This is a genomic window from Kluyvera sp., assembly GCF_047971185.1.
In the GTDB taxonomy this organism is placed as follows: Bacteria; Pseudomonadota; Gammaproteobacteria; order Enterobacterales; family Enterobacteriaceae; genus Kluyvera.
Map to the genome: position 1 here is coordinate 1 of NZ_JBKDZH010000021.1, position 57,671 is coordinate 57,671.

The window sequence follows — 57,671 nt, forward strand, 5'->3', positions numbered from 1 at the left end:
ATCTCAGAGCAGCTTCTTTCACAGCTTCGCTTGCAGCGCGCTTAGTACCAACGAAAAGGATTTTACCTTTACGAGAAGAGATCTTGTTCAGATCAGCCATAGCTTCGTTGAACATCGGTACAGTATTCTCAAGTTTGATGATGTGAACTTTGTTACGTGCGACGAAGATGAAAGGCTTCATTTTCGGGTTCCAGTAACGGGTCTGGTGACCGAAGTGAACACCAGCCTTGAGCATGTCGCGCATGGAAACAGTTGCCATGGTTAAAACCTCTATAGATAAAGTTGGGGTTATGCCTCCACGTATCCCATATTACCGACCCCGAAGGGCACCCCGGAATATGTGCCGATACGTGTGTGTTATTTACACAAAGTGAGATTTGTCGCTCCCGGCCAAAACAATGAGCGGAAGTTCGGCGCGCTTTATACCATAAAACCGACACAGATACCAACAGTTGTTATCCCGACGCAGGGCACGAAAGGCGAAGTTCAGAATGATTCTCAATTTGGCAGGGGGTGCTCCTGGCTGTTAACATTGACATCACTAATACTCAATTATTGTCGAAAAAATCGACACTGATGGACATATTCCATGGCTATTTCTATTAAGACCCCAGAAGATATTGAAAAAATGCGCGTTGCTGGCCGTCTGGCCGCTGAAGTGCTGGAAATGATCGCCCCGCACGTCAAGCCTGGCGTGACCACCGGCGAGCTGGATCGCATTTGCAACGACTATATTGTCAACGAACAGAAAGCGATCTCCGCCTGCCTCGGCTACCACGGCTATCCGAAATCGGTCTGCATCTCGATTAACGAAGTGGTGTGCCACGGCATTCCGGATGACGAAAAACACCTGAAAGATGGCGATATCGTCAACATCGACGTGACCGTGATTAAAGACGAGTTCCACGGCGATACTTCGAAAATGTTTATCGTCGGCAAACCGACTATTCTCGGCGAGCGTCTGTGCCGCGTGACCCAGGAGAGCCTGTACCTGGCGCTCAAAATGGTCAAACCCGGCATCAACCTGCGCGAAATCGGCGCGGCGATTCAGAAGTTCGTTGAGGCCGAAGGCTTCTCCGTGGTGCGCGAATACTGCGGTCACGGCATTGGCCGCGGCTTCCACGAAGAACCGCAGGTGCTGCACTATGACTCGCGCGAAACCGACGTGGTGCTGAAGCAGGGCATGACCTTCACCATCGAACCGATGGTCAACGCGGGTAAGAAAGAGATTCGCACCATGAAGGACGGCTGGACGGTAAAAACCAAAGACCGGAGCTTGTCTGCGCAGTACGAGCATACTATTGTGGTGACGGACAACGGCTGCGAAATATTGACGTTACGCTCGGATGACACCATCCCGGCGATAATCTCGCACAACGAATAATGAAAAGCCGGCGCACGCCGGCTTTTTTTGGTCATCGTTTTTTCTTATGGGTGGCGCAATGAGTAACTCCATACCTGAACTGGCTTGTACCCCCCTCCCCACTCTGCCCGGCCAGCCGGACAACCCGGTACACTGGCCGGAAGACAGCCTGAACTGCGCCGCTATCAAAAGCCGGCTGGACGCCTTCCAGCGCTGGCTCGGCGTCGCGTTCGACGAAGGCGTCAGCGCTGAACAGCTAATAGAGGCGCGCACCGAATTTATCGACCAGATGCTCCAGCGTCTGTGGCTGCACTACGGTTTTGGCGAGGTTGAAGACGCGGCATTAGTCGCCGTCGGCGGTTACGGTCGCGGCGAGCTGCATCCGCTTTCGGACGTCGACCTGCTGATCCTCAGCCGCAAAAAGCTGCCCGACGAGCAGGCGCAGAAAATCGGCGAGCTGCTGACACTGCTGTGGGACCTCAAGCTGGAAGTTGGCCACAGCGTGCGGACGCTGGAAGAGTGCCTGCTGGAAGGGTTATCGGACTTAACTGTCGCCACCAACCTGATTGAATCGCGCCTGCTGATTGGCGACGTCGCGCTGTTCCTCGAACTGCAAAAGCATATTTTCAGCGAAGGCTTCTGGCCGTCGGAAAACTTCTTCCCGGCGAAGGTCGCCGAGCAGGAGGCGCGCCACCAGCGCTACCACGGTACCAGCTACAACCTGGAGCCGGATATCAAAAGCAGCCCCGGCGGCCTGCGCGACATCCACACCATTCAATGGGTCGCCCGCCGCCACTTTGGCGCCACCTCGCTCGATGAAATGGTCAGCTTTGGCTTCCTGACCGAGGCCGAGCGCAACGAGCTGAACGAGTGCCTGCATCTGCTGTGGCGCATTCGCTTCGCCCTGCACCTGGAGCTGACCCGCTACGACAACCGTCTGCTGTTCGACCGCCAGCTCAGCGTCGCCCAGCGGCTGAAGTACGCGGGTGAAGGCAACCAGCCCATCGAACATATGATGAAGGATTTCTACCGCGTCACCCGGCGGGTGGGCGAGCTGAACCACATGCTGCTGCAACTGTTCGATGAAGCGATACTCGCGCTGACCGAAGATGAGAAGCCGCGCGCTATCGACGACGACTTCCAGCTGCGCGGCACGCTGATCGATCTGCGCGACGACACGCTGTTTATCCGCGAGCCGCAGGCGATTCTCCGCATGTTCTATATGATGGTGCGCAACAGCAACATCACCGGTATCTATTCCACCACCCTGCGCCATCTGCGCCACGCGCGACGTCACCTGACCGAGCCGCTGTGCTACATTCCGGAAGCGCGCGCGCTGTTCCTCAACATGCTGCGCCACCCCGGCGCGGTGAGCCGCGGCCTGCTGCCCATGCACCGTCACAGCGTACTGTGGGCCTACATGCCGCAGTGGTCGTATATCGTCGGCCAGATGCAGTTCGACCTGTTCCACGCCTATACCGTCGATGAGCACACCATCCGCGTGCTGCTGAAGCTGGAGAGCTTTGCCAACGAGGAGACGCGCTCGCGCCATCCGCTGTGCGTCGATCTCTGGCCGCGCCTGAACCACCCGGAGCTGATTCTGATTGCCGCCCTGTTCCACGATATCGCCAAAGGGCGCGGCGGTGACCACTCGATCCTCGGCGCGCAGGACGTGCTGAAGTTCGCCGAACTTCACGGGCTGAATTCGCGCGAAACCCAGCTGGTCGCCTGGCTGGTGCGCCAGCACCTGCTGATGTCGGTCACCGCCCAGCGCCGTGATATTCAGGATCCGGAAGTGATCAAACAGTTCGCCGAAGAGGTGCAGACCGAGCATCGTCTGCGCTTCCTGGTGTGCCTGACGGTCGCTGATATTTGCGCCACCAACGAAACCTTGTGGAACAGCTGGAAGCAGAGCCTGCTGCGCGAGCTGTACTTCGCCACCGAAAAACAGCTGCGCCGCGGGATGCAGAACACGCCGGATATGCGTGAACGCGTGCGCCATCACCAGATGCAGGCGCTGGCGCTGCTGCGCATGGATAACATCAACGAAGAGACGCTGCACCAGATCTGGAACCGCTGCCGCGCCAACTACTTTGTGCGCCATACGCCAAATCAGCTGGCGTGGCATGCGCGTCATCTGCTGAAGCACGACCTCACCCAACCGCTGATCCTGCTGAGCCCGCAGGCCACGCGCGGCGGCACCGAGATCTTTATCTGGAGCCCGGATCGCCCCTATCTGTTCGCCGCGGTATGCGCCGAGCTGGACCGCCGCAACCTCAGCGTCCACGACGCGCAGATCTTCACCACCCGCGACGGCATGGCGATGGACTCCTTTATCGTGCTTGAGCCGGACGGCACGCCGCTTTCCAGCGATCGCCACGAAGCGATTCGTTTAGGGCTGGAGCAGGCGATTACTCAACGCAGCTGGCAGCCGCCGCAGCCCCGTCGTCAGGCGGCCAAACTGCGTCACTTTTCGGTCGATACCGAGGTCAATTTCCTGCCAACGCATACCGACCGTCGTTCATTCCTTGAGCTGATCGCCCTCGACCAGCCCGGCCTGCTCGCCCGCGTCGGCCAGGTATTTGCCGACCTCGGCATTTCGCTGCACGGGGCCAGAATTACGACAATTGGTGAACGAGTAGAAGATTTATTTATAATCGCCACCGCCGACCGGCGTGCCCTTAATAATGAGCTGCAACAAGAAGTGCAACAACGGTTGACAGCGGCCCTCAATCCAAACGATAAAGGGTGACGTATTTTTTTTAGTAAATGGAAAGAGTAAACAATGCAGCAATTACAGAACGTTATTGAGTCCGCTTTTGAGCGTCGCGCCGACATCACGCCGGCAAATGTGGATACCGTAACCCGCGAAGCGGTTAACCAGGTGATTTCCCTGCTGGATTCCGGCGCGCTGCGTGTCGCAGAAAAGATCGACGGTCAGTGGGTGACTCACCAGTGGCTGAAGAAAGCGGTTCTGCTCTCTTTCCGTATTAACGATAACCAGGTTATCGACGGTGCGGAAAGCCGCTACTTCGATAAAGTGCCGATGAAATTCGCCGACTACGACGAAGCGCGTTTCCAGAAAGAAGGTTTCCGCGTGGTGCCGCCTGCCGCCGTGCGTCAGGGCGCTTACATCGCGCGCAACACCGTGCTGATGCCGTCCTATGTGAACATCGGTGCTTACGTTGACGAAGGCTCCATGGTGGACACCTGGGCGACCGTCGGCTCCTGCGCGCAGATTGGTAAAAACGTTCACCTGTCCGGTGGCGTCGGCATCGGTGGCGTACTGGAACCGCTGCAGGCGAACCCGACCATCATCGAAGACAACTGCTTCATCGGCGCGCGTTCTGAAGTGGTGGAAGGCGTGATCGTGGAAGAAGGCTCCGTGATCTCCATGGGCGTCTACCTTGGTCAGAGCACCAAAATCTACGATCGCGAAACCGGCGAAGTGTTCTACGGCCGCGTTCCGGCGGGCTCCGTTGTCGTTTCCGGCAACCTGCCATCCAAAGACGGCAAGTACAGCCTGTACTGCGCGGTGATTGTGAAGAAAGTCGACGCGAAAACCCGCGGTAAAGTGGGCATCAACGAACTGCTGCGTACGATCGATTAATAAGCTGCAAAAAGCGGGGGCCACCCCGCTTTTTTTTATTCTTACGCTGGCGGAATGTGATTTTTTCGTTAATTATTCAATAGTTAATTTAGATCAGGGGTACCGCTATGTACGATAATCTGAAAAGTCTGGGCATTACCAATCCCGATGAAATCGATCGTTACAGCCTCCGGCAGGAAGCCAACAACGATATCCTGAAAATCTATTTCCAGAAGGATAAGGGTGAATTTTTCGCCAAGAGCGTCAAATTCAAGTACCCGCGTCAGCGTAAAACCATCGCCGCCGACGGTGTGGGCCAGGGTTTTAAAGAGGTGCAGGAGATTAGCCCGAATCTGCGCTATGTGATTGATGAACTGGACCAGATTTGCCAGCGCGATCGCAGCGAAGTCGATCTGAAGCGCAAGATCCTTGACGATCTGCGCCACCTGGAAAGCGTCGTGACCAACAAGATCAGCGAGATTGAAGCCGATCTGGAGAAGTTGACGCGTAAATAAGCGGTGTGCGGTTTGTATTCCCGGGGTCGCTGGCGCTCGCCCGGGCTACGGTTGGGCAACGTTGTAGCCCGGGCGAGCGCTAGCGACCCCGGGGCATTTCTCACCGCTGCTCATCCAGTTGCAGCGCAATATACAGCAGCAGCCTATCGTCAAAATTCCCCAAATCCAGCCCGGTCAGCTCCGAGATGCGGTTCAGCCGGTACTCCAGGGTATTACGGTGAATAAACAGCGCCTTTGAGGTCGCCAACGGCTGCACGTTATGGCGAAACCAGGCGGCCAGCGTTCGCCGCAGCAGGCCGTTATTGTCCATCGCCTTCAGGCGCGTTAACGGTCGGGAAAGCTCGTTGGCCTGCCAGCCGCCGCGCAGGCTGTCGAGCAGCACCGGCAGCATCAAATCCTGATAGAAATAGCTGCGGCTCTCCGGCATACGCTGCTTGCCCACCATCATGGTGGTGCGCGCGGTACGGTACGAGCGGGCAATGCTGCCCGGCCCGGTGAAATAGTTGCCGAGCGCCACGCGAAAACGCAGATGACCGTTCTCTTTCATCCGCGCAATCAGCTGCTCCACCCGCTTCTGGTGATCTTCCGCGTCCCAGCGGCCAAACTGGTTGAGCGCCGGTTTCAGCACCACCATTTCGGTCAGCGAGACTATCGCAATCAGGTTGTTGCGCTCCGGTGTGGTCAGGGCATTTTGCAGCTGCTGGAGTTCGGCCATCGCGCTGTCAACGCCCAGCTGGCCGCTGTCGACCTCCACCACCGCCGCCACGCGCGGCTGATTCAGGTCGATGCCCAGACGCTGCGCCCATTCGGTGAGTGCCGGAGTATTCTCCTCGGCCTGGATCAGATTCATCACCAGCTCTTCACGCAGGCGGCTGTCCTGCGCCAGCAGGTGCATCAGGCGCGACTGCTCAAGCATCATCTCCGCCGTCATGCACACCAGCTCGCCGTACTTACGCAGCGTCTCCGGCTCGCCGGTCAGGCCGATAACGCCAACGATTTCACCTTCCAGGCGTAGCGGCAGGTTGATCCCCTGACGTACGCCGTGCAGATGACGCGCCACCGCATCGTCGATGTCGACAACCCTGCCCTGCGACAGCACCAGCAGCGCACCTTCGTGCAATTCACCAATACGCTCGCGATCGCCGCTGCCGATAATGCGCCCACGGGCATCCATCACGTTAATATTGGTATCAATGATGCGCATGGTGCGCGCCACGATATCCTGCGCCATTTTAGTATCGAGATGCCAGCTAGCCATGAACCCCTCCTGTGAGCAGGTTACATGATAAGAAAGATGAGAAACCCCTGCACTGTGCAAATGCACAAAGCACGGGTGAGATCTATGGAGTTGTGAGGAGCTTCACAGTACGAAAGGAGAAACCCTTTCCCCGCTGGGGGAAAGGGTTGAGGTGAGGATTACTGCATCAACAGGTAGATTGAGCTATCGCCACGCTGGATGTTCAGCGCCAGCACGGACGGTTTGCTGTCGAGGATCTTACGCAGCTCGGCGATATTTTTCACCGCCTGCTGGTTCGCGCCAACAATCAAATCGCCTTTCTTGAGGCCAATCTGCGCCGCCGGAGTACCGGCTTTCACAGCGTTAACCACCACGCCCTTATCCTGGCCTTTGTTGCTCATTTCCGCGCCTTCAATCCCGTTGAAGATGCTGCTGGACTCCACCTGGGTCTGGCTGCTCTGCTGCAGCTCCAGGTTCACCGTTACCGGCTTACCGTCACGCAGCAGGCCGAGAGTAATTTTGCTGCCCACCGGCATGGTGCCCACCTGCGCACGCAGCGCCGCAAAGCTGCTGATGGCCTTGCCGTTCAGCGAGGTAATCACGTCGCCCGCCTTAATACCGGCTTTCGCCGCGGAGGAGTTCGGCATGACCTGGCTGACGAAGGCACCGCGCTGAGCGTCAACTTTCATCGCTTTCGCCAGCTCGGAGTTCAGCTCGGTGCCCATAATACCCAGTTCGCCGCGTTTCACCTGGCCGAATTTCACCATCTGATCGGTCAGGTTTTTCACCATGTTGCTCGGGATGGCAAAGCCGATACCGATGTTGCCGCCGTCCGGCGCGAGGATCGCGGTGTTAATGCCGATCAGCTCGCCGTTGAGGTTCACCAGCGCGCCGCCGGAGTTACCGCGGTTGATCGCCGCATCGGTCTGAATAAAGTTTTCGTAGTTTTCAACGTTCAGGCCGCTACGTCCCAGCGCCGAAACGATACCGGAGGTAACGGTTTCGCCGAGGCCGAACGGGTTGCCGATCGCGACGGTATAGTCACCCACGCGCAGCGCGTCGGAGTCCGCCAGCTTAATCGCCGTCAGGTTTTTCGGGTCCTGAATCTGAATCAGCGCGATATCGGAGCGCGGGTCTTTACCCACCACTTTGGCGTCGAACTTACGCCCGTCGCTCAGCTGCACCTTAATCACGTTGGCGTTATCGACCACGTGGTTGTTGGTGACGACGTAGCCTTTGGCGGCATCAATCACCACCCCGGAGCCGAGGGCCATAAACTTCTGCTGTTGCTGCGGCTGGGCGCCACCGTTACCGCCGTTCGGGCCAGAGCCCTGACAGAACGGTGAGCTCTGGAACGGCGAACCGTCCTGGCAGAACGGCGAGTTATCGCCAAAGAACTGCTGGAAATTGCGGCCCATCCGCGGCGTGTTTACCGTTGTGCTGCCCTCAACATTAATGCTGACGACTGACGGCATCACTTTTTCCAGCATCGGCGCCAGGCTAGGCATAGGCTGGGCAGCGGATGCGGTAGAAGATGCCGTCTCGGCCGCGCTAGCGGACAACGGAGACAGAGCCAGACTTAAACTAAGAGCCAGTGCACTCATTGCTAACGTGGTTTTTTTCATGTGTTTCAATCTCAATATCAGATTACGCAAAATTGCTGTGTTCGTGTCTATCAGATTCACTTTATGACACTAAGTTCCGTTCAACTGCACACGGGAAAAGTAAAAATTTATTGAGCGTCTTTACAAAACTTAGGATTATTCAACCGCCATCAATCGTCGATATTCATCCCACGCGTAGAGGTCGGTCATTCCGCTGATATAATCCTGAAGCAGACGACAGCGGTAATAATATTCCATCACCGGAAATTCAAGGCTGTCACGCGAAATTTTATTCACCGCTTCAACATAAGCTAAACGATGGCGCGTTGACAGCTTGCAAAAGAGCCGTGATTCAATCGGCAAATGACGCACTCGCTCGTGCTCGACCAGCTCGCTGAAGTCGCTTAATGATAATTTCAGCAACGGCGCGTAAATATCCAGCAGGCCGCCAATCACCCGATAGCCCTGCAATTCAAGCTGCTCGACTTCCGGATGGCTAAACACATGCTTTCTTGCGACATTCTTATATAGATTGAGCAGCTGGCTATAGCTGCTATCATCTTCCAGCAGCGCGTGATTAAAATCACCCTCGTAAATCTGCGGCAGGTTTTCAATAAACCGCTGCGCCGCATAGGGCACCAGTTTATTTAATGTATTCACCCGCAAATACATAAAGAACTGATCTTCCGTACTGCGGCTTAATGAATTGGCGCGAGATTTATCCCAGGCGTTTTCCACCACCTGCGCGAACAGTGAGCCTTTTGTATGATCCGGCCAGGCATCGTATAAATGCTGGTACAGTTGCTCGACGCTGAAGATGCGTTTTTCTACCGCATCCTCAAGATCGGCCACACAATAAGAAATATCATCGGCCGCTTCCATAATCCACGTTAATGGAAAGCGATTGTAAGGCGCTAAATCCAGTTCTTTACGTAAGCGCGCAATATAGTGCTCTTCGGCTAAATAATAGCCGGGTTTTTTCATTAAATAGCTGTGGGTCGCCGGCGTCTCGCTCGCCCACCAGGCCGGACGCGTATATTTCAGAATGCAGCCGACCTGCGCCCAGGTCAGGTTCATACGCATCAGCGTATGCACCAGCCGGATCCCCTGTGCGTTGCCTTCAAAATGGCACAGGTCCTGGCGCACCTTGCGACGCAATTCGTTCAGCGTCTCTTCGCCTTCGCGCAGCTGGAGGTTGACGACCTCACAACGGTCGTGGCTCAGCGGCTGACGCAGCGCATCTTTCGGTGCCAGGCGCTGGCTGAACCAGTCGTTAATCGCCGCTTCGCCAAAGTGGCCAAACGGCGGGTTGCCGATGTCGTGCATCAGGCAGGCCATCTCAACGATGCTCTCAAACGGCCCGGTCAGCTCATCCAGACCGTAGGCCGCCAGCAGCTTTTTCTCTTTCAGGCGGCTTAATATCTCTTTGGCGATATAGCGCCCCACCTGCTGCACTTCCATCGAGTGGGTAAGGCGCGTGCGGACGGCGGCGTTACGCTCCAGCGGGAACACCTGGGTTTTCTGCTGCAGGCGGCGAATCGCCGGCGAGTTGATGATCCGCCCACGGTCGCTCTCAAAAATGCGCAGAATTTCGTGCTCCGAGCTGACGCCCTGCGGTGAACGATAGCGCCGACGCCAGTTAATTTTGTTGCGAAAATCAATCTTAGCCATAGCCTCTCCGTCGCGAGAAATGCGCTTCCCCTGAACCGCATGATAGACTATGCCTTTAAACATGGCACATCGCGAGTAAATCTATGAAAATCGGCATTATTGGCGCAATGGAAGAAGAAGTTACGCTGCTGCGTGACAAAATCGAAAATCGTCAGACCATCACCCTCGGCGGCAGCGAAATCTACACCGGCCAGTTAAACGGCGTGGACGTCGCCCTGCTGAAATCCGGCATTGGTAAAGTCGCGGCGGCGATGGGCGCAGCCCTGCTGCTGGAGCGCTGCCAGCCGGACGTGATCATCAACACCGGTTCCGCGGGCGGCCTGGCGCCGACGCTGAAAGTGGGTGATATCGTGGTCTCCGATGAAGCGCGCTATCACGATGCCGACGTTACCGCTTTCGGCTACGAAATTGGCCAGATGGCCGGCTGCCCGGCGGCGTTTAAAGCCGACGATAAGCTGATTGCCGCCGCCGAAAGCTGCATCAAGGCGCTGGATCTGAACGCGGTACGCGGCCTGATCGTCAGCGGCGACGCCTTCATTAACGGTGCCGAAGGGCTGACGAAAATTCGTCACAACTTCCCGCAGGCGATTGCCGTTGAAATGGAAGCAACCGCCATTGCCCACGTTTGCCACAGCTTTGCCGTGCCGTTCGTGGTCGTGCGCGCCATCTCCGACGTTGCCGACAAAGAGTCCCACCTGAGCTTTGACGAGTTCCTGGCGGTGGCGGCGAAGCAGTCGACCCTGATGGTCGAAACGCTGGTGCAGAAGCTAGCGCGTGGCTAAGCGCTTAATGACGGGGCTGCTGGCCCTGCTGCTTAGCGCCCCGGCGTGGCTCCAGGCCGCGCCGCGGGTTATCTCTCTCTCCCCTGCCAATACTGAGCTGGCCTTTGCCGCCGGGATCACCCCCGTTGGCGTCAGCGCCTGGTCTGACTATCCCGCCGCCGCCAAAGAGATTGAGCAGGTTGCTTCATGGCAGGGCATCAACCTTGAGCGCATCGTGGCGCTGCATCCTGACGTCGTACTGGCGTGGAAGGAAGGCAACGCCGAACGCCAGGTGAATCAGCTGCGTTCGCTGGGCATTACCGTGCTGTGGATTGACTCGCATAGCATTGAAGATATTGCTGCCGCGCTGCGCAAGCTGGCGCAATGGAGCCCGCAACCGGAAAAAGCCGAGCAGGCCGCCACCGCGCTGATGCGCGACTACGCTCAGCTGAAAGCGCAGTACGCCAGCGCGCCCAAAAAACGCGTGTTTATGCAGTTTGGCTTCAACCCCATTTTCACCAGTAACAAAAGCGCCATTCAAAACCAGGTGCTGGAGATTTGCGGCGGTGAGAACGTCTTTGCCGACAGCCGCGTTGCCTGGCCGCAGGTGAGCCGCGAGCAGGTGTTAACCCGCCAGCCGCAGGCCATCGTCGCCGCCGGTGACGAGAGTCAAATTCCGAAAATTCAGCGCTACTGGGCCAGTCAGCTCACAATCCCGGTGATTCCCCTTAATAGTGACTGGTTTGAACGAGCAAGCCCACGTATTATCCTCGCCGCAAAACAACTCTGTACTGCGTTGTCGCAGGTTCATTAAGTGGGTAATTGGTCATGCTTGTCTACTGGCTTGATATTGTTGGCACCATCGTTTTCGCGGTCTCCGGCGTGCTGCTGGCGGGGAAACTGCGCATGGACCCGTTCGGCGTGCTGGTTCTGGGCGTCGTTACCGCCGTCGGTGGCGGAACGATTCGTGATATGGCGCTCGCCAACGGCCCGGTATTCTGGGTAAAAGACCCGACCGACCTGGTGGTGGCAATGGTGACCTGTATGCTGACCATCGTGCTGGTACGCCAACCGCGTCGCCTGCCGAAGTGGGTGCTGCCGGTGCTCGACGCCGTCGGGCTAGCGGTGTTCGTGGGTATCGGCGTCAATAAAGCCTTTATCGCCCACACAGGCCCGCTGGTTGCGGTGTGTATGGGGGTGGTGACCGGCGTCGGCGGCGGGATTATCCGCGACGTGCTGGCCCGCGAAGTGCCGATGATCCTCCGCACCGAAATCTACGCCACCGCCTGTATTATCGGCGGCATTGTCCACGCCACGGCCTACTACACTTTCAAGGTACCGCTGGAAAACGCCAGTATGATGGGGATGGTGGTGACGCTGGCGATTCGCCTTGCCGCCATTCGCTGGCACCTCAAGCTGCCGACCTTTGCGCTGGATGATAACGGACGCTGATTGCCGGATGGCGCTGCGCCGCCGGGTAGCCCCGGGAGCCAGGATGACAACAAAAAGCCCACTCTCGGTGGGCTTTTTAAACTATCTGGTCAGCAGGTTTAGATGCTGAAGGACGAACCGCAGCCGCAGGTGCTGGTGGCGTTCGGGTTGGTCACGATAAAGCGTGAACCTTCCAGGCCTTCGGTATAGTCAACGGAACCGCCTACCAGATACTGCAGGCTCATCGGATCAACCACCAGGCCAACGCCCTGTTTTTCGATGGTCATGTCACCATCGTTGATCTGATCGTCAAAGGTGAAGCCATACTGGAAGCCGCTGCAGCCGCCGCCCGTGATGTACACGCGCAGCTTCAGGTTTGGATTCTCTTCATCCGCAATCAGGACTTTTACTTTTTTGGCTGCGGCGTCGGTAAACTCCAGCGGCAGCGCTACGTCATCACTCATTTTATGCTCCCATTACTACAGCTAGTCTGGGCAAATAGTAACCCGACTCTTTGGGTCATTATCTAATACCCTGGTAAATCGTTCAAGTATTCTCCCCAGCAACCTGCCGGGCTTTTGCCTCTTGCTCGGCTTCCTGCTTGGCCAGCGTACGCGCCAGGATGGTGGCGTAGAGCGGCTGCCCGCCGAGGAACTGTGCTAATAGCGTGGCACCGAGCCCGGTAATAATCATTGGCAAAATGAGCTGATAGTTATCGGTCATTTCCAGTACCAGCACGATGCCGGTTAAGGGTGCCCGGACGGAGGCCGCCAGCAGCGCGCCCATTCCGGCGATGGCAAAGGTGCCGGCATCCAGATGATAGGCCGGAAACAGACTCGCCGCCGCCGTGCCAAACGCGGTGCCCAGCAGCGTGCCCAGCGCCAGCATCGGCGCGAAAATCCCGCCGGGCGCGCCGGAGGAGAAACACAGCAGCGTGGTCGCAACGCGAACAATGAACAGACACAGCAGCGCGCCGATAGTGTAGTTACCCGCCGCCGCGATCGGGATCAGGGTAAAGCCGCCGCCCGACGCCGCCGGTTGAATCAACCCCAGCACGCCGCAGCAGCCGCCGATCAGGCCGCCAATCAGCACCCATTTTTTGATATTACCGCCGTGAATGCGGAAAAACATATCCTGGGTCTTCAGCACCATTGTGTTGAACAGCGGCCCAAAGCAGCCGAACACAATGCCCAGCACCATATACAGCCACAGCGTATTGACCGGCGCATTGCTCAGCTTACCCACCTCAATCACCGGTGTTTCGCCGTTGAAGATACGGAAGACAATGCTCGACATGATTACGCCGGTAAACACCGCTTTAATTGAAATCAGGCTGTAGCGGAACTGCGGACGCATCTCTTCAATAATGAAAAGAATGCCCGCCAGCGGCGCGTTAAAGGCCGCCGACAGGCCCGCCGCCGCGCCGGTTGCCAGCAGAGTATGGCGCGCTTCGTCGCCGCGCTGGCGGAAGATATCGCTCACCATGCGGCCCACGTTGCCGCCAATCTGTACCGTCGGCCCTTCACGCCCCAGCACCATGCCCGCACCGAGCGTACCCATGCCGCCGACAAATTTCACCGGCAGCACGCGCCACCAGCGCACCGGCCGCAGCTCTTCCAGCGCGCCTTCAATTTCCGGGATCCCCGAGCCGCCGGCCTCCTGCGCAAAGCGACGCACCAGCCAGTAACCGACCATCGCCAGCAGCGCCGACAGAATAAAAGCCAGCGGCCAGACGATGAACCAATGGTCGGCCACCTGCGCCAGCGTGCCGATGCGGACGTTCTGCACCCAGTTCACCGCGTGCTCAAACGCCACGCCGACCAAACCAACCAGCGCACCGACCACGGCCGCCATCAGGAGTACCATCAGCGGCGTTTTATCTCGATTCAGCAGCTTACGCACCGTGTTGCGGCGACGAATTCGGACTATCCGCTGTGCCTCTAAAGGGGGTATTTCAGCTTTCATACCGTCATCACTAATTGGTAATACAAATGGAAGGGGGAGCATTTTAACCAGACCTGTGCGCTACGTCGCGAAAAAATTGCTTTCGGTAGGCTTTGTTGCAATCGGGCAAAAATTTCATAACCTCCGCGGAATAATTTAGAATAACGGACAAAACATTTTTCACGAACCAGGATCCTGGCCATGAGCAAATCAGAAAACCTCTACAGCGCAGCACGTGAACTTATCCCCGGCGGCGTTAACTCGCCGGTACGCGCCTTCACCGGCGTTGGCGGCACGCCGCTGTTTATCGAACGCGCGGACGGCGCTTACCTGTACGACGTCGACGGTAAAGCCTATGTCGATTACGTCGGCTCCTGGGGGCCGATGGTGCTGGGTCATAACCACCCGGCTATCCGCAACGCGGTAATCGAAGCGGCCGAGCGCGGCCTGAGCTTCGGCGCGCCGACCGAAATGGAAGTCACCATGGCGAAGCTGGTCACCGAACTGGTGCCGACCATGGATATAGTGCGGATGGTGAACTCCGGTACCGAAGCCACCATGAGCGCCATTCGTCTGGCGCGTGGCTTTACCGGCCGCGACAAAATCATCAAGTTTGAGGGCTGCTACCACGGCCACGCCGACTGCCTGTTGGTAAAAGCCGGCTCCGGCGCGCTGACCCTCGGCCAGCCGAACTCGCCGGGCGTACCGGCAGACTTCGCCAAACATACCCTCACCTGTACCTACAACGATCTGGCATCCGTGCGCGCGGCGTTCGAGCAGTTCCCGCAGGAGATCGCCTGTATTATCGTTGAGCCGGTGGCGGGTAACATGAACTGCATTCCGCCGCAGCCGGAGTTCCTGCCGGGCCTGCGCGCGCTGTGCGATGAGTTTGGCGCGCTGCTGATTATCGATGAAGTGATGACCGGCTTCCGCGTGGCGCTGGCGGGCGCACAGTCCTACTACGACGTGGTGCCGGACCTGACCTGTCTGGGCAAAATCATCGGCGGCGGGATGCCGGTAGGGGCGTTCGGTGGCCGTCGTGACGTGATGGACGCGCTGGCGCCAACCGGCCCGGTTTACCAGGCGGGTACGCTCTCCGGGAACCCGATTGCCATGGCCGCAGGCTACGCCTGCCTGACCGAAGTGGCGCAGCCGGGCGTCCACGAGACGCTGACCGAGCTGACCAACCAGCTGGCGCAGGGCCTGCTGGATGCGGCAAAAGAGACCGGCATTCCGCTGGTAGTGAACAACGTTGGCGGCATGTTCGGTATTTTCTTCACCGATGCCAAAGAAGTGACCTGCTATCAGGACGTGCTGAAGTGCGACGTTGAGCGCTTTAAGCGCTTCTTCCATCTGATGCTGGAAGAAGGCGTGTATCTCGCACCGTCGGCGTTTGAGGCGGGCTTTATGTCTATCGCCCACAGCGAAGAAGATATTGATAACACCATCGACGCGGCACGTCGGGTGTTTACACAGCTGTAAGCTGGCTTCCCCGGCGTCGCTGCGCTCGGCCGGGCTACATCTTCCGTAGCCCGGCCGAGCATTGCGACGCAGGGAACCTTATCGGCTCTGTTTCCTCAGCAGATAGATAAAGTACGGCGCGCCGATAAAGGTCGACAGCAGCCCCGCGGGCACCTGATACGGGAACATCAGCATCCGTCCGCACCAGTCCGCAAACACCAGCAACAACCCGCCAATCAGCGCGGAAATCACCATATGCGGCATGGTCCGTCGGAAGCCCATCATGCGCGCAATGTGCGGCGCCATCAGCCCGACGAAGCTCAGCGGCCCGATGGTCAGCGTCGCCGCCGCCGTCAGGCACGCCGCCAGCAGCAGCAGCGCAATGCGGGTCGGCGCCAGCGCCATACCGATAGACCGCGCCGTTTCGCCGCCCAGCGGCAGGATGGTGAGCCAGCGGCGGCACAGCGGTACCAGCAGCAGTAAAATCACCATCGCTATCGCCGACTGCATCACCTGCTTGCCGGTGGCATTGTAGGTTGAACCGGAAATCCACGTCAGAATCTGCGCCATTCGCGGGTCGCCGCTCGCCTGTAACATCATCAACAGCATGGTGAACGCGGTACTCAGCGCCATCCCCGCCAGCAGCATGCGATGCGGCGAGAAGCCGCCGCGCCCGGCGGCAATCAGGATAACCAGCAGCGTCACCGCCGCGCCGAAGCTACCGGCAGGCAGCAGCCAGCCAAAGGCGTTGCCCGGTACGATGAATAGCATCAGCACCACGCCGAACGCCGCGCCGGAGCTGATCCCCAGCACTTCCGGGCTGGCCATCGGGTTGCCGGTCAGGCGCTGAATAATGCAGCCCGCGACCGCCAGCATCATCCCGGCGATCAGCGCGGAGGCGATGCGCGGCCAGCGCCACTGTATTAACTCATCCAGCAGCGAACCGCTGGCCCAGTGCCAGCTGTGGGCATCACGCCCCAGCGACAGCGCCACAAAAACCGCGACCAGCAGAATCGCCAGCCCGCCCAGCGCGAACCACTGCACGTGCTGACGCTCGCGGGCAACGCTGTCGCTGGCGTTCATCGACGGCGCGCTCATGCTTCTGAGGCGCGGCAGCAGCCACAGCAGCAGCGGCGCACCAATTAGCGCAGTCACGGAGCCGGTGGAGACTTCCATCCATACCCGCGTCAGCCACAGAATCAGCTGGTCGGAGAGCCACAGGATCAGCGCGCCGATCAGCGGTGCCAGCAGCAGGCGCGAGAGCAGGCGTCGCGCGCCCAGCATTTTCGCCAGCAGCGGCGCGAACAGGCCGATAAAGCCGATAATCCCCACCGCGTTAACCAGCATGGCGCTGATCACAATCGCCAGCGTCAGCGCGCCCAGCCGGGCCAGAGATAGCGCCAGCCCGAGGTTCCGCGCCACGCCGTCATCCAGCCCCATCAGCGTGAGCGGGCGCAGCAGCAGCAGCGTCAGCATCACGCCGCCGAGCAGCTGCGGCCACAGGCGCTGCACCACGCTCCAGTCGGTCTGCGTTAGCGTACCGGTGCTCCACAGGAACATACTTTGCAGCTGGTCGTGGTGGAACAGCACCATCAGTTGGTTGATAGCCCCGCAGTAGAGGCTCACCACCAGCCCCGCCAGGATCAGCGTCACCGGCGAGAGACGTTTGCCCCACGCCACGCCAAACACCAGCGCGCCGACGATGCAGGCCCCCGCCAGCGCGGCAAACTGCGAAGCCAGCACGCCCGGCACCGCCCACAGGGTGGTCACGGTCATGCCCAGCTGCGCGCCGGTGGCGACGCCCAGCGTCGTCGGCTCGGCAAGCGGGTTACGCAGCACCTGCTGGAACAGCACGCCGACCAGTCCCAGCCCGGCCCCAACCAGCAGCGCGATGACCAGCCGCGGCATAAGACTGTAGTGGAACAGCATCTGGTCGATAGCGTCGATGCTCGGCTGGCGAAGCGCCTGTAGCCAGAGCGAGCTCGGCAGCGCAATGTTAAAGTTAAACCAGGTCAGCGCCAGCGCGGCGATAAACAGCGCCAGCAGCAGGATGGCGGCAAACGGAGAGACAGTCGTTTTCACGCTTTGCCTCCCAGCGCGTTATCCAGAATACGGGCGAAGTTGGTCGCCGACATGGTGGCGCCATAGAACCAGACCGCCGGCACAATCTGCACGCGGTTAGCGCGAACAAACGGCATCGCCTGCCACAGCGGCGTCGCGGTCAGCTGGCGCATTTCAGCGACATTGCCGTGATCAAAACAGAGCACGTCAACGTCTTTGTAGGCCGCCAGCCGATCGATGCCCACCGCCGTGCTGCCCCAGAAATTGGTTTCGCCCTGCCAGGCGTTTTTGACGCCCAGACGATCGAGCACTTCCTGGAACAGGCAGTTCGGGCCGAACACCAGCATATGACGCGGGTCGAGCAGGGTGACCATCAGCAGCGGGCGGTCGCCGCGTTGGCGAAAACGCGGCTTCAGGCTATCGATATAAGCATCAAATTCGGCGAGATGACGGTGCGCCACCGCTTCTTTGCCGAGCATTTCCGCCATTTCCAGCAGCGAACGCCGCGCCTGCGCCAGCGGCTGTTTACCGTCGCTGAAGGCGAAGCCGCGCCCTGGCGCAATGCGCGCGAGGATCTCCGGCGAAGGGCCATAGCCCGCCGACCACAGCAGCATCGAAGGCTTCATCTGGGTCAGCAGTTCAAGATTGGGTTCGGTGCGCAGGCCCACGTCGATCACCGAGTCCGGCAGCGCCGGTTCATTGACCCACATGTTGTAGTTCGGGATGTCCGCCACGCCGTACGGCGTGACGCCGAGCGCCAGCATCAGTTCCACGGGCAGCCATTCCAGCGCCACGATGCGCTCGCCGTTCACCGGCGCGGCCTGTGCTTTTTGCATCTGCCACAGCAGCGGCGACAGCGCCATCGCCGTCAGTAAACGACGGCGGCTAATCAGATTTACGTCAGCCATCAATAGACAAAACTTACCGGTGCAGCACCGGCTGGATGTGGCAGGATCCCCATCGGAATGCCGTAAATACGCTCCAGCGTGTCGCTGCGCATCAGTTCATCCGGCGTCCCCTGGGCGATCATTTCCCCGCCGCGCAGCGCCACCAGATAATCGCAGTAGCGCGCCGCCATGTTGATATCGTGCAGCACCGCCACCACCGTCAAGCCGCGCTGCTGGCTGAGGCGATGCACCAGCGCCAGTACGTCAACCTGATGGGCAATATCCAGCGCCGAGGTCGGTTCGTCGAGCAGCAGGCAGCGGCTATCCTGCGCCACCAGCATCGCTATCCACGCGCGCTGGCGTTCCCCGCCGGACAGGCTGTCGACCAGGCGCTGTGCCAGCGGCTTCAACCCAACCAGCGCAATCGCTTCATCCACCTTTTCACGGTCGGCCACGCCGAAGCGGCCCAGCGCGCCGTGCCACGGATAGCGGCCAATCGCCACCAGTTCGCGCACCGTCATCCCTTCAGCGGGCGGCAGCTGCTGCGGCAGATAGGCTACCTTGCGGGCAAACGCCTTGCTGTTCCAGCTGTCGAGCGGCTGACCGTCAAGCAGGATCTCCCCTTCCGACGGCGGCTGATGGCGGCCAAGCATTTTCAGCAGCGTCGATTTACCCGAGCCGTTGTGGCCGATAAGGCCGGTCACTTTACCCGCGGGGAAAGTTAACGAGAGAGGATGCAGCAGCGTACGGCCTGGAACGCGAAAAACGACCTGTTGCAGAGCAAAGGTCGTATCAGAATGAATTGTGTTGTCCTGCATAACCGTCAACATGTTAAAGGGCGCGGAAAACCCGCGCCCTGTAGGTGGTTAGAAACGGAACGTTGCGGTCGCAACAACCTGACGTTCTGCGCCCCAGTAACAGGCGTATTCGCTGTAGCAACTGGAGACATAGTCACGATCGAACAGGTTATTGACGTTCACGGCGATAGATGAACCCGGCAGGCCCACGCGCGCCAGATCGTATTTCACCATCGCATCAGCAACCGCATAGCCCGCTACGCTAAACGCTTCGTTTTTCTTGTCGGCAACGTTTTTGTAATAGCTCACGGTAGAACCGGTGTAACGCACGCCCGCGCCAAAGGTCAGACCGCTCAGCGCCGTATCGTAGAAGGTGTAATCGGTCCACAGAGAAGCCTGATTACGCGGCACTTCTGCCGGTCGCTTACCTTTGAAGATGGTGTCTTCGGTGTATTCCGCGTCCGTGTAGCTATAGGCAGCCGTCACGTTGATATTTTCGTTAACCGCCGCTTTAGCTTCCAGTTCAATACCGCGAGAACGGATTTCACCGGCCTGAATGCTGTACAGACCCGTTGAATCATTCGGATCGGACGTCAGGTTTTTGTTCTTGGTCAGCTGGTACACCGCAGCGGTCAGCACGACCGGCATATCTTTCGGTACATACTTCACGCCCGCTTCGTACTGCTTACCGCGAGACGGATCGAACGGTTTACCTTCTTTCGTGGAGCCAGAGGTTGGTTCGAAAGATTCACTGTAGCTGAAGTACGGAGAAATACCGTTATCAAACAGGTAGTTCACACCACCACGCCAGGTGAACTGCTGGTCATGGTTCATGGCTTCAACGCCGGTGGTGCGGGTCAACGTGGAGGTTTTCGCATAGTCATAGCGGCCCCCCAGGGTGAATACCCACTTATCCCACTCCATCTGATCCTGCGCGTACAGGCCGGTCTGTTCCATACGGTTCAGGACCTGGTACTTGGCGTAAGGCCCGCTCACGTCAATATTCGGGTTACCGTACTGCGGGTTGCGCATATCCAGCGCATCGGCAGAACCGTACAGCGCATCGATATCGTTACGCATACGGGAATAATCAACGCCAGTCAGCAGCGTGTGATCAACTTCGCCAGTGGCGAATTTAGACTGCAGTTGGGTATCGACGGTGAAGGTATTCAGATCTTCATCAGAACGTACGTACTGACGGTTGATCTGGCCCGGCTCAATATAGCCGTAACCATATACAGAGCGGTACAGCGTTTTTACCTGGTCGTAGCGCAGGTTCTGGCGCACGGTGAAGGTGTCGTTAAATTCATGAGAGAAGCTGTAGCCCACCATCTGCTGGCGACGCTGCATCTTGTTATCTTTCTCACCTTCGTTGAAGTCGGTCGGCAGCTTGTGCGCATTGCCGTTGGCGTCGTAATACGGCACCACGGTACCTTCACGCGGCAGCCAGCCGTAGTAACCCGCATCCGGATCGCTCTGGAAGTTGCTCAGGAAGGTGAAGTCGGTTTTGTCATCCGGACGCCAGCTGAAAGACGGTGCAACGGCGTAACGGCTTGATTTCGCCATATCCTGCTGCGCATCCTGGCTGCGACCTAAACCGGTCAGACGGTAAGACCATACGCCGTCATCATCGATCGCATCGCTGAAATCAAAACCGGTCTGCCACAGATTATCCGTGCCCATTTTGAACTGAATTTCACGCAGCGGTTCGGTGGTCGGACGTTTGCTGACCATGCTGACGATACCGCCCGGGTTGCTGTTGCCATACAGCACGGAAGTTGGCCCGCGCATCACTTCAACGCGTTCCAGGAAATAAGGGTCCATCGAGATTTCAGAGTAGTTGTTACCCTGAAGCTTCATACCGTCCAGATACTGGTTGGTATTGACCGTCGTCGGCGCGGTAAAACCACGGATCGAAACCACATCATAGGTCGACGAGCTGCCACGCGTGGAGAATACGCTCGGGGTATAGGCCATCGCATCTTTGACGGTCGTCGGCTGGCGCATGTCCATTTCCTGACGGGTGATAACCGAAACAGACTGCGGCGTCTTCTCGATCGGCGTATCGGTTTTGGTTGCCGTCGCGGAGTGCTTCGCGGCAATCGTTGCCGCCGGACCCCAGGCGCTCTCCTGCGAAGCCGGAGCGGCGGTGACGGTGATGGTTTCTTCTTTCGGTTGTTCTGCTGCCTGTGCGTAAACAGACATGCCGCTAACCGCTGTGGCTACTACGACTGCGATTTTACGCAGCGAGAGACTTGGCTGAGCAGTTTTAAGACGCGCCATTGGTATATCTCTGATGTAAAGTGAATGATAACGTAAACGAGAATTATTATTATGACGGACGCATAATAGGCGAAAAATTGCCGTGATAGCAAGCGACAGACGCCCCTACCAAAACTAAGGGGTTAAGAATTCATCAGATGAAAATAAAGCGTTAACTAACTGCGGTAAATGTTGGAATGACGGGCCCGTCCGTCCACGGGCCGTGCGGGATTAACGATAATACACTTCAAACGTCGCCACGGCGTTGACGACGCCGCCTTTGACCGTTCCGGTTTTCACATAGCGGGCCTTCAGCGGGATCGTCTCCGTCCCCTGCCCCCCCGCGCTTTCGATGCCGGTATATTCCCGATCGAAGTTCAGCACGTTGTTATCTTTATCCAGCACCTGAATCCCCACGCCGCTGGCGGCATCATCGCCTTGCGTAATATTCAGGATGTTGCCGTCGGTTACGCCGGTTGATCCGGTGCTGGAAAACTTGTAATCCACCCGCGTTCCCGCGCCGCAATTGGCGACTTCGATTTTAAAATCGCTGCTGCTTAAAATATCGGAATAGGCACCGGAAAAACTACCTGTCGAGATAGTATCCAACGGAACGTTGATATTTTTGCTGAGTAGATTGCAGGTATTGACGATGACGTTGACGCTACTGGGAGAAAAACGCAACTTTGCCGCCGTGAGTCCACCTAAAAGATAATCAGAATTGAACTGGCTGGTATTGAGAACACCATTTTGCACCTGACCTATCACCACCAACTCAACAGCTACATGATAGGTAGAATCATATGTTACCCAATTCCCTATCGAACCAACATAATGCATAGGGGTAATAATATTGCTGTCGGTAAACGAAGCAGTGGTATTTTCAGAGCGCGCGGCGCGAAAACCAATGCCAGGAACGCTGGTCTTATAAACCCCTTGTAATATTCCCGAATAATCATCGTCACTAATCGCGGTATACCCTTCACGTACCTGAGTGGTCCCATTGCAGGACAAGCCATGTGATGCTCCGGTTGTGTCACCAGAATAGAGGATCGTGCCGACCCCGGCATCCGACTCTACGACCAACTGCGCGGGCATGGTGAAAAGAATTTCAGGATTGGCATCTGGATTAGCGAACCAGCACTCCGCTTCGGCAGGCCGTACAAAGGAAAAAAGCATCGTCAGTACGCCCAGCGTAATTAAAAAACGTTGTTGTCCGTTATTCATTTCTACACTCCGTGTATTCGCTATATTTTATTGGCAGGCCACGGTCATTTGCAGGACCCGCGCCTTTGACTCGGCTGGCGCGGTCACCTCACCCCGGCACTGCATATCCGGTTTGTTTCCCCACTGCACGCTAAAGCGCTGCGTGCCTTTTAGCCCGGTAATAAACACCTCTCCGCCATCGCCCACAATGGCGGTGGCATTCTCCATACTCAAAATCGCACCAAATGGCACCGTCCCCTTACCGTATTTCAGCGTCAGCAACGCACGCTTACCCGCTCTTGCAACGAAGTTCGCCGCCACCGCCGCGCCTTTCGTCGGCACCACGTCCAGAACGGCATCCTGAATATCCACATCGTCATGCCCCTGAGTGTTGACGGTAATCGCGTTATGCCGATAGCGGGTTAACGAGGGTACGACCGCATTGCCCCAGCGATCGGTGTAGATCCCCTGCGAATTGTGAATATTGACGTTCTCACCCTCGGCGATATGCACGATGGCAAACGCATCCTGCAGCGAGCGCCCCAGCGTGACGCCATAAGGGTGCGCTACCACCGAACCCTGCGCGCTATAGCTCAGCTGGCGGCTGTCGCCCTGATAGCCATAGCTGGCGGTAAACTCTCCGGCGGAGGCACGATAGCGCCCCGACAGATAGCTGCCGTAGCCCACATTATTGTCGGTATAGCTTTGCTGAAGGTTATAGCTGAGATTGTTATCTTTCAGCGCGGTACCGTTAATCCCTACCTGATGCGATGCGTTGCCGCGCTGCGTGGTGTTAAGGCTGTAACTCGCCCAGGCATTTGCCAGCCAGCCGGACAGCGGAATGTTCAGCGTCAGGGCCAGTTGCCGATCGCTCTGCGTCGACGGCGTTTTCGTCAGGCTGTAATTAAGCGACCAGTTCATTCCCGCCCAGCTGTTGCTGTAGCCCATACTGACGCTGCGCTCATGGCCGTCGAGATGCCAGTAATCCTGCTGATAAGCGTTCGCATAAACCGAGCCCCAGCGGCCTACCGACTGGGATAAGTTGATCTGTAAGCGGCTGCGGCGGTTATAGCTTTCACGATAGCCATAAAAGCTGTCGTCGTCGGCGCGCTCGCTACGCTGGTCAATCGCCTCCTGCAAGGTATAAAAACCGGAGGTGGAGTAGCGATAGCTCGCCAGCGTCACCGTGGTGTTGGTCAACGGAAAGTCTTTCACATACTGCGCGCGCCATGAAGTGCCCTCAGAGTCTGGGCGGCCATCATCAAATTGCGTTCTGGCGGCGGTGAAATCCACAGAAAGTGAGCCAAATTGTTGGAGATCCGCCCCTGCACCGAGAGCGCCCGAACGGTACATCGAAGCCCCCAGCAGGCCGCCGTAAACGGTGACGCCATAGGGCAGCCCGTAGATCGCCGTCGCCTGGCCAAACTCAGGCTCTTCACCGTTATCCGGCTGGCGATAGCGCCCGGCGGCCAGACTGTATTTCAGCGCCCCTTCGCGTTGCAGTATCGGCACGGATGAACTGGCCTGGATAAAGCTCCGCTCCCTACCATCGGCTTCGGTCACGGTCACTTCGAGATCGGCACCGGCGGTCACCTGGCTTAAATCATGTATTTCAAACGGCCCCGCCGAAACGTAGCTTTGGTAGATCGTATATCCGTTTTGCTTGATGGTGATTTTCGCCTCGCTGTTAGCGATTCCCCTCACCACGGGGGCAAACCCCTGCTGGCTGCTCGGCAGCATGCTGGTATCGGTTTCCAGCTTAACGCCGGTCATCTGAACGCTATCAAACAGCTCGCCGCTGGTGTACGTTTGCCCCATCTCTAGCTGGCTTTTGAGACGTTTAATATCACGCTGAAGCGTGGTGCTTATTGACTCCCAACCCGCTTCATCTCCCCAGCTACTGCTGTTGCGCAGCCGCCAGGCGCCAAGATTTAGCCCGGAGTTCAGGCTCGCCCAATGGCTTTGCGTCGTCGAACCGGCGTCGCGCTGCTGAGAGCCCGACAGATAGTAGCTCGACCACAGCGCTGGCACGCCGTCATCCCAATACTGGGGATTAATCTCCCCTATTGCCGCCGCATTGCGGTAAATTTGCGGGATGCGCAGATGCAGCGTTTGCGTGTCCAGATTAAAGTCGTAGCGCGCGTCCGGGAGGTAGTCGGCGATATCGGTAACAATATCGTTATCCGCCAGCGCGTTAAGTCCTTTAGCCTGTTCGACACGTACGCCCAGCTCCCTGAGTTCGGCCTTCGTTAACTGCGGCAGTAATCTGTTTTCATCTTTTGCCAGCACATAAGTCAGGTTGCGTTTATCTATCTGCTGCTGATCCCACATAATGGTGGTCATATATCGCCCGGGCAGTAGGCCGTTATTACGTAAATACGACTCCAGCGCCCCGGTATTTTCCAGCGGTGTATCGGTTTCCAGTACGCTCAGATTAAAATAATCTTCCGCACTCGTAGGGCTGCTAATGGAATAAATGACGATAACAATCGCATTCAGGGTCCAGGACCGTGCAGTGCATAATGAAGGCATGATTGGGCTCGCTTATCCATAAATCGATCCAATTACAACGACTGTTGGCGAGACGGTGTCTCAGCGCCATAGTCGTTAATTGCCGTCCAGGTGATAGCGCCATGGCCTGCGGCAGGCAGAGAGAACGCCTGCTCACTAAATGGCGCGATCATCATACTGAGGGCGGAAGGTATTTCTTTAGCCCGCGGAGCCGGGATCTCCTGACCGCCATATTTAAACTGACCAAAGGTGATATAAAACGGCGTTGGATTCTTGACGATGACGCGTTCACCCTGGCGGCGAAATTGTAATTTCTCCCAGGCCGTTTTTGCTGCATTGTTTTTTAGTCCCGTTGGACGCCAAAACAGTTTAATTCGGGTTTTTAACGCTAGCTGTAAGGTATTCTTATTACGCATTTCACTCGGTATTGCCGGCACGGATTTCACATTAACAATAAATAATGATTCCCGGTCCTGCGGCAAAGAGCGACTGTCGCCGGTATAAACAACATGTAATAATGTTCGCCGTTCTTCTTCCAGCTTATAAATAGGTGGCGTAATAATAAAAGGCGCTTTGCTGTCATCCGCAACATTGCTCACCCAACTCTGCACCAGATATCGCGCGTTAGCGTCTTTATTTTTTAAAGAAACCTGTACTTCTGCCTGCTCGGCAGGATAAATAACTCGTGTCCCGCCAATAACCACGCCCGCGTAGGTGGGGATGTTAATCAACCACAGCAGACAGCCTAACGCTATGAAGTTCCATTTCATAGATGACTCCACTCTGTGGCGGGCCGCCGGGCCCGCCTTTATTTTACGGATTAACGATAAATCAGACTGTAGGTCGCCTGCGTGGTGTAATCGCCTTTAGTGGGCGCTTCCTGCCCAACCTGAACCACCTTCGCGGTGTAGCTAAAGGTGGCTGCCCCCGTCCCGAATACCGATTTATCTGAAGCCGTAGCAGGCATTGAGCCATCAAATTTCACCGCGGTGCTGGTCCAATCTTCCAGACGTACGCCGACATTTTTCGCGCCGCCGATTGTCTCAAGTACCTCCTCATTTTTCCCCGCCGCGGTGGTGCCTTCAAACTTAATATTCATATTTTTAATGGTGGTATCACAATCCGTCAGCGCAATATCAAACGCCTGACTATCACCCACCGTGTCATCGCCGGTAAAATCGGAAGCGTAAAGATCGCTGAATGTGACGGTACCATCCTGATCGGTGCCATTGACTTTAACGTTACAGGTATCTTCAATAATTTTGCCATTAAAGGTTACCGTCCCCGTATCCACCGCGAATACGGGTGCCGTAGCCCCCGCAAATAACACTGCCGCTATCAGTCCAGGGCGTATCTTTTTACACATAATATATTCCTTATTTATGTTTTCCGATGAGACATAACTAACTTTTATAGAATAGGGGGACGGGAAAGGAGATTAATCGAGGCGAGTAAAACATAAACCTGTAAAAACGTCGAAATTGCAAATCCCTTGCACCTTCCTTCCCTGCTATTAACAAGAGGCACATTAAAAGATTAGCGTATAACAATTCAACCTATTATATATAATACAAATAAATGCAATCTCAACAACCCCCTGTTTTATAACATAAATTCCAGAAGTTAATTTTAGTTAATTATAAATTAAGCAAAGAGGGTGGTGATAGATAAATACGAATGATTTACAGCATAAAAAAACGCCGCCCCTGTCTCCAGAGGCGGCGTTGAGCCCATTGGCGGTCGTTAGTTGCCGCCGAACATATCCTTAATCCAGCCCGCCACGCCGTCGCTGTCTTTCTTCTCCTGCGCCGGCGGCTGCTGTTGCTGCTGCTGAGGCTGCGAAGACGACGAGTCAAACGGATTCATCGACTGCTGCTGCTCAATCTGCTGCTGGCTCTGCTGGCAAAGCGCATCCGGGTCCGTCGTCCAGACCGGCAGCATACGCGTGCCGCCACCGCCGCAGATAAAGTTACCGCCATCGTCGACGCCCATATTGACGATATCTTCCGGCGGCGTCAGATCCAGCGCAATCGGCGACTCGCTTGCCAGATAGCGCTGATAGATAGACATCGCGCCGCTGGCACCGTACAGCTTGGTCGGCTGGTTGTTATCACGACCCACCCAGGTGATCACCACTTCACGCCCGTCAATCCCGGCAAACCAGGTATCGACGTTGTTGTTGGTGGTCCCGGTTTTCCCTGCCAGATGCAGGTTCGGGTATTTCGCGCCCAGCTGACGACCGGTACCGCGCTGCACCACCTGCTGCATGGTCCACAGCGTCATGTACGCCGCCTGTGCCGGCACCGCACGCTCGGCCTGCGGGAAGCTCTGGTACAGCACGGTACCGTCTTCCGCAATCACCGAACGCAGCGCCGACAGCGGCGCACGGTTACCGCCGCTGGCGATAGTCTGGAACGCCTGCGCCACTTCGATTGGCGTCAGGTTCAGCGCCCCCAGCAGCATCGCCGGAACGGCGTGCAGCTGATCTTTCGGCGCGCCCAGCTTCAGCCAGGTATCCGTCACCGCCGGCAGGCCCAGCGCCATCCCAAGGTTAACCGTTGGTACGTTCATGGAACGCGTCAGCGCATCCACCAGCATCACCTGACCGCTGTAGCGACGGTCATCGTTCTGCGGCGACCACACCTGGCCATTCGGCTGGCGTAGCGCAATCGGCGCATCGGCAATCCAGGTGTTCAGGCGATACTGATTCGGCTGGCTCAGCGCGGTCAGGTAGGTCGCCGGTTTAGCCAGAGAGCCGATGGAACGACGCGCCTGCATCGCACGGTTGTAGCCCGCAAACTGCGGCTCCGCGCCGCCGACCATCGCCCGCACTTCCCCACTAAAGCGGTCAACCACCACCATCGCGGTTTCAAGATCGCTCAGCTTACGCTGCTTCTTCAGCACCGGAATGCCTTCGGTGGCCGCTTTTTCAGCCGCGTCCTGCGCGACGGAGTCAAAGGTGGTAAAGATCTTCACGCCGGAGAGATCTTTCACCTTATCGCCCAGCTTCGCCTGCAGCTCCTGACGCACCATCTGCATAAAGGCCGGCTGCGGTGAGATCACCCCGCCGCGCGGCTGCACGCCCAGCGGACGCGCGCTCAGCATGTCGTACAGTTCCTTGTCGATCACCTGCTGTTGTTGCAGCAGGCGCAGCACCAGGTTACGGCGCTCCAGCGCCAGCTTCGGGTTGCGCCACGGGTTATAAATCGAGGCCCCTTTCACCATCCCCACCAGCAGCGCCTGCTGGTCGAGGCTCAGCTCTTCCACCGGGCGGCCAAAGTAGTACAGGCTCGCCAGCGGGAAGCCGCGGATTTCATTGTCGCCGCTCTGACCGAGGTACACCTCGTTCATATACAGCTCCAGAATGCGGTCTTTGCTGTAGCGGGCGTCCATAATCAGCGCCATGTAGGCTTCGTTCGCCTTACGCCAGTAGGAACGCTCGCTGGAGAGGAACAGGTTCTTCACCAGCTGCTGGGTGAGCGTACTCGCCCCCTGCACCGTGCGCCCGGCGGTCAGGTTCGCCAGCACCGCACGCCCCATCGAGTAGAAGCTGATGCCGTCATGCTCGTAGAAGTGGCGGTCCTCGGTCGCAATCAGCGTATCGATCAGCAGATCCGGGAATCCGCTGCGCGGCACAAACAGACGCTGCTCGCCGTTCGGCGAGGACATCATGGTAATCAGCCGCGGGTCGAGACGGAAATAGCCGAACTGGCGGTTATTATCCATGTTTTCGATGCTATCCAGACGAGAGCCGTCGAAGGTCAGACGCGCACGCACCTGCCCCTCTTTACTGTCCGGGAAGTCGAACGGACGGCGAATCATCTCGATGCTGTTGGCCTGCACGGTAAACTCGCCGGGGCGCGTCATCGCCGTGACCTGGCGATACTGCGTCGCCGTCAGCAGCTGAACCATCTCTTTCTTGCTGATGGCCATATCCGGCTCAAGGCTGACCATCCGGCCATACACCGCCGCCGGCAGCTGCCAGACTTTACCGTCAATGCGGCTACGGATTTTTTGATCCAGGTAGACGCCATAGATAGCAATCAGTACCGCAAAGACGATCCCCAGCTTCACCAGGAACCACAACCAGCGGCGTTTGCCGCGCGGTTTTTGCCCCTTGCCGCCTTTACGCGCGCGTGGTTTTTCGTCGTCGTAGCCATCATCATCATAATCGTCGTCGTACTGCTGTCGACGGCTTACTTTTTGTTTTGCCGGACGTGCAGGCTTGCCTTTTCGTCCAATCGGCTCGCGGTCATTCCCCGCCATGCTTTTTCTCCGCAACATTCAGGCATAAAGGCCTGATTCTCAATTCTTCCGTCACAGGACAGAAGAAGATATCTCTCAATTTTACGCTGTGTTTATGCCGGATGGCGGCTTCGCCTTATCCGGCCTACTCGCTTAAACGTAGGCCGGATAAACGTAGCGCCATCAGGCAGAATACTTCTTCGTCCGCCGCGTCGGCGCGGTATTCGCCGGATCGTCCGGCCAGACGTGTTTCGGATAGCGCCCTTTCATCTCTTTTTGCACCTCGCGGTACGCCCCCTGCCAGAACGCGCTTAAATCGCGCGTAATTTGCAGCGGCCGCTGCGCCGGAGAGAGCAGCTCCAGCACCAGCGCCACCCGCCCCTGAGCAATGGTCGGGGTACGGGCTTCGCCAAACATCTCCTGCATACGCACCGCCAGCGCAGGCGGATTGTCTTCGTCATAGCGAATGGCGATACGGCTTCCCGTTGGCACAGTGTAATGAGTTGGCAGCTCACTATCCAGACGTTGTCGTAATGACCATGGCAACCAGTCGAGCAACGCCTGGCGAAGATCCAGCGATTTCAGGCCGCGCAGCGAATGCACGCCGCTCATATGCGGCAGCAGCCAGCTCTCCAGTTCCGCCAGCAGCGACGCCTCATCCACCGCGGGCCACGCCTCCTCCGGCAGCCAGCGCGCCGCGCACCGTAACCGCAAGCGTAGCTGTTCCGCTTCGTTCGTCCAGTTCAGCGCGCTTAATCCTTTCTCCCGAATGCCGGTCAGCATCGCCTGATGCAGTTCGCTTTCGGACGGTTTTGCCAGCGGGCGCACGTTCAGCGTCAGCTGGCCAATCTGGCTGCGGCGCAGCGCCTTCAGCGTACCCTGCGCATCATCCCACTCAATGGTGTCAGAGTGTTGAAGCAGCTGCGGGCAGCGGCTGACCAGCGCGTCGATATCCAGCGCGCAGGCCTGTAAAATACGCGCATCCGGCGAGGTGTTGCCCTGTAACAGCAGCGGCGCGATCAGCCACTCGTGGCGGCCCAGCGCATCATCCGCGTCGAGCATCGCCCCCATGCCGTTAGCCAGCTGATAACGGCCTTCCTGCCCGCGACGGCGCGCGATGCGATCGGGAAACCCCTGCGCCAGCAGCGGCGCAATGGCGTCCGCATCCGGCTTCCCGGCGCGGCGATTGAGCCGCTTGCACAGCTGCTGGCTACGCTGCTGCCACGTTCCCTGGTTGCGGGAAAACGCCTGCAGCAGGTCGCTGTTACCGCCGCGCGGCGGCTCTTCAAGAATGGCCGCCAGCCGGGCGGCGGTTGCTACCTCATCATCGCTTTGCGCCGCCAGCAGCATTGCCGCCAGGCGCGGGTCGTTGCCCAGCGCCGCCATCTTCTGGCCTTTGGCCGTCAGGCGTTCACCGTCCAGCGCCTGAAGCTGCGTCAGCAGGCGACGCGCCGCCGCCAGGTTCACCGCTGGCGGCGCGTCGAGCCAGCTCAGTTGAGACGGATCGGTGCAGCCCCACTGCATCAGGTCCAGCAGCAGCGAGGAGAGATCGCTTTGTAAAATCTCCGCATCGCTCTGGGCCGCCGCGCGCTCGGCCTGCTCTTTCGCCAGCAGATGTACGCAGACGCCGGGCTCCAGACGCCCGGCACGTCCGGCGCGCTGAGTCATTGAGGCCTGGCTAACGCGCTGAGTCAACAGGCGGGTAAGCCCGGTACGCACGTCAAAACGGGCGACGCGTTCCTGGGCGGAATCCACCACCAGGCGAATGCCTTCAATGGTCAAACTGGTTTCGGCGATATTGGTTGCCAGCACCACCTTACGCTTGCCCGTCGGCGCAGGCAGAATCGCCTGCCGCTGTTCGCTCAGCGACAGCGCGCCATACAGCGGGCACAGCAGCACGTCATCAGCAACGCGCTCCGCAAGGTGGTTCTGCACCCGCTGAATTTCACCGACGCCGGGTAAAAACAGCAGCAGCGAGCCGCGCTCGTGACGCAGCAGTTCCGCCGTCGCGATCGCCACCGCTTCATCAAAGCGCTGATGCGCGGGCAGCGACTGATAACGGCGCTCGACGGGATAGGCCCGACCTTCAGAAACCACGGTTGGCGCCTCCGGCAGCAGGCGCTGTAGCCGGTCGTTATCGAGCGTTGCCGACATAATCAGCAGCTTAAGGTCGTCGCGCAGCCCCTGCTGGACATCAAGCAGCAGCGCCAGCGCCAGATCGGCCTGCAGGCTGCGCTCATGAAATTCATCGAGGATCACCAGCCCCACGCCTGAGAGCTCGGGATCGTGCTGGATCATGCGGGTCAGAATCCCTTCGGTCACCACTTCCAGCCGGGTGTTCGGCCCGACGCAGCTCTCCGCGCGCATCCGATAGCCCACCGTCTCGCCCGGCTTTTCGCCGAGAAGCTCCGCCAGACGCTGCGCCACGTTGCGCGCCGCCAGACGGCGCGGCTCCAGCAGCAGGATGCGCCCGTTGATGACGCCATCCTGCAAAATTTGCAGCGGCAGCCAGGTGGATTTACCGGCGCCCGTCGGCGCGTTCAGCAGCACCTGCGGGGATTGCCGTAGGGCGTGGAGGAGTTCAGGAAGGACGTTGGCGACCGGCAACAGGGACACGAATGGCTCCAGAGGGTTAACATTAAACGGCGGACATTGTAGCATCGCCTCAATTCATAACCGAGTACCCACCATGTCTGAGTCAAAAAGACTGTTTTTCGCCATCGCGATCCCGCCGAAAATCCAGAAGCAGCTGGTGCAGTGGCGCGCGGATTGTTTCCCCGCCGATGCGGGCGTGCCGGTGGCGGCAGCCAATATGCACATGACGCTAGCCTTTCTGGGGGAGGTCAGCGCGGAGAAACAGCGCGCGCTGGCGGCAATGGCGGGGCGCATCCATCAGCCCGGCTTTACGCTGCATCTTGACGATGCCGGGCAGTGGCTGCGCTCGCGGGTGGTCTGGCTCGGTACGCGCCAGCCGCCGCGCGGGCTGCTACAGCTGGCCAATATGCTGCGCGCCCAGGCCGCCCGCAGCGGCTGCTATCAAAGCCCGCAGCCGTTTCACCCGCACCTGACGCTGCTGCGCAACGCCGGGCAGGCGGTGCCGATCCCCCCACCCGGCTTTCACTGGGAAATTCCGGTCACCGAGTTTGCGCTGTACGAGTCGCGCTTTACCGGCGGCCGCACGCGATATACGTCGTTGCAGCGCTGGACGCTCAACGAATAATTAAGGAAATCCGATGCAGTTTACCCCCGCGCTTCAGTCCGCGACGCTTATCAAACGCTATAAGCGTTTTCTCGCCGATGTCACGACGCCGAAAGGCGAAATTTTTACTCTGCATTGCCCGAATACCGGCGCAATGACCGGCTGCGCGACGCCGGGCGATACAGTGTGGTATTCCACATCAGAAAATACTAAGCGTAAATATCCCCATACGTGGGAATTAACCCAGACCCAGAACGGGGCTTTTATTTGCGTCAACACGTTGCGGGCTAATACCCTCGCCAAAGACGCTATTCTGGCGGGCCGCATCCCCGAACTGACCGGCTACAACACCCTGAAAAGCGAAGTGAAATATGGTGGAGAGAACAGCAGAATCGACATCATGTTACAGGCAGATGATCGCCCCAACTGCTATATTGAAGTGAAGTCAGTCACGCTGGCGGAAAATGAGTTCGGCTATTTTCCCGATGCAGTGACCGTGCGCGGACAGAAGCATTTGCGCGAGCTAATGGGCGTTGTGGCCAGCGGCGATCGTGCGGTTTTGCTGTTTGCAATATTGCACTCAGCCATTGAATATTTCTCTCCAGCACACCATATTGATGCTAAATACGCACAGTTGTTGCAAGAAGCACAAAAACAGGGGGTGGAAATTTTGGCTTATAAAGCGGAACTTTCTGCCGATAAGATGACTCTGATATCGCCGTTACCCGTTTCGTTAACGCGGGGTGGAGTTGAATAGAAAGTGTTCGGGCTGCGGCGTAAATACGCTTTTCCTCACAGCATTGTCAAGTGTTACGTTTAGATAATTGCCATCCGGAAAAGCATCTGCTATTTATAGCGGCCTGATTTTTCCCCCGAACACGGGGATCGATAGTGCGTGTTAAGGAGAAGCAACATGCAAGAAGGGCAAAACCGTAAAACATCGTCCCTGAGTATTCTCGCCATCGCTGGGGTGGAGCCGTACCAAGAGAAGCCAGGCGAAGAGTATATGAACGAAGCCCAGCTGGCGCACTTCAGACGTATTCTTGAAGCATGGCGTAATCAACTTAGGGATGAAGTCGATCGCACCGTTACACATATGCAGGACGAAGCTGCAAACTTCCCGGATCCGGTAGACCGTGCCGCACAGGAAGAAGAGTTCAGCCTCGAACTGCGTAACCGCGATCGTGAACGCAAGCTGATCAAAAAGATCGAGAAAACGTTGAAGAAAGTCGAAGACGAAGATTTCGGCTACTGCGAATCATGCGGTGTTGAAATTGGTATTCGTCGTCTGGAAGCGCGTCCAACGGCTGACCTGTGCATTGACTGCAAAACGCTGGCAGAAATCCGCGAAAAGCAGATGGCAGGTTAAGAGAACGCTAACACTCTATCTTCAAGGCGGGAGTCTCTCCCGCCTTGTCATTTTTTTGCCATAAACATGTCAACACAACCTTATATAGGGCGCTTTGCCCCTTCCCCTTCCGGTGAGCTGCATTTCGGCTCGTTGATTGCCGCTCTTGGCAGCTATCTCCAGGCCCGTGCTCGGCAGGGTATCTGGCGAGTCCGTATCGAAGATATCGACCCTCCTCGTGAAGTTCCCGGTGCTGCAACCACCATTTTGCATCAGCTGGAACATTACGGCCTGCACTGGGACGGCGATGTGCTGTGGCAGTCGCAGCGTCACGATGCCTATCGCGAAGCGTTAGCGTGGTTGAAAGCGCAGGATCTCTGCTATTACTGCACCTGCACGCGCGCGCGTATTCAGCACATCGGCGGCACCTACGATGGCCACTGCCGCGACCTGCATCACGGCCCGGAAAACGCCGCCCTGCGACTGCGTCAGACGCACCCGGTGATGGCGTTCACCGATCTGCTGCGCGGTACTCTGCAAGCCGACGAACGCCTGGCGCGCGAAGATTTTATCATTCATCGTCGCGATGGATTATTTGCTTATAATCTCGCGGTGGTGGTGGACGATCATTTTAAGGGCGTCACCGAAATCGTACGCGGCGCCGATTTGATTGAACCGACCGTCAGGCAAATCTCGCTTTACCAGCAGTTTGGCTGGCCAGCGCCTGACTATATTCACCTGCCGCTGGCATTGAATGGAGAAGGTGCTAAACTTTCCAAGCAAAATCATGCACCTGCTCTACCTGCTGGCGACCCGCGTCCGGTTATCATTCAGGCGCTGCGCTTTTTAGGCCAGCCCGTTCCGGCGCAATGGCAGGATATCAGCACGGCTGATATATTGCACAATGCGGTGGCGCAGTGGTCGCTTGCCGCGGTGCCAGAGACGGCGAAGATCAATCCGCCATTCTCAAATGCGTTATGCTGAGCTATGATTAGCCGCTATTTTTTGTCCCAAAAGTCTAAAACTACCGAGGTGCACCATTTTTACCCGAGTCGCTAATTTTTGCCGCAAGGTGCTGAGCCGTGAGGAGAGCGAGGCTGAAAACGCCATCGCAAAACCTGCTATGACCGTCATTCCGCGCGAGCAGCACGCTATTTCCCGCAAAGATATCAGCGAAAACGCCCTCAAGGTTCTTTATCGTTTGAACAAAGCGGGCTACGAGGCTTACCTCGTCGGCGGCGGCGTTCGCGATCTGCTGCTGGGCAAAAAACCCAAAGATTTCGACGTGACCACCAGCGCCACCCCCGACCAGGTGCGTAAGCTGTTCCGCAACTGCCGTCTGGTTGGCCGTCGCTTCCGCCTGGCCCACGTCATGTTTGGCCCGGAAATTATTGAAGTCGCCACCTTCCGTGGCCATCACGAAGATGGTCAGTCCGATCGCGCGACCTCCCAGCGCGGGCAAAACGGCATGCTGCTGCGCGACAACATCTTCGGCTCCATCGAAGAAGACGCCCAGCGCCGCGACTTCACCATCAACAGCCTTTATTACAGCGTCGCGGATTTCACCGTACGCGACTATGTTGGCGGCATGCAGGATCTGTCAGACGGCGTCATCCGCCTGATCGGCGATCCGGAAACCCGCTACCGTGAAGATCCGGTACGCATGCTGCGCGCCGTGCGCTTTGCCGCCAAACTGGATATGCGCATCAGCCCGGAAACCGCCGAGCCGATCCCGCGTCTGGCTACCTTAATGCACGACGTGCCGCCGGCGCGTCTGTTTGAAGAGGCGCTCAAGCTGCTACAGGCGGGCTACGGCTTTGAAACCTACAAGCTGCTGCGCGAATACAACCTGTTCCAGCCGCTGTTCCCGACCATCACCCGCTACTTCACCGAAGACGGCGACAGCCCGATGGAACGCATCATCGCTCAGGTGTTGAAGAACACCGACAACCGCATTCGTAACGATATGCGCGTTAACCCGGCGTTCTTGTTCGCCGCGATGTTCTGGTATCCGCTGCTGGAAATGGCGCAGAAAATCGCTCAGGAGAGCGGGCTGGCCTATTACGACGCTTTCGCGCTGGCGATGAACGACGTGCTGGACGAAGCCTGCCGTTCGCTGGCGATTCCAAAACGCATTACCACCCTGGTGCGCGATATCTGGCAGCTACAGCTGCGCATGTCTCGCCGTCAGGGTAAACGCGCGTGGAAGCTGATGGAGCATCCTAAATTCCGCGCCGCCTACGACCTGCTGGCGCTGCGCGCCGAAGCCGAAAACAACCACGAATTGCAACGCCTGACCCAATGGTGGAGTGAATTCCAGGTGGTCGCGCCGCCGGCGCAAAAAGAGATGCTCAACGATCTGGGTGATGAACCGGATACCCGCCGTCGCCATCGCCGCCCGCGTAAACGCGCGCCGCGCCGTGAAGGTAGCGCGTGACCGTCGTTTATATCGCCATCGGCAGCAACCTCGCCTCTCCGCTGGAGCAGGTGAACGCTGCCGTTGAGGCTATTGGCGCTATCCCTGAAAGCCGTATTATCCGCGTCTCTTCATTTTATCGTACCCCGCCGCTCGGCCCGCAGGATCAGCCAGACTACCTGAACGCCGCCGTGGCGCTGGAAACCAACCTTGCGCCAGAAGCGCTGCTGGACCATACCCAGCGTATTGAGCAGCAACAGGGTCGTGTTCGCAAGGCTGAACGCTGGGGGCCGCGTACGCTGGACCTCGACATCATGCTTTTTGGCGATCGGCTGATTAACAGCGAGCGCCTGACGGTACCGCACTACGATATGAAGCGCCGGGGCTTTATGCTGTGGCCGCTGTTTGAAATTGCCCCTGAACTTCATTTTCCTGATGATGGTCAACCGCTGACTGAGTATCTGAATCAGATCTCACCTTATCCCGCTCGCTGGTAGTTTAACCTTACGATCAACAGAATAATTCTGGAATAAAAACCTGGATTGGCAATAGGCGAACGGCGCTACCGTCGTTGCGCTAATAATGCGTCAGTCTTACGAAAATCATTACATTAAGAACATTGAATATTATATTAATTAATATTAACACCTTTTTGTTTACATTATATGCCAATCTTTAATACCTACAACATGATTTTTCCTACAATTATTTTTTAAAACAACTAACACTCACAATTGCATATAAAAAAATAATAAAACCCACCTAAAAAAGCACATCTACCAAAACAGCAAATATCCTTACACGCTATTCACAACCAAGCTAAAATTTATTTATCAAATCAACCAGGCCCACCATGCATAGAGTTAACATCGTCACCACAGAATAAAAAATTCACCATGTAAATGTTATGCAGAAAATCCCCCTCACCTGACAACAAATCACATGAATAATATTAAAAATATCAATCCAAAAAAGAAGAAAAATAAACATCATGAATTTTACAAACACAACCAATATCGTGTTTAATGCCCACGAAACAATATGACACACTGTAACACATGTAATTCTATAACTTTCTATAAGGATATTGTCGTGAAGAAAAAAATTATCGCCCTCTCAGTGGCATTCTCTGCAGCTCTGCTCTCCTCCTCTGCCTTTGCTCTTGATGGCGGTCAAATCGACTTTGCAGGCCTGGTTAGCGATAACACCTGTACACCGCACGTCAATGGCGGCAGTCAGGACGGTCAGGTGCAGCTAAACACGGCCAAAACGGCAGATATTAACGCTAATTCGGGCGTAGCGAGCAGCGCTGTCGGCGTTCAGCCAGAACCGTTCTATATTACCGTTGACTGCGGCACCAGTAACACCAATGCGAACGCGAATCTGAGCATGTCCTCTACCTTCTTTAGCAACAGCAACGGTACGCTAAACAACGATGACTCCATCTCAGAACCGGCAACCGGCGTCAACCTGGCGATCCACGCGGTTGATAGCAGCGGTTCTGCGCAGGCCTACACTCAGGTGAAGATTAACGATGCCAGCGATGTGCATACCCAGGCCTTTGATGGCAACGGTGTGGCGAAATTTAACTTCGTAGTATCCTACGTTAAACAATCCAATGCGGTACCTGTTAGCGCAGGCTACGTGAAATCGAACACGGCCTATACCCTTACCTACAATTAATCGATGATACTCAAGGAGCTATCTTACTTTCGAGATAGCTTCTTCTTATTAACGTCTGGAAACTCAAAGCCATTGAGAAACATGAGCAGCGCTCAGCAGCCTTGCATTAAGTTTTAATTAAAAAACATTTAATTATTTAAGATTATATAAAAAACAACCAATAAACAAAGAATAAATAAATACAAAGAATATATTTAACGTATCAAACAGACAGATAAATAACCAAAAATAATGATACGCGTTTTTTTACACTATCAAAGATGGCGCATATAGGAAAAGTTCGATTAACGACACTAAGGAATATCTGGTGTATGAGATGTAATTATTAAAACAAAATCAAATCATTGGTTTTACCAATCAAAAAGAGCGAAGTATCCGAACACGATATTTTTATACTTACAGAGCTCTTGTTATAATAATCGCGTCTGTAACGACATTTAATTTTTTTAACAAGGATATTTCAACATGAAATTAAAGTTAATCGCTTTATCACTGGTTCTGTCTGCAGCTTCCACATCTGCCTTTGCAGTCGACGGCGGTCAGGTTGATTTCGCCGGTCTGGTCAGTGATAACACCTGTACTCCGCATGTTAACGGCGGCAGCCAGGATGGGCAGGTTCAGTTGAACACCGCTCAAACAGCAGACATCAGCAACGATCTGGGCGTACAAACCAGCGCTGTCGGCGTCCAGCCGGAATCGTTCTATATCACCGTAGATTGCGGTACCAGCAACACCAACAGCACAGCTCATCTGAGCATGGCGTCAACCTTCTTCAGCAACAGCGAAGGTACGCTGAACAACGATGACTCTATTTCCGAGCCGGCAACAGGCGTCGCCCTTGCAATTCACCAGATCGATGGTTCCGGCTCCGCGCTGGCCTATACCCAAGTAAAAGTGAACGATGCCAGCGATGTCCATGATGCGAACTTTGACCCGAATGGCGTTGCGAAATTCAACTTCGCCGTCTCTTACGTCAAACAGTCTACTGCAGTTCCAGTGACCGCAGGCTACGTGAAATCCAACGTCGCGTACACCCTGACTTATAACTAATAGCCGTACTTTAATAAGGGGGAGTATTGCGTGATTTCACACGATATTCCCCTTCCAGAACACCATGGAGGAATACCAATGACCAGGATGCGTCGTTCTCTTTTTTCAATCTTATTTACTGTCACGGCACTGTCAGCTGTTCAGCCCGCAATGGCAGATATTATCCTTTCCGGCACCCGAATTGTTTATAAAGAGGCGCAAAAAGACACGACCATTCGCCTGGAGAATAAAGGTTCCCGTCCCGCCCTGGTACAAAACTGGCTGGACGACGGCGATCAAAATGCCGACCCCAGTATTATCAACGTGCCCTTTAACGCCACTCCGCCGGTTTCTCGTATTGAGCCCGGCCGCGGTCAGACGGTAAAACTCACCTACACGGCGAGCCGCGTATTACCGAAAGATCGCGAAAGCATCTTCTGGTTCAATGTGCTGGAAGTCCCCCCCAAAATGAAAGAGGCCGATGTAAAAGAAAAAAATATTTTGCAGCTGGCTTTTCGCACCCGCATAAAACTGTTTTACCGCCCGGACGGCCTGGAAGGAACACCATCAGAGGCACCAACGAAATTACAGTGGCGCGTACAGCAAAAAGCAGGAAAACCGGTGGTCCACGTCATTAACCCCACAGGGTACTTTGTCTCATTTAATAAGGTAGAGGCGGTTGTCGGCGGACGAAAATATACCGTTTCGGCCTCGATGGTCGCCCCCAAAGGTGAATCCGATTTCCCCATTCCCGGCTTAAACGGCACCCCGGCGAAAACCAGCATTAGCTATATTGCGATTAATGACTTTGGCGGCGCAATTAGCGGCAAGGTGGACATTTAACGCTTACATTTAATCTTTCGGATGCGCCAATGAAACAGCTGTCAAACACTTTCCGGGTCACCTTTTTGTCCCGAGCTATTGCCCTTACTCTCTTATCCGGCAGCGTCTGTGCATGGGCCGAAAACGAAACGCTGGAATTTGACAGCTCATTTTTAATGGGGCCAGGCTCAAGTAAAGTCGACCTCAGCCGCTACTCTGACGGTAATGCTATTTCACCTGGCATTTACGACGTGAGCGGTTACGTCAATAACGATCTGGTCTCCACGGTGAAGGTCGAGTTTATTGATGCCAAACATGACGGTAAAACCCAGGCCTGTATTACCCCAAAAATCTTAAACCAGCTGCATATTCGTCTGCCTGACGATCTGCCGGCAAATGCGATGCTGATGGCACGTGAGGACAGCGCGAATAGCTGCCTTAATCTGTCATTGGCTATTCCGTTGTCTACGGTCCACTTTGACGGCGGTGAGCAACGACTGGATATCGGCGTGCCGCAGATGTGGGTACAAAAGGGCTTCGCTAACTATGTCGATCCATCACTGTGGGATGACGGTATCCCTGCCGCCATGTTGTCATACAACATCAGCGCATGGAAAAATGAAAATGACTACGGTACCGAAGATAGCGTGTATGCAGGCTTTAACGGCGGCATAAATCTTGGCGCATGGCACTTCCGCGCGCAGGGCAACTACTCCTGGCAAAAAGATGGCGGCAGCAACATTGACTACCAGAACCGCTATGTTCAGCGAGATATCGCCGCCCTTCGGTCGCAGTTGATCATCGGCGAATCCAGCACCAGCGGCGAAAGCTTCGATACCGTCAATCTGCGCGGCGTTCGCCTCTACAGCGAATCACAAATGTTACCGCCGCAGCTCGCCAGCTACGCCCCCACGATTCGCGGCGTGGCCAACAGCAATGCCAAAGTGACCATTACGCAAAATGGCTACAAAATTTATGAGACCACGGTTCCACCGGGGCCGTTTGTGATTGACGACCTCTCACCGTCGGGGTACGGCGCGGATTTAGAAGTCACCGTCACCGAAGCCGATGGCTCAAAACACAGCTTTAGTCAGGCATTTTCATCGCTGGTGCAAATGATGCACCCTGGCGTTGGTAGCTGGGACATAAGCATGGGTCAGGTCAATGACGACAGTCTGCATGACGAACCGGGTCTGGCTCAGGGCACTTTCTACTACGGTTTAAACAGCACCTTCACCGGCTTTAGCGGCGTTCAAGCAACCGACAATGGCTATGTAGCCGGACTATTGGGCTTGGGGATGAATACCCTTATCGGCGCAATTTCATTTGATGTCACGCAATCACAAACCAATATCCCCGATGATAAAACCTATCGTGGTCAGAGCTATCGCGTATCGTGGAATAAATTTTTCACACCGACGGATACCTCACTAAATATTGCTGCCTATCGTTATTCAACCAAAGACTATTTGGGTTTGAGCGATGCCTTGAGCCTGATTGATGATGCTGAACACAACAACGGTACGTCTTCCCGCGACATGAGCAACTATTCGCGGATGAAAAATCAGTTCACCATTAGTCTTAACCAAAGCCTGAAAAGCGAAGACACCAATTACGGCTCACTTTATCTGAACGGAAGCTGGGCCGACTATTGGGTGACCAATGATTCACGCAGCAGTTTTTCTGCTGGCTACAGTAACAGCCTGGGTTGGGCAACCTACAGCATCAACCTGCAGCGCTCCTACGACGAAGACAACAACCGCGACGACTCCGTATACCTGAGCGTGACGATCCCACTGGATAAATTGATGGGTACCACAAGAGACAGTGGCGGTTTCCGGACGTTAAGCAGCAGCGCCAGCAGCGATTTTGACGGCAGTAATCAGTTTAACACTACAGCCAGTGGCTATAGCGCTGACAGCCGCTGGAACTATAGCGTTAGCACCGCCTATAACATGCAGAAAGAAAACAAAGATCTTTCTACCGTCAGCTCTTACGTCAGCTACGACTCCAGCTATGGCAACATCTCCGCATCGGCATCGGCGAGCAATGACAGCTCGCGTCAGTATTCTTTAAATACCGACGGTGGCTTCGTGCTACACAGCGGCGGACTGACCTTTAGCAACCAGAGCTTTGGCACCAGCGATACGTTAGTGCTCATTGATGCGCCAGGTGCCCAGGGCGCGCGTATTGATTACGGAAATAGCACTATCGACCGCTTCGGCTATGGCATTGGCAGTTCGTTAACGCCATACAGAGAAAATACTGTCTCCCTCGATATTAACGAGTTAGATAAAGATGTCGAAATGAAAAGCACCAGCGCCACCGTGATCCCGCGACGCGGTGCGGTGGTGATGAGCCAATTCGAGACCGATCAGGGGCAATCAGCGATCCTGAACCTGGTACGCAGTGACAAACAGCCTATCCCGTTCACCTCCGAAGTTTACGATCTGAACAACAATCTGCTCGGTACCGTCGGTCAGGGCAGCCAGGCGTTTGTGCGCGGCATTGGTGAGAGCGGGGAGCTGGAAGTACGCTGGAGCCAGCAGAACCAGCCCCAGCGCTGCCGCTTGCACTACCAAACAACACAAGGCGACGAGAAAATGGCAGGAAAAACCATCATTCTCAACGCCGTTCCCTGCAAGATGCAATAGATTACGAGGATAAAGGATGAACAAACACCGCGTAGTCCACGTACTGACGTTCGCCAGCGCACTGCTGGCACCGCCGGGCTTTGCCAGCACCCAGGGACTGAGCCTTGACTTTACCGCCGTGATTGAAGAAACCACCTGTGTGATGAAAGTCATCAGCCTGACGAATTCGTCGGTCAGCGGTAGCGGGACGCAATACGCGCTCACGATCCCGAATATCGGGATCGCCGAGCTGATTAGCGTTACCGCCAGCACCGAGGGCAGCTTCAAGCTTCAGCCGCAGGAGTGTAATAACGAGATAGCTTCGCTGACGATGACCCTGCAAGGCACCACGCTTTCCAATAGTAATTATATGCTACAAAACAGCCTGACCAGCGGCAATGCGGAAAACGTCGGCCTTGGCTTTAAGCCCGACGGCGCGGATGACTCAGCCCGTCTGAAGCTCGACGGTACGCAAAAAACGATATGGAGCCAAAGTCAGATTACTGACGGTTTTGATCTTAGCGCCTTTTTCCGCCGCGCCAGCGCCTCGCTAGCCCCCACGCCGGGCGACTTCCAGGCCAAGGTCACCTTTACATTTACCTATGAATAGCAGGGAGGCTGTGTTGACACGATATCTATCTGGATTCTGCGGCGCACTGCCGTTTCTCCTTGCTACAGCACCGGGCTACGCGGGTGTGAACTCGCTGGAGATGACGGTTTCCACCACCATCACGCCAACCACCTGTCAGGCCACGCTGTACGACAACAGCGGCGTCGCCAATGCGGTGGTCGATATTGGCGATATTTACATTCCGCAAATTGTCAATAAAAGCAACTCTCGCGCCTTTTCGCTGGTGTTCAGCAACTGCATAGGTATGGCTAAAAAACAGGCCACCGTCACCCTAACGGCGAAGACGGGCTGTGATGGCGCCTCCGGCGGCGGCAACGGATTTCGTAACGCTCTGAACAGCAGCGATGATGCCGCTGGCGTCTCCGCCGAGGTCTGGACCACCTCAACGCCGGCCAGCAGCGGCAGCAAACAGCTCAGTTGCGCCAGCCCGGCGAAGCAGCTCATCGATCTGGCCCAGGCCACTGATGAAACCACCGTCGTCTGGCCGCTCAGCGCCCGTATTGTGCTGGCTTCCGGCAGCACGATAGCGGATTTACATACCGGCACCTTCTCTACCCAGGGCCTGTTCACCATTACCTATGAGTAAGACGCGATGAGCAAATTATTGTGCGGCGCATTGACCATCAGCTTATCGTCATTGATGCCTTTCTGCCATGCCGATACCGATGTGGAAATTAAGGCCAATATTGTCAACACCAGCTGTGAAGTCTCAGTCGACGATAATGGCCTGATCGATCTAGGCACGAAAGGACTCGACTATTTCGCCAGCGGCGTCACTGCGGAAGACCTCTATGAAGGTGGCAAAACCTTCTATGTACATGTCAAAGACTGTATGCCGGTCAGCGGCAAAGAGCCGTCAAAAATAACCCTGCACTTCTCGCCGCTGTCCGGCAGTTTTGCCCCAGGGTCAACGCAGATTTTCGCTAATCAAGAAGTCGACGGCGCAAAAAACGTCGGGGTGGTGATTTTTTCCGTCAACGACAGCAACAACATTTATAACGTGATGAATACCGACGGCACGCCACGTAGCCAATATGAGGTTACCGCCGCTGACTACGCCGACAGCCGTTACTCATTTTACGCCCGGATGCAAAAAGTACTGTCCGGTCAGTCCATCGTCAGCGGCCCGGTGAAGTCCAGCGTGCTGGTGTCGGTTTATTACGAATAAAAAAGCCATCGGCTTTTGAAAGGAGATGGTCATGAGAGGGAACACGTTGATGCAACATGGCAAAAACAGAGGCTGGTTGACGGTGATTTCCGTTTTTCTATCCTCACTATTCACAACATTGGTGCTGTTTTCCAGCGCCAGTTATGCACAGACACAGACCTTTGTGCTGGGAAACTATGTTGCGAACTACATATATGGAGGCCCATCAGGAGACGGTAACGATGTAATGACATACCCCAGCGGACGCACCGTCTACTTTAGCCGAACAAATGAACTTGCCCCTGCAAATGTCATCATAAACTGGAATGCTAATCATGGGTCATCTTCAAAGCATAGCAGCAGTCTTTTTTGTAACACCTCAGATGAGGGAACGGGCAATCCAATTTCTGTAGAATCAGGTCTTATTTCTGCGGGTAGTTACGGCGGCGTCGATATTTTTAAAACGAATATCACCGGACTTTATTTTTCACTAGCACTACGTAGCTTTAGTTCCTATGGCAATGATATTGTGGTGACGGCCCCAACGCTACAGATATCGAACGGGGTAATGCACAACGTCATTTCGATAAAAGATACCGACGGTTGCAATGGACCGGATTCAGAAGAAGGCGCAGTTGGCTATTTTACATGGGGTGGGTTGGGGTTTTATGCAGCAATCACCTTTTACACCGACCAAACCTATACCCCCGGCGAATCAAAAATCACATTACTCAAAAACGGTAACTATCATGTGCGCATCTGGAACGAAAACCCAGGTCCAGGCATTAACAGCTATTATGATAATGTCACCTTTGATATCAGCGCCGTGACCGTGGCCGAACCCACCTGTTCCACCCAACCCGTCGCCAGCGGCAACAGCGTCAGCGGTACCACGGTTAATCTGGGTAGCTACAGCCCAAACGATATTATTAATGGTGCGACATCGGTCCCCTTTGCCATTAATCTGGCGGGCTGTAAGGGGCTGCGCAATATTAACGTCACGCTCACCACCACAACCAGCGCCAGCGATCCCACCCTGCTTGGTAATATCCTGACCAGCAACCATGCGACCGGCGTTGGCTTAGAGATTCGCGGCGCGGCCAACAGCTATAGCCCTGAGATGGTGATGATCCCTAATGAAACGACCTCGGTGTATAACGACCAGCGTGACACCTCCAATGATGACAATATCTACGGTACCAGTGAGAGTGGTAAAGTACAGTCTCAAACCCTCAATTTTCTGGCGACGCTTAAGCGCGACAATAACCAGAAAATAGAGTCGGGTAACTTCAAAGCCAACGGCATCTTCACCTTCGACTACCCTTGAGAGTCGTTGATGTCGCAGGTCGGCGGGATATGCCCATAAAGGGCTAACGTTCCGCCGCCTCTTCCCCTACAATGCGCAAAATCTATTAATTGCCATTATGGACGGAGAGGTTATGAGCAAACCCACCACTATCGCCCTGCTGCAGAAATGCAAACAAGAGAAAAAGCGCTTCGCGACGATTACCGCCTACGACTACAGCTTTGCCAAACTGTTCGCCGATGAAGGCATCAACGTGATGCTGGTCGGTGATTCGCTGGGCATGACCGTGCAGGGGCACGACTCCACCCTGCCGGTGACCGTTGAAGACATCGCCTACCACACCCGCGCGGTACGCCGTGGCGCGCCGAACTGCCTGCTGTTGTCCGATCTGCCGTTTATGGCTTACGCCACGCCGGAACTGGCGTTTGAGCACTCTGCCACGGTGATGCGTGCCGGTGCCAACATGGTCAAAATCGAAGGCGGCGCATGGCTGGTGGATACCGTGAAAATGCTCACCGACCGTGCCGTTCCGGTCTGCGGCCATCTGGGGCTGACGCCGCAGTCAGTCAATATTTTTGGCGGCTACAAGGTGCAGGGCCGCGGCGACGCAGGCCAGGTGCTGCTGGACGACGCGCTGGCGCTGGAAGCGGCGGGCGCACAGCTGCTGGTGCTGGAGTGCGTACCGGTTGAGCTGGCGAAGCGCGTCACTGAAGCGCTGTCGATTCCGGTGATTGGCATCGGCGCGGGTAACGTCACCGACGGACAAATCCTGGTGATGCACGATGCGTTCGGCATCACCGGCGGCCATATTCCGAAATTCGCAAAAAATTTCCTTGCCGAAGCGGGCGACATGCGCGCCGCAGTGCGGCAGTATATTGCTGAAGTGGAGTCCGGCGTTTATCCGGGCGAAGAACACAGTTTCCATTAAGGAGTCAAGGTGTGTTGATTATTGAAACCCTTCCGCTGCTGCGCCAGCATATCCGTCGTCTACGTCAGGAAGGCAAGCGTGTTGCATTGGTTCCCACCATGGGCAACCTGCACGATGGCCATATGACGCTGGTCGATGAAGCGAAAGCGCGTGCGGACGTTGTTGTTGTCAGCATCTTCGTCAACCCGATGCAGTTTGACCACCCGGAAGATCTGGCGCGCTATCCGCGCACGTTACAGGAAGACTGCGAGAAGCTAAACAAGCGTAAGGTTGATTTTGTTTTCGCCCCGTCGGAGAAAGAAATCTACCCGCAGGGGCTGGAAGGCCAAACCTATGTTGACGTTCCGGGCCTTTCCACCATGCTGGAAGGTGCCAGCCGCCCAGGCCACTTCCGCGGCGTCTCGACCATCGTCAGCAAACTGTTCAACCTAATCCAGCCGGATATCGCCTGCTTTGGTGAGAAAGATTTCCAGCAGCTGGCGCTGATTCGCAAAATGGTCGCCGACCTGGGCTACGATATCGAGATCGTCGGCGTGCCGATTATCCGTGCCAAAGACGGTCTGGCGCTCAGCTCGCGTAACGGCTACCTGACGGCGGAGCAGCGTAAAATCGCCCCGGGTCTGTACAAAGTCATGAGTCGTGTAGCCGGGAAGCTCAAAGCGGGCGAGCGTGAGCTGCCAGAAATCATCGCACTCGCCGAGCAGGAACTGAACGAGAAAGGCTTCCGCGCCGATGATATTCAGATTCGCGACGCCGATACCCTGCTCGATCTCACTGAAAACAGCAAACGCGCGGTGATCCTGATGGCGGCGTGGCTGGGCCAGGCACGACTGATTGATAATCAGAGCATCGAGCTTTAATGTCGGAGCCGATCCCGGAGTCGGCGCATACGCGCCTCGTCCGGGCTACAGGAATAGTAGCCCGGCCAAGCGCAGCGCCGCCGGGTTCGCTCCGGATACATAAATGGCTGCGATCCTGCAAGAGGACAACGTTTGCAAAACGTTATGCGTGACGATACGCAATTAATCGTAAGCAGGCTTAATCGCATATGGACACCCGTCAGAAATCGGGCAATACTGCCTGCGAAATTTCTCAAGGCAGTCAGAAGACTGCTTTGTATCCGTTAAGAATTAAAGGTAGACGCTATGATTCGCACTATGCTGCAGGGCAAACTCCACCGCGTGAAAGTGACGCATGCAGACCTGCACTACGAAGGTTCCTGCGCCATTGACCAGGACTTCCTCGACGCAGCCGGTATCCTGGAAAATGAAGCCATTGATATCTGGAACGTGAACAACGGCAAACGTTTCTCCACCTACGCCATTGCGGCGGAGCGTGGCTCGAAAATTATCTCCGTTAACGGTGCGGCAGCGCACAATGCCGATGTTGGTGATATCGTCATTATCGCCAGCTTCGTCACCATGAGTGATGAAGAAGCGCGCACCTGGCGCCCGAACGTTGCCTATTTCGAAGGCGACAACGAGATGAAGCGCACGGCGAAGGCCATTCCGGTTCAGGTTGCCTGATTCTCCCCGGCGGGCCGCCTTCGCGGCTCGCCAGTTTACCCCTGAGGTTGGTTACTGATCAGCCGCGACATCGTCTCCAGCGAATCCGTGCGTAGAATATACAGCCTTTTGAGCAGCATCGGATTATCCCCCGGTTTCACCTTCCCTTTCACCGTCGTCACCGCCAGATGAAAACCGGCATCGTTCGCCGCCTTCACCGCCGTCGCGTTATAACCGCCAAAAGGATAGGAAAGAAACAGCACGTGCGGGTTGAACTGCGCCAGCGCCCGGCGCGAGCGTTCAAAATCAAACAGGATATTGTGATAACTGCGGCTCAGCAGCACGGGCCGCCGATAGCCATCAACGCGATGCAGGAAATGGGTGTGCGACTGGAAATCGAACACATCGTGGATCGCCTCCAGCTCGGAGACGCTCATAAACTGCAACGACTTAGGCGCCCACTTCTGCGGATGACGCTTAATCCGCGATGATATAATAAACGCCGTGGCCTTAAAGCCATACTGCTTGAGCACCGGGTAAGCATAGCGGCTTACCGATTTCAGGCCGTCATCGAAGGTTATTACCACCGCGCGCGCGGGCAGGTTCACGCGGTTATGCACGTAGTCATCCAGCTGATACATGCTCAACGTGGCGTATCCTGTGTCGCGCAGCCAGGTCATCTGGTTGCTGAAGGCGCGTACCGAGGTGGTGGTCGAGGTATGGCGAAAACGGGTGTTCTCTTCGTCGCGCAGAATATGGTGATAGGTGAGTACCGGAATGCCGTTATCGGGCTGCACATCCAGCGCGCTGATATAGGCCAGACGCTCCCCGATACGAATCTGATACCAGGTCTGATTCAGCCGATCTTTGAGCTTATTAAGCACTGGATAGCGCAGATTTTCTGCCAGCGTGCCGAACGGCGCGCTGCCGACATCCGGCGCGTTGTACACCGGCGTGTCCTTCCAGGTGATTAAATTCTGATTGCTGAGCGGTTTATTCAGATCGCCTAAGCCATCCTCAACCCGCTGGCGCCCCTGCACCGGTTCGAGGTGCCCCTTATCGATAAAGCCCTTCCCGAAGCCAAAGCTGAAGGTGTCGTTATCTGCCGTGTTCGGCTCAACGGCGATAATCTGCCCGGCGCGCAGATTGCCCACGGTCACGGTTTGATCGCCGATGCGCGCCCAAATCGTGGCGTCCTCGGTGGTTTGCATATAGCGCGCAGGCAAAGCGGCGCTCGCGCCACCGACGAAGAACAGCAGGAAGAAAACAACAGCACGTATAGGCATGAACAATAACCGAAGCGGGAACCGACCTCGTTATTGTAACAAAAGCGCCATCAATACCAATGTTCAGGGCTTATACAAATCGTGGAGCAGCACAAAAGGCGGATTTTTTTGCTGCTGATGCCACAGGCTGGTCACGCCGGGCGCGCCCTGCTCGACGATGCGATCGCGGAAGTCGTTGCTGCTGAGTGAATCTCGCAGGGGAACCATTCGCTCAACCAATGAATAATGAACGCCGGCAATCACCTCACAGCCGCTATGCTTGTGGCTCATCAGCGATGCGACGCGATACGGTGCCGCCCCGGCGTTATCGGTCAGAAAAATGACGCCATCACCGGAATCGGTTTGATGAAGCGCGTCGCACATCATGCGACTCAGCATATTGGCGCTCAGCCCGCGCCAGTAATTGACCGCCCGACACTGCGGCAGCGGCCCAAACTTTTTTTCCAGACGATCCAGCAGTTCCTGTGCGCGATCGTCATGGCAGGAAATAACCCAACCTAACATAGCTTGCCTCCTTAGCAGGCAAGTAGTTTAGCGGAGTGATTGATAAAGAGGGGTGATGACTGTCAAAGAATACTTCCCGGCAAACGCCGTCTGCCGGGAAATTAGGCACAATCAGCTGCGCAGACCGCGCCCGCGCTGGATGAGATACCAGCACAGCATGTAAAAGGCGATGATAAACACCACCAGCACGCCAAAGGTGGTGGCCAGCGGCACGTCGTTAATGCCGAGGAAACCGTAGCGGAAGCCGCTGATCATGTAGACGATCGGGTTCAGATGCGACAGCGCCTGCCAGAACGGCGGCAGCAGCGTCAGCGAATAGAACACGCCACCCAGATAGGTCAGCGGCGTCAGCACGAAGGTCGGGATCAGGCTGATATCATCAAAGGTTTTAGCGAATACCGCGTTCAGCAGGCCGGCCAGCGAGAACAGAATCGCCGTCAGCACCAGCGTCAGGGCCACAAAGACCCAGGAGTGCACCTGGAACGGCACGAAGAACAGCGATATCGCGGTGACCAGAATCCCCACGCACAGCCCGCGCGCCACGCCGCCGCCGACAAAGCCGGCGATGATCACATGCGTCGGCACCGGCGCCACCAGCAGCTCTTCAATGTTGCGCTGGAACTTGGCGCTGAAGAACGACGAGGCCACGTTGGCATAGGCGTTGGTGATCACCGCCATCATGATCAGGCCCGGCACAATAAACTGCATGTAGCTAAAGCCGTGCATCTCGCCGATGCGCGAGCCAATCAGGTTACCGAAGATAATAAAGTACAGCGTCATGGTGATAACCGGCGGCACCAGCGTCTGCACCCAGATACGCATAAAGCGATGGATCTCTTTCGCCCAGATGCTTTTCAGCGCGACCCAGTAAAGCTGCATCATGCGCGATCTCCTTGTTTTTCATGAACCAGCGAAACAAACAGCTCTTCCAGACGGTTCGCTTTGTTGCGCATACTCAGCACCTGAATGCCCTGGGCGCTCAGCTGGCTGAAGACGCTGTTAATCCCCTGCTCGCGCAGTACTTCCACTTCCAGCGTTGAGGTATCGACGAGGTTGTACTGATAACCATCAAGCTTCGGCAGCGGGCTTTTCGGCGCCAGATCGAGAATAAAGGTTTCCGATTTCAGCTTGGAAAGCAGCGCCTTCATCGAGGTATTTTCCACCAGCTCGCCGCGCTGAATAATGCCGATATTGCGGCACAGCATTTCGGCTTCTTCCAGATAGTGAGTGGTGAGAATAATGGTGGTGCCTTTATCGTTGAGATCCTTGAGGAATCCCCACATGGAACGACGCAGTTCGATATCCACGCCCGCGGTCGGCTCATCGAGGATCAGCAGCTTCGGCTCATGCATCAGCGCACGCGCGATCATCAGACGGCGCTTCATCCCGCCGGAGAGCATTCGCGCGCGTTCGTTGCGTTTTTCCCACAGATCGAGCTGCTTCAGGTATTTTTCGCTGCGAATAACCGCTTCTTTACGTTCAACACCGTAATAACCGGCCTGATTCACCACAATTTGCTGCACGGTTTCAAACGGGTTGAAGTTGAACTCCTGCGGCACCAGCCCGAGCTGACGCTTGGCGTTGACCACGTCTTTTTGCAGGTCGTAGCCAAAGACGCTGACGCGCCCGGAGGTTTTATTCACCAGCGAGCTGATGATGCCGATAGTGGTGGATTTACCCGCGCCGTTCGGCCCCAACAGCGCGTAAAAATCTCCGGCTTCCACTTTCAGATCGATCCCACGCAGCGCTTGCACACCGCCCGGATAGGTCTTCGTCAGTTGCTCTAATTCCAGTGCAATGGTCATAGATTTTCGCTTACCTTACATTCCGATACTTGATATTGGGTTTTAATAAATCAGGACTTGCCCTATATTAACCCAACGAAAATTACTGGGTTACCGCTTCCATGAACGACATAGATACACTCATCAGCAACAATGCACTATGGTCAAAGATGCTGATAGAAGAGGATCCCGGTTTTTTTGAGAAACTGTCGCAAGCGCAAAAACCGCGCTTTCTATGGATCGGCTGTTCCGACAGCCGCGTTCCCGCCGAACGTCTCACCGGGCTTGAGCCAGGTGAACTGTTTGTTCACCGTAACGTGGCAAACCTGGTTATCCACACTGACCTCAACTGTCTTTCCGTGGTGCAGTATGCCGTTGATGTACTGGAAGTTGAACACATAATTATCTGCGGCCACTACGGTTGCGGCGGCGTACAGGCGGCGGTAGAGAACCCGGAGCTGGGCTTAATCGACAACTGGCTGCTGCATATCCGCGATATCTGGTTCAAACATAGTTCATTGCTGGGCGAGATGCCGCAGGAACGTCGTCTGGATACGTTATGTGAGCTGAACGTGATGGAACAGGTGTATAACCTGGGGCACTCCACCATCATGCAGTCTGCGTGGAAGCGCGGCCAGAAGGTGATGATTCACGGTTGGGCCTACGGTATTCATGACGGCCTGCTGCGCGACCTCGACGTCACCGCCACCAGCCGCGAAACCCTGGAGCAGCGTTACCGCCACGGGATTTCCAACCTCAAGCTAAAGCATATCAATCATAAGTAGTGCAGGGATTGCCGGGTGGCGGCTAACGCCTTACCCGGCCTACAAACCTGCGCCGTAGGCCTGATAAGCGAAGCGCCATCAGGCACCCGCGCATTACTCGTCTAACAGCACCACTTTGCCGACATACGGCAGATGGCGATAACGCTGCGCGTAGTCGATACCGTAACCAACCACGAATTCGTCCGGGATGGAGAAGCCGACAAACTCAACCGGCACCTGAACTTCACGGCGCGTCGGTTTATCCAGCAGCGTACAGATAGCCAGCGACTTCGGCTCGCGCAGGCTCAGAATTTCGCGCACTTTCGACAGGGTATTGCCCGAGTCGATAATGTCTTCGACGATCAGCACGTCTTTACCGCGGATATCTTCGTCCAGGTCTTTCAGAATTTTCACGTCGCGGGTGGTAGACATACCGCTGCCATAGCTGGATGCCGTCATAAAATCGACTTCGTGCGGCACCTGCACTTCACGGCACAGGTCGGCCATGAACATGAATGAACCGCGCAGCAAGCCCACCAGCACCATTTCGCTGCCGCTATCTTTATAGCGCTCGTTAATCTGACGACCCAGTTCGGCGATACGCGCTTTGATCTCCGCTTCCGGGATCATCACTTCAACATAATGTTTCATAATTCACATACCATATTGAATTTAAAGTAATTATATCTATTTTTTATGTTCATTTTTTTCATTGATTGATACACCGATTGATATACAAGTTGGTGAACGAACCAGAAAACACAGGAACATAATAAACAAAGGGGGCGGATTGTACCCTACTACCCAATAGACCTTCCAAGCCAAAGCGCCCTTTTTTGCCAAAAAAAAGAGCTGCATCTCGCAGCTCTCTGTTAATTAAGGCGTCAACTATCACTGCCAATGAATGTCATCAATTAGGCAACCGGCCTCGTATCTTTCCACCATATAGGCTTCATTCCACGACTCATAAACCGCCAGACGATTAAATTCCGGCTCATTCTTCGCCAGCGTCCTGCCGCCTCCTTTCAGGAAGTACAGGGAAAGATTTCGCAGGGACGTTACCAGTACCGCATTGTCCGGGAAATGCGGCACAGGAACGGCGGGAAGTCCGCCCAGCGTCGGGTTGTTCAGCAGGATCTGATTGACCAGCATTTCCTTGTTTGGCTGATTGGGTGCCACGGCATTCACAAGCGGATACTCTTTGTTGAAAAGGGTATTCATGCTGCATACCGACACCAGATCCATACGGTATTGCGGAGTAATGGCTGACTGCCAGCCATCCAGTACAAGGGCGTCAACGGTGCCGTAATCGCCGTGTGAGATGATCCGCCCGTCTTCGTTGCGTCCTGCAACTGAAAGCCCACTGATAACCCTCTCCGGCGCTTCCTTGCGGTACTTCTCCAGCCAGCCCACGCCGCAATCCTGACGCTTCGGATACTTTTCAGGGCTGGACAGGTAGGCGTAGTGCGTACCGTTAAAACCGATTAACAGGCGATCGAGGTTGCGCTGTTGATCAACCGCCGCCTTAGCCAGTTCCGGGTAATTTTCAAGATGCGCCCACGCATCCAGTTCGTCATATGAAATGCAGGTGTCAAAGTTGACCTTCTGGCACTGATAGCGGTGGGGTTTCAGTGCGGCCCCGCTCTGTGGATTCCGGCGCGTACTGCCATTGCTGACATAGGCCAGCGATCCACCTGAACCCACCATCACGCTTTCCCCTTCGGCGTCTTTCACGGGGGTGACGTTAATCCGGGTCAGAAATTCCGCGCTGTAGTTCGCCGCCAACGCCCCGGACTGCACCGGGGACGGGTTGGTACTACTGTGATTGATTGACACGAAGTCTGACGTAAGCTCGATGGAGCCGCTTTCTTTGTTGGTCAGGGCTTCAATGACGCGGGTGACAACCGTCGCCATTGCGCGGGGTTTCTCCCCGGCCAGCATGACCGGCTGCGGCATACCTGTTGTTTTGTTCATGCCTTTATCTCCCACCATATCAGCCCATTCCCTTGCAAGGTTCCCGGCCATCGGCAAGCGCACGCATTTTCTCCGGGTCATTACGTGCCATCGCCATCTGTGCGCCTGACGGAGAGCAGCGCATGATATTACGCATGTTTTCCGGGAATGAACCCGGCCAGAGATGAAGCGCATTTTCGCTGTCGTCGGCTACCGCTGCCAGATAGTCACGGGCGGGAGTGAGGTTATTCTCGCGGGTGATATCCCTGACCAGCGAGCCAAGCAGGTTATCGAAGTCATGGGCGGGGAGCGGGGAAAGCGCAAACAGACCGCGCACAATCACCAGCGAGTCGCGCAGGCTGTTCAGCAGGACTTCACACTCCGGCTGAATGAGCGCGGTACTCAGTTCACGCCAGGCAAAATCATAGCGTCTGGCCTTATCAGCCGCGTCATAACGCAGCTTAAGCACTTCTACGCGGGCCGCATCAATCAGCGGGGAGATACGCCCCAGCTTCTCTTTTGCCAGGCTGGCAAGCAGCGTGGCTTTGTCTGAGTCTTCACTTTCAACGCCACCGGACGCCAGCAGACTCTGCTCCCATCCGTCAGACTGCCTGCCCGCTTCTTCCTCCAGCTTTTGACGGGTATCCAGCAGGTTTTGCACGGTGGCCTGTTTCGCTTTCAGCAGGCCGTATGCCTCATCAAATTCGAGGCGCACTGTCGCGGCGTTCTCTGCCAGTCGGGTAAGTTCGGGTGTCATTTTCATAGTCCTGATTCCTGATGTAATACAGTTACCACGGCACGCACTCTGCCTGCCGGTATGGCCTTTATGGTTCACCAGAATCAGAAAGGATGTCGCGCTGCTTTAGTTGTCAGTGGAAGGGGACACCAAAAACTGTATTACAGTACCAATAATTCTCCGAATAATGAGTTCAGATAAGTGGAGAGGATAAATATCTGTGTATAGCCCGATAAGAAATGGCAAATCAATTCTTCGTACAGTCAGAGTCCCCCACGAACTGGACGAACAAATCCGCAGACTGTGCGAACAGCATTCGCTCAGCTATTCAGGGTGTGTGATAAGACTGGCCCGGCAGGGCATGGAGCAGGCGTTAAACAGCAGTGCGGGCCGTTATCAGAGTCTGGATACCCTGATAAGTGAAGTGCTGGCAGGTTATGCGAGGGAAGAATAACACCCCGCCCGTAACGGGCGGGGGAACGGCACACATTGACGCTTCAATCTCCCGCCGCAGGCGGAAGCGTCGCCGGTGCGTCACGACTACTGACCCGGCGTTCAAAGGCGTTCAGGGTGGTAAAGCTCTCACTGCATTCCAGATTCTGGCACTGATGATACTGGCGTATGGTGTGATCGCTCAGGCGGCGACTGGTACGGGTGCGAGCCATAGCGCCGCAGAAGGGACAACGAAACATGATGATAGCTCCCCTGTGGGAGTTGAACTCGCCGATATTATGATTCAGGCAGGGCATGACAACAACATCCGGCCTGCAATAAAAATCTTTGCAGCACTCCATTCAAAATTATTCACCAGCCCACACGCCCCGTGCAGGGAGGTTCCTCCAGCCTGCGGGCAGTCCGTGGAAAAATAATTTCATCTTCATTCAGCGCGTGTAAGCCACTGTGAGGGGCGCAGCCTCAATTATGTGGCCGGGCATGATTCGCGTTCTGAAATGCGCCCCACAACACGTACATTGATTCTGACGGCAAAATATTACTGGCTCACCGTCCCGCGCCCCGTCGCGTGGGCTGTTCCCCCGTCACCTGCGCGCGACATTCGCTTCATTTTTCGTGCATCTGGCGATCCGGCCTCAGCCAGCGCCAGCAGCGGGCGGAAAGGGTATAAATACCATCAAAAAAATTGTGCAAATTTGTGCACTATTGTGCAGTGCCAGAAACCGGGGGAATCAGGCTAAAAAGCCACAAAATTGCACCCGTCGCAGAGGCTGTAATACAGTCTGAAATAAACACCTATGAGTGACGCAGAAGGCCACCATCCATAAAGAATTTTCACACGTGGTTGTTAATGAAATATTAACAGGAAAAGAGCTTTTTTCTCAAAAACCAGGGGGAGTCACGGAAGCGGGTTACAACGGTTACAGTCACAAAAAAAATCACTTAATCATATGATTTTAATCAATTAATCTTGTAACCTTTGAGAGGTTACAAAAAGTCCCATAAAAGTTACACCCAATAAAATCAGACAGTTAAGATTTAAAATTGTAACCTGAGATAAGGTTACAGAGTAACCCGACCGTAACCCGGTTGTAACTTTTTGGATTTGGATAAAATGATATATAAATCAATATAATAGTGTTTTATTTTTACTTTGTAACTTTTGTAACCCGTTTCCGATACCCCCCCTCAAATTCTAGAAAATCCACCATTCTTTAATTAAAGGATTCTTTTCTGTTAAATATTTGGTCATTTCGCCAGTTGTCCAGTAATAGCCCCACTCCGGCAAATATTGCCATTTATGGCGGTGCTGGCCATACATCGAGTACAGTCATTTTTAACAGTGCTGCAGGACAGTCAGAAACGACAGTGCCAGCTGAGGGCAAATACAGAACAGCCTGAAAATGGGGCAATACTTCTACGCTGCGGAGGAAAGGGGTAAACCGGCCAATCGGCCGGTCATTCAGAGGCTGATACCGCCTGAGAAAGGATTAAGCAAGACGGCATGTTGCAGATAGTCAGGCGCTACATGCGCATAAACCATTGTCTGCTGGATACTGGCGTGACCAAGAATTTGTTGTAAGGCAATAATATTGCCCCCGTTCATCATGAACCAGCTTGCGAACGTATGCCGGAGCACATGCGTGGCCTGCCCGCGTGGTAAATCGGGCTTAACCTCTCTGAGCCGTTCGCAGAAGTTTTCATAATCAACCCGGAATAGCGGCCCGGTGTCACTGGTCTTGATCTCACTCTCCAGTTCTTCCGATATCGGCACTATTCTCCGTTTCCCGTTTTTGGTCCTGAGGAACGTCACGCGCCCGTGATTAACCTGCTCGCCCCGTAGCGTGCTGCCTTCGCCCCAGCGTGCGCCTGTACTGAGGCACAACAGTGCTACGCGCCGATCATCGCCGGTCAACGTTTCCAGCAACCTGCCGATCTCTGATTTGGTTAGATAGGTCATGGCTGGGGGTGTTTCTTTCAGTGGTTCAAGCCCCTTGCA

The 57,671-nt window shown here is 55.8% G+C and carries 51 protein-coding genes (1 of these 51 running past the window's edge); 26 read left to right on the forward strand and 25 right to left on the reverse strand.

From position 1 onward, the window contains the following. The coding region (gene rpsB / locus ACK5JN_RS05820; protein WP_416869285.1) for a 30S ribosomal protein S2 at positions 1-259 on the reverse strand (259 nt) is incomplete at its 3' end. 330 nt (positions 260-589) lie between these two features. Between rpsB and map the strand changes: the two genes are divergently transcribed. The 4 genes from map to ACK5JN_RS05840 all read left to right on the forward strand — a co-directional run bounded on the left by map (position 590) and on the right by ACK5JN_RS05840 (position 5,467). After that, positions 590-1,384 carry a type I methionyl aminopeptidase gene (gene map, locus ACK5JN_RS05825; protein WP_416869286.1) on the forward strand — a complete coding sequence of 265 codons (795 nt, stop codon included), beginning with the start codon at positions 590-592 and terminating at the stop codon, positions 1,382-1,384. A 58-nt stretch (positions 1,385-1,442) separates the two neighbouring features. After that, positions 1,443-4,115 (forward strand): bifunctional uridylyltransferase/uridylyl-removing protein GlnD, encoded by a 2,673-nt coding sequence (gene glnD / locus ACK5JN_RS05830; protein ID WP_416869287.1) that lies wholly within the window; start codon positions 1,443-1,445, stop codon positions 4,113-4,115. Positions 4,116-4,148: 33 nt separating this feature from the next. Further along, positions 4,149-4,973 carry a 2,3,4,5-tetrahydropyridine-2,6-dicarboxylate N-succinyltransferase gene (gene dapD / locus ACK5JN_RS05835; RefSeq protein WP_052285401.1) on the forward strand — a complete coding sequence of 275 codons (825 nt, stop codon included), beginning with the start codon at positions 4,149-4,151 and terminating at the stop codon, positions 4,971-4,973. 107 nt (positions 4,974-5,080) lie between these two features. After that, the gene (locus ACK5JN_RS05840; protein WP_416869288.1) at positions 5,081-5,467 is read left to right on the forward strand and encodes a DUF3461 family protein; all 387 of its coding nucleotides are present in this window, start codon (positions 5,081-5,083) and stop codon (positions 5,465-5,467) included. A gap of 100 nt (positions 5,468-5,567) precedes the next feature. Here ACK5JN_RS05840 and cdaR read toward each other — a convergent pair whose 3' ends face one another. From cdaR to dgt, 3 genes are all read right to left on the reverse strand, one after another. Further along, the gene (cdaR, locus tag ACK5JN_RS05845) at positions 5,568-6,725 is read right to left on the reverse strand and encodes a DNA-binding transcriptional regulator CdaR (protein ID WP_416869289.1); all 1,158 of its coding nucleotides are present in this window, start codon (positions 6,723-6,725) and stop codon (positions 5,568-5,570) included. Between the two features lie 158 nt (positions 6,726-6,883). Then, a complete protein-coding gene (gene degP / locus ACK5JN_RS05850; protein ID WP_416869290.1) occupies positions 6,884-8,329 on the reverse strand; it encodes a serine endoprotease DegP in 1,446 nt (481 codons plus the stop codon). A 135-nt stretch (positions 8,330-8,464) separates the two neighbouring features. Then, entirely contained in the window at positions 8,465-9,979 is a 1,515-nt protein-coding gene (dgt, locus tag ACK5JN_RS05855) for a dGTPase (protein WP_416869291.1), read from the reverse strand. Between the two features lie 83 nt (positions 9,980-10,062). Between dgt and mtnN the strand changes: the two genes are divergently transcribed. From mtnN to ACK5JN_RS05870, 3 genes are read left to right on the forward strand one after another with little or no spacing between them, the layout of a single operon-like run. Continuing rightward, positions 10,063-10,761: a 5'-methylthioadenosine/S-adenosylhomocysteine nucleosidase gene (gene mtnN / locus ACK5JN_RS05860; RefSeq protein WP_416869292.1), complete on the forward strand. Its 699-nt coding sequence runs from the start codon at positions 10,063-10,065 to the stop codon at positions 10,759-10,761. After that, positions 10,754-11,554 (forward strand): vitamin B12 ABC transporter substrate-binding protein BtuF, encoded by an 801-nt coding sequence (gene btuF, locus ACK5JN_RS05865; RefSeq protein WP_416869293.1) that lies wholly within the window; start codon positions 10,754-10,756, stop codon positions 11,552-11,554. Before mtnN ends, btuF begins: the two co-directional genes overlap by 8 nt. Before the next feature lie 14 nt (positions 11,555-11,568). Further along, complete coding sequence (locus ACK5JN_RS05870; RefSeq protein WP_416869294.1) at positions 11,569-12,192, forward strand: TRIC cation channel family protein; 624 nt, start codon at positions 11,569-11,571, stop codon at positions 12,190-12,192. A 98-nt stretch (positions 12,193-12,290) separates the two neighbouring features. On the opposite strand, the gene erpA is transcribed toward ACK5JN_RS05870, so the two are convergent. Both erpA and clcA read right to left on the reverse strand, forming a co-directional pair. Then, positions 12,291-12,635 (reverse strand): iron-sulfur cluster insertion protein ErpA, encoded by a 345-nt coding sequence (erpA, locus tag ACK5JN_RS05875; RefSeq protein WP_052285393.1) that lies wholly within the window; start codon positions 12,633-12,635, stop codon positions 12,291-12,293. An 82-nt stretch (positions 12,636-12,717) separates the two neighbouring features. After that, the gene (gene clcA / locus ACK5JN_RS05880) at positions 12,718-14,136 is read right to left on the reverse strand and encodes a H(+)/Cl(-) exchange transporter ClcA (protein WP_416869295.1); all 1,419 of its coding nucleotides are present in this window, start codon (positions 14,134-14,136) and stop codon (positions 12,718-12,720) included. Between the two features lie 180 nt (positions 14,137-14,316). On the opposite strand from clcA, the gene hemL reads away from it, so the two are divergent. Then, positions 14,317-15,597 carry a glutamate-1-semialdehyde 2,1-aminomutase gene (gene hemL / locus ACK5JN_RS05885; RefSeq protein ID WP_416869296.1) on the forward strand — a complete coding sequence of 427 codons (1,281 nt, stop codon included), beginning with the start codon at positions 14,317-14,319 and terminating at the stop codon, positions 15,595-15,597. Between the two features lie 78 nt (positions 15,598-15,675). On the opposite strand, the gene fhuB is transcribed toward hemL, so the two are convergent. From fhuB to hrpB, 10 genes are all read right to left on the reverse strand, one after another. After that, positions 15,676-17,658 (reverse strand): Fe(3+)-hydroxamate ABC transporter permease FhuB, encoded by a 1,983-nt coding sequence (gene fhuB, locus ACK5JN_RS05890; RefSeq protein WP_416869297.1) that lies wholly within the window; start codon positions 17,656-17,658, stop codon positions 15,676-15,678. Continuing rightward, positions 17,655-18,545, reverse strand: coding sequence for a Fe(3+)-hydroxamate ABC transporter substrate-binding protein FhuD (gene fhuD / locus ACK5JN_RS05895; protein ID WP_416869298.1), 891 nt, complete (start codon positions 18,543-18,545; stop codon positions 17,655-17,657). The genes fhuB and fhuD overlap by 4 nt, the downstream gene beginning before the upstream one ends. Beyond that, positions 18,545-19,342 carry a Fe3+-hydroxamate ABC transporter ATP-binding protein FhuC gene (gene fhuC, locus ACK5JN_RS05900; RefSeq protein ID WP_416869299.1) on the reverse strand — a complete coding sequence of 266 codons (798 nt, stop codon included), beginning with the start codon at positions 19,340-19,342 and terminating at the stop codon, positions 18,545-18,547. The genes fhuD and fhuC overlap by 1 nt, the downstream gene beginning before the upstream one ends. Positions 19,343-19,390: 48 nt before the next feature. Further along, positions 19,391-21,604 carry a ferrichrome porin FhuA gene (fhuA, locus tag ACK5JN_RS05905; protein ID WP_416869300.1) on the reverse strand — a complete coding sequence of 738 codons (2,214 nt, stop codon included), beginning with the start codon at positions 21,602-21,604 and terminating at the stop codon, positions 19,391-19,393. 210 nt (positions 21,605-21,814) lie between these two features. Further along, positions 21,815-22,810, reverse strand: coding sequence for a fimbrial protein (locus ACK5JN_RS05910; RefSeq protein ID WP_416869301.1), 996 nt, complete (start codon positions 22,808-22,810; stop codon positions 21,815-21,817). Positions 22,811-22,837: 27 nt separating this feature from the next. Then, on the reverse strand, positions 22,838-25,321 hold the full coding sequence (locus tag ACK5JN_RS05915) for a fimbria/pilus outer membrane usher protein (RefSeq protein ID WP_416869302.1): 2,484 nt from the start codon (positions 25,319-25,321) through the stop codon (positions 22,838-22,840). A gap of 32 nt (positions 25,322-25,353) precedes the next feature. Then, the gene (locus ACK5JN_RS05920; protein ID WP_416869303.1) at positions 25,354-26,070 is read right to left on the reverse strand and encodes a molecular chaperone; all 717 of its coding nucleotides are present in this window, start codon (positions 26,068-26,070) and stop codon (positions 25,354-25,356) included. Positions 26,071-26,120: 50 nt separating this feature from the next. Then, on the reverse strand, positions 26,121-26,666 hold the full coding sequence (locus ACK5JN_RS05925; RefSeq protein WP_416869304.1) for a fimbrial protein: 546 nt from the start codon (positions 26,664-26,666) through the stop codon (positions 26,121-26,123). A gap of 377 nt (positions 26,667-27,043) precedes the next feature. Then, complete coding sequence (gene mrcB, locus ACK5JN_RS05930; protein WP_416869305.1) at positions 27,044-29,566, reverse strand: bifunctional glycosyl transferase/transpeptidase; 2,523 nt, start codon at positions 29,564-29,566, stop codon at positions 27,044-27,046. A 162-nt stretch (positions 29,567-29,728) separates the two neighbouring features. Continuing rightward, entirely contained in the window at positions 29,729-32,161 is a 2,433-nt protein-coding gene (hrpB, locus tag ACK5JN_RS05935) for an ATP-dependent helicase HrpB (protein ID WP_416869306.1), read from the reverse strand. A 73-nt stretch (positions 32,162-32,234) separates the two neighbouring features. On the opposite strand from hrpB, the gene thpR reads away from it, so the two are divergent. From thpR to panD, 17 genes are all read left to right on the forward strand, one after another. Then, positions 32,235-32,765, forward strand: a complete 531-nt coding sequence (gene thpR / locus ACK5JN_RS05940) for an RNA 2',3'-cyclic phosphodiesterase (protein ID WP_416869307.1) — start codon at positions 32,235-32,237, stop codon at positions 32,763-32,765. Between the two features lie 13 nt (positions 32,766-32,778). Further along, positions 32,779-33,501, forward strand: a complete 723-nt coding sequence (gene sfsA / locus ACK5JN_RS05945) for a DNA/RNA nuclease SfsA (protein ID WP_416869308.1) — start codon at positions 32,779-32,781, stop codon at positions 33,499-33,501. Between the two features lie 156 nt (positions 33,502-33,657). Beyond that, positions 33,658-34,113: an RNA polymerase-binding protein DksA gene (dksA, locus tag ACK5JN_RS05950; protein ID WP_001155227.1), complete on the forward strand. Its 456-nt coding sequence runs from the start codon at positions 33,658-33,660 to the stop codon at positions 34,111-34,113. Positions 34,114-34,179: 66 nt separating this feature from the next. Continuing rightward, positions 34,180-35,076: a tRNA glutamyl-Q(34) synthetase GluQRS gene (gene gluQRS, locus ACK5JN_RS05955; RefSeq protein WP_416869309.1), complete on the forward strand. Its 897-nt coding sequence runs from the start codon at positions 34,180-34,182 to the stop codon at positions 35,074-35,076. A gap of 55 nt (positions 35,077-35,131) precedes the next feature. Next, positions 35,132-36,529, forward strand: coding sequence for a polynucleotide adenylyltransferase PcnB (gene pcnB / locus ACK5JN_RS05960; protein ID WP_416869342.1), 1,398 nt, complete (start codon positions 35,132-35,134; stop codon positions 36,527-36,529). Beyond that, a complete protein-coding gene (gene folK, locus ACK5JN_RS05965; RefSeq protein ID WP_416869310.1) occupies positions 36,526-37,005 on the forward strand; it encodes a 2-amino-4-hydroxy-6-hydroxymethyldihydropteridine diphosphokinase in 480 nt (159 codons plus the stop codon). The genes pcnB and folK overlap by 4 nt, the downstream gene beginning before the upstream one ends. A gap of 595 nt (positions 37,006-37,600) precedes the next feature. Then, on the forward strand, positions 37,601-38,191 hold the full coding sequence (locus ACK5JN_RS05970) for a fimbrial protein (RefSeq protein ID WP_416869311.1): 591 nt from the start codon (positions 37,601-37,603) through the stop codon (positions 38,189-38,191). A 465-nt stretch (positions 38,192-38,656) separates the two neighbouring features. After that, positions 38,657-39,241: a fimbrial protein gene (locus tag ACK5JN_RS05975; RefSeq protein WP_416869312.1), complete on the forward strand. Its 585-nt coding sequence runs from the start codon at positions 38,657-38,659 to the stop codon at positions 39,239-39,241. Positions 39,242-39,319: 78 nt separating this feature from the next. Beyond that, positions 39,320-40,063, forward strand: coding sequence for a fimbrial chaperone (locus ACK5JN_RS05980; protein ID WP_416869313.1), 744 nt, complete (start codon positions 39,320-39,322; stop codon positions 40,061-40,063). Between the two features lie 29 nt (positions 40,064-40,092). Beyond that, positions 40,093-42,696: an outer membrane usher protein gene (locus ACK5JN_RS05985; RefSeq protein ID WP_416869314.1), complete on the forward strand. Its 2,604-nt coding sequence runs from the start codon at positions 40,093-40,095 to the stop codon at positions 42,694-42,696. Between the two features lie 16 nt (positions 42,697-42,712). Continuing rightward, entirely contained in the window at positions 42,713-43,285 is a 573-nt protein-coding gene (locus ACK5JN_RS05990) for a fimbrial protein (RefSeq protein ID WP_416869315.1), read from the forward strand. A gap of 10 nt (positions 43,286-43,295) precedes the next feature. Beyond that, the gene (locus ACK5JN_RS05995) at positions 43,296-43,892 is read left to right on the forward strand and encodes a fimbrial protein (RefSeq protein ID WP_416869316.1); all 597 of its coding nucleotides are present in this window, start codon (positions 43,296-43,298) and stop codon (positions 43,890-43,892) included. Positions 43,893-43,898: 6 nt separating this feature from the next. Next, on the forward strand, positions 43,899-44,474 hold the full coding sequence (locus ACK5JN_RS06000) for a fimbrial-like protein (protein ID WP_416869317.1): 576 nt from the start codon (positions 43,899-43,901) through the stop codon (positions 44,472-44,474). Positions 44,475-44,505: 31 nt separating this feature from the next. Then, on the forward strand, positions 44,506-45,780 hold the full coding sequence (locus ACK5JN_RS06005; RefSeq protein WP_416869318.1) for a fimbrial protein: 1,275 nt from the start codon (positions 44,506-44,508) through the stop codon (positions 45,778-45,780). Between the two features lie 112 nt (positions 45,781-45,892). After that, positions 45,893-46,687: a 3-methyl-2-oxobutanoate hydroxymethyltransferase gene (gene panB / locus ACK5JN_RS06010; RefSeq protein WP_163448026.1), complete on the forward strand. Its 795-nt coding sequence runs from the start codon at positions 45,893-45,895 to the stop codon at positions 46,685-46,687. A gap of 11 nt (positions 46,688-46,698) precedes the next feature. Continuing rightward, positions 46,699-47,547, forward strand: coding sequence for a pantoate--beta-alanine ligase (gene panC, locus ACK5JN_RS06015; protein WP_416869319.1), 849 nt, complete (start codon positions 46,699-46,701; stop codon positions 47,545-47,547). Positions 47,548-47,832: 285 nt separating this feature from the next. Further along, entirely contained in the window at positions 47,833-48,213 is a 381-nt protein-coding gene (gene panD, locus ACK5JN_RS06020) for an aspartate 1-decarboxylase (RefSeq protein ID WP_035891933.1), read from the forward strand. A gap of 35 nt (positions 48,214-48,248) precedes the next feature. Here panD and ACK5JN_RS06025 read toward each other — a convergent pair whose 3' ends face one another. From ACK5JN_RS06025 to ACK5JN_RS06040, 4 genes are all read right to left on the reverse strand, one after another. Continuing rightward, on the reverse strand, positions 48,249-49,478 hold the full coding sequence (locus tag ACK5JN_RS06025) for a polysaccharide deacetylase family protein (RefSeq protein WP_416869320.1): 1,230 nt from the start codon (positions 49,476-49,478) through the stop codon (positions 48,249-48,251). A gap of 63 nt (positions 49,479-49,541) precedes the next feature. Continuing rightward, on the reverse strand, positions 49,542-49,982 hold the full coding sequence (locus ACK5JN_RS06030) for a PTS sugar transporter subunit IIA (protein ID WP_416869321.1): 441 nt from the start codon (positions 49,980-49,982) through the stop codon (positions 49,542-49,544). Between the two features lie 111 nt (positions 49,983-50,093). Next, positions 50,094-50,864 carry an ABC transporter permease gene (locus ACK5JN_RS06035; RefSeq protein WP_416869322.1) on the reverse strand — a complete coding sequence of 257 codons (771 nt, stop codon included), beginning with the start codon at positions 50,862-50,864 and terminating at the stop codon, positions 50,094-50,096. Beyond that, a complete protein-coding gene (locus ACK5JN_RS06040) occupies positions 50,861-51,787 on the reverse strand; it encodes an ABC transporter ATP-binding protein (RefSeq protein WP_416869323.1) in 927 nt (308 codons plus the stop codon). The genes ACK5JN_RS06035 and ACK5JN_RS06040 overlap by 4 nt, the downstream gene beginning before the upstream one ends. A 101-nt stretch (positions 51,788-51,888) precedes the next feature. On the opposite strand from ACK5JN_RS06040, the gene can reads away from it, so the two are divergent. Continuing rightward, positions 51,889-52,551, forward strand: a complete 663-nt coding sequence (gene can, locus ACK5JN_RS06045) for a carbonate dehydratase (protein ID WP_065356543.1) — start codon at positions 51,889-51,891, stop codon at positions 52,549-52,551. 93 nt (positions 52,552-52,644) lie between these two features. Here the strand turns inward: can and hpt are convergent, their stop codons facing one another. The 5 genes from hpt to ACK5JN_RS06070 form a co-directional block, all read right to left on the reverse strand. Then, complete coding sequence (hpt, locus tag ACK5JN_RS06050) at positions 52,645-53,181, reverse strand: hypoxanthine phosphoribosyltransferase (protein WP_416869324.1); 537 nt, start codon at positions 53,179-53,181, stop codon at positions 52,645-52,647. Between the two features lie 240 nt (positions 53,182-53,421). After that, the gene (locus ACK5JN_RS06055; RefSeq protein WP_416869325.1) at positions 53,422-54,522 is read right to left on the reverse strand and encodes a P2 family phage major capsid protein; all 1,101 of its coding nucleotides are present in this window, start codon (positions 54,520-54,522) and stop codon (positions 53,422-53,424) included. 1 nt (position 54,523) lies between these two features. Next, complete coding sequence (locus tag ACK5JN_RS06060) at positions 54,524-55,240, reverse strand: hypothetical protein (RefSeq protein WP_416869326.1); 717 nt, start codon at positions 55,238-55,240, stop codon at positions 54,524-54,526. A gap of 476 nt (positions 55,241-55,716) precedes the next feature. After that, on the reverse strand, positions 55,717-55,911 hold the full coding sequence (locus ACK5JN_RS06065) for an ogr/Delta-like zinc finger family protein (protein ID WP_078003530.1): 195 nt from the start codon (positions 55,909-55,911) through the stop codon (positions 55,717-55,719). A 1,223-nt stretch (positions 55,912-57,134) separates the two neighbouring features. Next, positions 57,135-57,671, reverse strand: the 3' portion of a protein-coding gene (locus ACK5JN_RS06070) for a tyrosine-type recombinase/integrase (RefSeq protein WP_416869327.1). It continues 444 nt past the right edge of the window; only the last 537 of its 981 coding nucleotides appear in the window; its start codon lies off the right edge, out of view; it ends in the stop codon at positions 57,135-57,137.

What these genes read in the sequence shown, in the direction of transcription:
- map (WP_416869286.1), top strand. Translation starts at nt 590, where the DNA reads ATGGCTATTTCTATTAAGACCCCAGAAGATATTGAAAAAATGCGCGTT.
- glnD (WP_416869287.1), top strand. Translation starts at nt 1,443, where the DNA reads ATGAGTAACTCCATACCTGAACTGGCTTGTACCCCCCTCCCCACTCTG.
- dapD (WP_052285401.1), top strand. Translation starts at nt 4,149, where the DNA reads ATGCAGCAATTACAGAACGTTATTGAGTCCGCTTTTGAGCGTCGCGCC.
- ACK5JN_RS05840 (WP_416869288.1), top strand. Translation starts at nt 5,081, where the DNA reads ATGTACGATAATCTGAAAAGTCTGGGCATTACCAATCCCGATGAAATC.
- cdaR (WP_416869289.1), bottom strand. Translation starts at nt 6,725, where the DNA reads ATGGCTAGCTGGCATCTCGATACTAAAATGGCGCAGGATATCGTGGCG.
- degP (WP_416869290.1), bottom strand. Translation starts at nt 8,329, where the DNA reads ATGAAAAAAACCACGTTAGCAATGAGTGCACTGGCTCTTAGTTTAAGT.
- dgt (WP_416869291.1), bottom strand. Translation starts at nt 9,979, where the DNA reads ATGGCTAAGATTGATTTTCGCAACAAAATTAACTGGCGTCGGCGCTAT.
- mtnN (WP_416869292.1), top strand. Translation starts at nt 10,063, where the DNA reads ATGAAAATCGGCATTATTGGCGCAATGGAAGAAGAAGTTACGCTGCTG.
- ACK5JN_RS05870 (WP_416869294.1), top strand. Translation starts at nt 11,569, where the DNA reads ATGCTTGTCTACTGGCTTGATATTGTTGGCACCATCGTTTTCGCGGTC.
- erpA (WP_052285393.1), bottom strand. Translation starts at nt 12,635, where the DNA reads ATGAGTGATGACGTAGCGCTGCCGCTGGAGTTTACCGACGCCGCAGCC.
- clcA (WP_416869295.1), bottom strand. Translation starts at nt 14,136, where the DNA reads ATGAAAGCTGAAATACCCCCTTTAGAGGCACAGCGGATAGTCCGAATT.
- hemL (WP_416869296.1), top strand. Translation starts at nt 14,317, where the DNA reads ATGAGCAAATCAGAAAACCTCTACAGCGCAGCACGTGAACTTATCCCC.
- fhuD (WP_416869298.1), bottom strand. Translation starts at nt 18,545, where the DNA reads ATGGCTGACGTAAATCTGATTAGCCGCCGTCGTTTACTGACGGCGATG.
- fhuC (WP_416869299.1), bottom strand. Translation starts at nt 19,342, where the DNA reads ATGCAGGACAACACAATTCATTCTGATACGACCTTTGCTCTGCAACAG.
- fhuA (WP_416869300.1), bottom strand. Translation starts at nt 21,604, where the DNA reads ATGGCGCGTCTTAAAACTGCTCAGCCAAGTCTCTCGCTGCGTAAAATC.
- ACK5JN_RS05910 (WP_416869301.1), bottom strand. Translation starts at nt 22,810, where the DNA reads ATGAATAACGGACAACAACGTTTTTTAATTACGCTGGGCGTACTGACG.
- ACK5JN_RS05915 (WP_416869302.1), bottom strand. Translation starts at nt 25,321, where the DNA reads ATGCCTTCATTATGCACTGCACGGTCCTGGACCCTGAATGCGATTGTT.
- ACK5JN_RS05920 (WP_416869303.1), bottom strand. Translation starts at nt 26,070, where the DNA reads ATGAAATGGAACTTCATAGCGTTAGGCTGTCTGCTGTGGTTGATTAAC.
- ACK5JN_RS05925 (WP_416869304.1), bottom strand. Translation starts at nt 26,666, where the DNA reads ATGTGTAAAAAGATACGCCCTGGACTGATAGCGGCAGTGTTATTTGCG.
- mrcB (WP_416869305.1), bottom strand. Translation starts at nt 29,566, where the DNA reads ATGGCGGGGAATGACCGCGAGCCGATTGGACGAAAAGGCAAGCCTGCA.
- thpR (WP_416869307.1), top strand. Translation starts at nt 32,235, where the DNA reads ATGTCTGAGTCAAAAAGACTGTTTTTCGCCATCGCGATCCCGCCGAAA.
- sfsA (WP_416869308.1), top strand. Translation starts at nt 32,779, where the DNA reads ATGCAGTTTACCCCCGCGCTTCAGTCCGCGACGCTTATCAAACGCTAT.
- dksA (WP_001155227.1), top strand. Translation starts at nt 33,658, where the DNA reads ATGCAAGAAGGGCAAAACCGTAAAACATCGTCCCTGAGTATTCTCGCC.
- gluQRS (WP_416869309.1), top strand. Translation starts at nt 34,180, where the DNA reads ATGTCAACACAACCTTATATAGGGCGCTTTGCCCCTTCCCCTTCCGGT.
- ACK5JN_RS05975 (WP_416869312.1), top strand. Translation starts at nt 38,657, where the DNA reads ATGAAATTAAAGTTAATCGCTTTATCACTGGTTCTGTCTGCAGCTTCC.
- ACK5JN_RS05980 (WP_416869313.1), top strand. Translation starts at nt 39,320, where the DNA reads ATGACCAGGATGCGTCGTTCTCTTTTTTCAATCTTATTTACTGTCACG.
- ACK5JN_RS05985 (WP_416869314.1), top strand. Translation starts at nt 40,093, where the DNA reads ATGAAACAGCTGTCAAACACTTTCCGGGTCACCTTTTTGTCCCGAGCT.
- ACK5JN_RS05990 (WP_416869315.1), top strand. Translation starts at nt 42,713, where the DNA reads ATGAACAAACACCGCGTAGTCCACGTACTGACGTTCGCCAGCGCACTG.
- ACK5JN_RS06000 (WP_416869317.1), top strand. Translation starts at nt 43,899, where the DNA reads ATGAGCAAATTATTGTGCGGCGCATTGACCATCAGCTTATCGTCATTG.
- ACK5JN_RS06005 (WP_416869318.1), top strand. Translation starts at nt 44,506, where the DNA reads ATGAGAGGGAACACGTTGATGCAACATGGCAAAAACAGAGGCTGGTTG.
- panB (WP_163448026.1), top strand. Translation starts at nt 45,893, where the DNA reads ATGAGCAAACCCACCACTATCGCCCTGCTGCAGAAATGCAAACAAGAG.
- panD (WP_035891933.1), top strand. Translation starts at nt 47,833, where the DNA reads ATGATTCGCACTATGCTGCAGGGCAAACTCCACCGCGTGAAAGTGACG.
- ACK5JN_RS06025 (WP_416869320.1), bottom strand. Translation starts at nt 49,478, where the DNA reads ATGCCTATACGTGCTGTTGTTTTCTTCCTGCTGTTCTTCGTCGGTGGC.
- ACK5JN_RS06030 (WP_416869321.1), bottom strand. Translation starts at nt 49,982, where the DNA reads ATGTTAGGTTGGGTTATTTCCTGCCATGACGATCGCGCACAGGAACTG.
- ACK5JN_RS06035 (WP_416869322.1), bottom strand. Translation starts at nt 50,864, where the DNA reads ATGATGCAGCTTTACTGGGTCGCGCTGAAAAGCATCTGGGCGAAAGAG.
- ACK5JN_RS06040 (WP_416869323.1), bottom strand. Translation starts at nt 51,787, where the DNA reads ATGACCATTGCACTGGAATTAGAGCAACTGACGAAGACCTATCCGGGC.
- can (WP_065356543.1), top strand. Translation starts at nt 51,889, where the DNA reads ATGAACGACATAGATACACTCATCAGCAACAATGCACTATGGTCAAAG.
- hpt (WP_416869324.1), bottom strand. Translation starts at nt 53,181, where the DNA reads ATGAAACATTATGTTGAAGTGATGATCCCGGAAGCGGAGATCAAAGCG.
- ACK5JN_RS06055 (WP_416869325.1), bottom strand. Translation starts at nt 54,522, where the DNA reads ATGGTGGGAGATAAAGGCATGAACAAAACAACAGGTATGCCGCAGCCG.
- ACK5JN_RS06060 (WP_416869326.1), bottom strand. Translation starts at nt 55,240, where the DNA reads ATGACACCCGAACTTACCCGACTGGCAGAGAACGCCGCGACAGTGCGC.
- ACK5JN_RS06065 (WP_078003530.1), bottom strand. Translation starts at nt 55,911, where the DNA reads ATGTTTCGTTGTCCCTTCTGCGGCGCTATGGCTCGCACCCGTACCAGT.